Annotated in this window: 57 protein-coding genes and 1 riboswitch (1 of these 58 running past the window's edge); of the genes, 9 read left to right on the top strand and 48 right to left on the bottom strand. The window is 42.8% G+C overall.

The window, feature by feature from the left end:
- Positions 1-675, bottom strand: partial view of a transporter substrate-binding domain-containing protein gene (locus ACTJKA_RS00285; protein WP_045033805.1) — the 5' portion only. The gene continues 90 nt to the left of window position 1, outside the view; 675 of the gene's 765 nt are visible here — the first part of the coding sequence; it begins with the start codon at positions 673-675; the stop codon falls past the left edge of the window.
- A gap of 529 nt (positions 676-1,204) precedes the next feature.
- Between ACTJKA_RS00285 and ACTJKA_RS00280 the strand changes: the two genes are divergently transcribed.
- Positions 1,205-2,290 carry a Rap family tetratricopeptide repeat protein gene (locus ACTJKA_RS00280; protein ID WP_008345544.1) on the top strand — a complete coding sequence of 362 codons (1,086 nt, stop codon included), beginning with the start codon at positions 1,205-1,207 and terminating at the stop codon, positions 2,288-2,290.
- A gap of 19 nt (positions 2,291-2,309) precedes the next feature.
- Positions 2,310-2,459, top strand: coding sequence for a hypothetical protein (locus ACTJKA_RS00275; RefSeq protein ID WP_017358698.1), 150 nt, complete (start codon positions 2,310-2,312; stop codon positions 2,457-2,459).
- A 51-nt stretch (positions 2,460-2,510) separates the two neighbouring features.
- On the opposite strand, the gene ACTJKA_RS00270 is transcribed toward ACTJKA_RS00275, so the two are convergent.
- From ACTJKA_RS00270 to ACTJKA_RS00250, 5 genes are all read right to left on the bottom strand, one after another.
- On the bottom strand, positions 2,511-3,143 hold the full coding sequence (locus ACTJKA_RS00270; protein WP_007497867.1) for a GTP pyrophosphokinase: 633 nt from the start codon (positions 3,141-3,143) through the stop codon (positions 2,511-2,513).
- Positions 3,144-3,237: 94 nt separating this feature from the next.
- Positions 3,238-4,251: an ABC transporter permease gene (locus ACTJKA_RS00265; protein WP_017358697.1), complete on the bottom strand. Its 1,014-nt coding sequence runs from the start codon at positions 4,249-4,251 to the stop codon at positions 3,238-3,240.
- Positions 4,248-5,744 carry a sugar ABC transporter ATP-binding protein gene (locus ACTJKA_RS00260; protein ID WP_440607581.1) on the bottom strand — a complete coding sequence of 499 codons (1,497 nt, stop codon included), beginning with the start codon at positions 5,742-5,744 and terminating at the stop codon, positions 4,248-4,250. The genes ACTJKA_RS00265 and ACTJKA_RS00260 overlap by 4 nt, the downstream gene beginning before the upstream one ends.
- Before the next feature lie 72 nt (positions 5,745-5,816).
- On the bottom strand, positions 5,817-6,935 hold the full coding sequence (locus ACTJKA_RS00255; RefSeq protein ID WP_007497873.1) for a sugar ABC transporter substrate-binding protein: 1,119 nt from the start codon (positions 6,933-6,935) through the stop codon (positions 5,817-5,819).
- A gap of 172 nt (positions 6,936-7,107) precedes the next feature.
- Positions 7,108-7,217, bottom strand: a riboswitch (SAM riboswitch).
- A gap of 117 nt (positions 7,218-7,334) precedes the next feature.
- Positions 7,335-8,762 carry a right-handed parallel beta-helix repeat-containing protein gene (locus ACTJKA_RS00250; protein WP_322536091.1) on the bottom strand — a complete coding sequence of 476 codons (1,428 nt, stop codon included), beginning with the start codon at positions 8,760-8,762 and terminating at the stop codon, positions 7,335-7,337.
- Between the two features lie 359 nt (positions 8,763-9,121).
- Between ACTJKA_RS00250 and ACTJKA_RS00245 the strand changes: the two genes are divergently transcribed.
- Positions 9,122-10,213 (top strand): branched-chain amino acid aminotransferase, encoded by a 1,092-nt coding sequence (locus ACTJKA_RS00245; protein ID WP_008345553.1) that lies wholly within the window; start codon positions 9,122-9,124, stop codon positions 10,211-10,213.
- 324 nt (positions 10,214-10,537) lie between these two features.
- Here ACTJKA_RS00245 and ACTJKA_RS00240 read toward each other — a convergent pair whose 3' ends face one another.
- The 13 genes from ACTJKA_RS00240 to sigY all read right to left on the bottom strand — a co-directional run bounded on the left by ACTJKA_RS00240 (position 10,538) and on the right by sigY (position 21,812).
- Positions 10,538-10,936 (bottom strand): hypothetical protein, encoded by a 399-nt coding sequence (locus tag ACTJKA_RS00240; RefSeq protein ID WP_025208200.1) that lies wholly within the window; start codon positions 10,934-10,936, stop codon positions 10,538-10,540.
- 117 nt (positions 10,937-11,053) lie between these two features.
- On the bottom strand, positions 11,054-12,382 hold the full coding sequence (locus ACTJKA_RS00235) for a 6-phospho-beta-glucosidase (RefSeq protein WP_345911379.1): 1,329 nt from the start codon (positions 12,380-12,382) through the stop codon (positions 11,054-11,056).
- On the bottom strand, positions 12,379-12,705 hold the full coding sequence (locus tag ACTJKA_RS00230) for a PTS lactose/cellobiose transporter subunit IIA (protein WP_008345561.1): 327 nt from the start codon (positions 12,703-12,705) through the stop codon (positions 12,379-12,381). The genes ACTJKA_RS00235 and ACTJKA_RS00230 overlap by 4 nt, the downstream gene beginning before the upstream one ends.
- Before the next feature lie 26 nt (positions 12,706-12,731).
- Entirely contained in the window at positions 12,732-14,081 is a 1,350-nt protein-coding gene (gene celB, locus ACTJKA_RS00225) for a PTS cellobiose transporter subunit IIC (protein WP_336750508.1), read from the bottom strand.
- 14 nt (positions 14,082-14,095) lie between these two features.
- On the bottom strand, positions 14,096-14,401 hold the full coding sequence (locus ACTJKA_RS00220) for a PTS sugar transporter subunit IIB (RefSeq protein WP_007497889.1): 306 nt from the start codon (positions 14,399-14,401) through the stop codon (positions 14,096-14,098).
- 121 nt (positions 14,402-14,522) lie between these two features.
- The gene (locus tag ACTJKA_RS00215; protein ID WP_171465904.1) at positions 14,523-16,466 is read right to left on the bottom strand and encodes a BglG family transcription antiterminator; all 1,944 of its coding nucleotides are present in this window, start codon (positions 16,464-16,466) and stop codon (positions 14,523-14,525) included.
- A 242-nt stretch (positions 16,467-16,708) separates the two neighbouring features.
- Positions 16,709-17,323 (bottom strand): class F sortase, encoded by a 615-nt coding sequence (locus ACTJKA_RS00210; protein WP_017368312.1) that lies wholly within the window; start codon positions 17,321-17,323, stop codon positions 16,709-16,711.
- A 68-nt stretch (positions 17,324-17,391) separates the two neighbouring features.
- Positions 17,392-18,774, bottom strand: a complete 1,383-nt coding sequence (locus tag ACTJKA_RS00205) for a hypothetical protein (protein ID WP_035702513.1) — start codon at positions 18,772-18,774, stop codon at positions 17,392-17,394.
- A 111-nt stretch (positions 18,775-18,885) separates the two neighbouring features.
- A complete protein-coding gene (locus tag ACTJKA_RS00200; protein ID WP_008345567.1) occupies positions 18,886-18,999 on the bottom strand; it encodes a hypothetical protein in 114 nt (37 codons plus the stop codon).
- A gap of 83 nt (positions 19,000-19,082) precedes the next feature.
- The gene (gene gdhA, locus ACTJKA_RS00195) at positions 19,083-20,453 is read right to left on the bottom strand and encodes an NADP-specific glutamate dehydrogenase (RefSeq protein ID WP_057078881.1); all 1,371 of its coding nucleotides are present in this window, start codon (positions 20,451-20,453) and stop codon (positions 19,083-19,085) included.
- A gap of 308 nt (positions 20,454-20,761) precedes the next feature.
- A complete protein-coding gene (locus tag ACTJKA_RS00190; RefSeq protein ID WP_017368315.1) occupies positions 20,762-20,974 on the bottom strand; it encodes a hypothetical protein in 213 nt (70 codons plus the stop codon).
- Positions 20,971-21,282 (bottom strand): YxlC family protein, encoded by a 312-nt coding sequence (locus ACTJKA_RS00185; RefSeq protein WP_008345570.1) that lies wholly within the window; start codon positions 21,280-21,282, stop codon positions 20,971-20,973. Before ACTJKA_RS00185 ends, ACTJKA_RS00190 begins: the two co-directional genes overlap by 4 nt.
- Positions 21,282-21,812 carry an RNA polymerase sigma factor SigY gene (gene sigY / locus ACTJKA_RS00180; RefSeq protein WP_007497895.1) on the bottom strand — a complete coding sequence of 177 codons (531 nt, stop codon included), beginning with the start codon at positions 21,810-21,812 and terminating at the stop codon, positions 21,282-21,284. Before sigY ends, ACTJKA_RS00185 begins: the two co-directional genes overlap by 1 nt.
- Before the next feature lie 489 nt (positions 21,813-22,301).
- On the opposite strand from sigY, the gene ACTJKA_RS00175 reads away from it, so the two are divergent.
- A complete protein-coding gene (locus tag ACTJKA_RS00175; RefSeq protein WP_017358687.1) occupies positions 22,302-23,333 on the top strand; it encodes a pectate lyase family protein in 1,032 nt (343 codons plus the stop codon).
- A gap of 57 nt (positions 23,334-23,390) precedes the next feature.
- Here ACTJKA_RS00175 and cydC read toward each other — a convergent pair whose 3' ends face one another.
- The 15 genes from cydC to ACTJKA_RS00100 form a co-directional block, all read right to left on the bottom strand.
- Positions 23,391-25,127, bottom strand: a complete 1,737-nt coding sequence (cydC, locus tag ACTJKA_RS00170) for a thiol reductant ABC exporter subunit CydC (RefSeq protein WP_035702518.1) — start codon at positions 25,125-25,127, stop codon at positions 23,391-23,393.
- Complete coding sequence (gene cydD, locus ACTJKA_RS00165) at positions 25,117-26,853, bottom strand: thiol reductant ABC exporter subunit CydD (protein WP_268357467.1); 1,737 nt, start codon at positions 26,851-26,853, stop codon at positions 25,117-25,119. Before cydD ends, cydC begins: the two co-directional genes overlap by 11 nt.
- On the bottom strand, positions 26,853-27,869 hold the full coding sequence (gene cydB, locus ACTJKA_RS00160) for a cytochrome d ubiquinol oxidase subunit II (protein ID WP_039963052.1): 1,017 nt from the start codon (positions 27,867-27,869) through the stop codon (positions 26,853-26,855). Before cydB ends, cydD begins: the two co-directional genes overlap by 1 nt.
- Complete coding sequence (locus ACTJKA_RS00155) at positions 27,856-29,271, bottom strand: cytochrome ubiquinol oxidase subunit I (protein WP_008345582.1); 1,416 nt, start codon at positions 29,269-29,271, stop codon at positions 27,856-27,858. Before ACTJKA_RS00155 ends, cydB begins: the two co-directional genes overlap by 14 nt.
- Before the next feature lie 329 nt (positions 29,272-29,600).
- Positions 29,601-30,722, bottom strand: a complete 1,122-nt coding sequence (gene isdG, locus ACTJKA_RS00150; protein WP_322536093.1) for a heme oxygenase — start codon at positions 30,720-30,722, stop codon at positions 29,601-29,603.
- Position 30,723: 1 nt separating this feature from the next.
- Positions 30,724-31,737, bottom strand: coding sequence for a FecCD family ABC transporter permease (locus tag ACTJKA_RS00145; RefSeq protein ID WP_345911393.1), 1,014 nt, complete (start codon positions 31,735-31,737; stop codon positions 30,724-30,726).
- Positions 31,734-32,672, bottom strand: a complete 939-nt coding sequence (locus ACTJKA_RS00140; RefSeq protein ID WP_008345587.1) for an ABC transporter substrate-binding protein — start codon at positions 32,670-32,672, stop codon at positions 31,734-31,736. The genes ACTJKA_RS00145 and ACTJKA_RS00140 overlap by 4 nt, the downstream gene beginning before the upstream one ends.
- 18 nt (positions 32,673-32,690) lie before the next feature.
- Entirely contained in the window at positions 32,691-33,440 is a 750-nt protein-coding gene (gene srtB / locus ACTJKA_RS00135; protein WP_017358682.1) for a class B sortase, read from the bottom strand.
- 26 nt (positions 33,441-33,466) lie between these two features.
- Positions 33,467-34,237, bottom strand: coding sequence for an ABC transporter ATP-binding protein (locus tag ACTJKA_RS00130; RefSeq protein ID WP_035702529.1), 771 nt, complete (start codon positions 34,235-34,237; stop codon positions 33,467-33,469).
- Positions 34,224-35,210, bottom strand: coding sequence for a FecCD family ABC transporter permease (locus ACTJKA_RS00125; RefSeq protein WP_007497915.1), 987 nt, complete (start codon positions 35,208-35,210; stop codon positions 34,224-34,226). Before ACTJKA_RS00125 ends, ACTJKA_RS00130 begins: the two co-directional genes overlap by 14 nt.
- Before the next feature lie 33 nt (positions 35,211-35,243).
- Positions 35,244-36,131, bottom strand: a complete 888-nt coding sequence (gene isdE, locus ACTJKA_RS00120; RefSeq protein ID WP_008345594.1) for a heme ABC transporter substrate-binding protein IsdE — start codon at positions 36,129-36,131, stop codon at positions 35,244-35,246.
- 77 nt (positions 36,132-36,208) lie between these two features.
- Positions 36,209-38,017, bottom strand: a complete 1,809-nt coding sequence (locus tag ACTJKA_RS00115; RefSeq protein ID WP_440607580.1) for an NEAT domain-containing protein — start codon at positions 38,015-38,017, stop codon at positions 36,209-36,211.
- 19 nt (positions 38,018-38,036) lie between these two features.
- On the bottom strand, positions 38,037-38,693 hold the full coding sequence (gene isdC, locus ACTJKA_RS00110) for a heme uptake protein IsdC (protein WP_057078871.1): 657 nt from the start codon (positions 38,691-38,693) through the stop codon (positions 38,037-38,039).
- A 20-nt stretch (positions 38,694-38,713) separates the two neighbouring features.
- A complete protein-coding gene (locus tag ACTJKA_RS00105; protein WP_058337097.1) occupies positions 38,714-39,172 on the bottom strand; it encodes an NEAT domain-containing protein in 459 nt (152 codons plus the stop codon).
- Between the two features lie 369 nt (positions 39,173-39,541).
- A complete protein-coding gene (locus tag ACTJKA_RS00100) occupies positions 39,542-39,874 on the bottom strand; it encodes a winged helix-turn-helix transcriptional regulator (RefSeq protein WP_125589315.1) in 333 nt (110 codons plus the stop codon).
- Positions 39,875-40,053: 179 nt separating this feature from the next.
- Between ACTJKA_RS00100 and ACTJKA_RS00095 the strand changes: the two genes are divergently transcribed.
- Genes ACTJKA_RS00095 through ribD form a run of 3 tightly spaced genes read left to right on the top strand, consistent with a single transcriptional unit; the run spans position 40,054 to position 42,764 of the window.
- Positions 40,054-40,947, top strand: a complete 894-nt coding sequence (locus ACTJKA_RS00095; protein ID WP_322536098.1) for a VOC family protein — start codon at positions 40,054-40,056, stop codon at positions 40,945-40,947.
- Entirely contained in the window at positions 40,925-41,686 is a 762-nt protein-coding gene (locus ACTJKA_RS00090; RefSeq protein ID WP_008345606.1) for a GTP cyclohydrolase II, read from the top strand. The genes ACTJKA_RS00095 and ACTJKA_RS00090 overlap by 23 nt, the downstream gene beginning before the upstream one ends.
- Positions 41,673-42,764: a bifunctional diaminohydroxyphosphoribosylaminopyrimidine deaminase/5-amino-6-(5-phosphoribosylamino)uracil reductase RibD gene (gene ribD / locus ACTJKA_RS00085; RefSeq protein WP_440607579.1), complete on the top strand. Its 1,092-nt coding sequence runs from the start codon at positions 41,673-41,675 to the stop codon at positions 42,762-42,764. The genes ACTJKA_RS00090 and ribD overlap by 14 nt, the downstream gene beginning before the upstream one ends.
- A gap of 69 nt (positions 42,765-42,833) precedes the next feature.
- On the opposite strand, the gene ACTJKA_RS00080 is transcribed toward ribD, so the two are convergent.
- The 8 genes from ACTJKA_RS00080 to ACTJKA_RS00045 form a co-directional block, all read right to left on the bottom strand.
- Positions 42,834-43,199, bottom strand: a complete 366-nt coding sequence (locus ACTJKA_RS00080) for a VOC family protein (RefSeq protein ID WP_076821371.1) — start codon at positions 43,197-43,199, stop codon at positions 42,834-42,836.
- 169 nt (positions 43,200-43,368) lie between these two features.
- Positions 43,369-44,223, bottom strand: a complete 855-nt coding sequence (locus tag ACTJKA_RS00075) for a polysaccharide deacetylase family protein (RefSeq protein ID WP_035389944.1) — start codon at positions 44,221-44,223, stop codon at positions 43,369-43,371.
- Between the two features lie 65 nt (positions 44,224-44,288).
- Positions 44,289-44,618 carry a PTS lactose/cellobiose transporter subunit IIA gene (locus ACTJKA_RS00070; RefSeq protein ID WP_008345614.1) on the bottom strand — a complete coding sequence of 110 codons (330 nt, stop codon included), beginning with the start codon at positions 44,616-44,618 and terminating at the stop codon, positions 44,289-44,291.
- A gap of 19 nt (positions 44,619-44,637) precedes the next feature.
- Positions 44,638-44,961, bottom strand: a complete 324-nt coding sequence (locus ACTJKA_RS00065) for a PTS sugar transporter subunit IIB (protein WP_008345616.1) — start codon at positions 44,959-44,961, stop codon at positions 44,638-44,640.
- Positions 44,962-44,973: 12 nt separating this feature from the next.
- Positions 44,974-46,407: a glycoside hydrolase family 1 protein gene (locus ACTJKA_RS00060; RefSeq protein ID WP_046526790.1), complete on the bottom strand. Its 1,434-nt coding sequence runs from the start codon at positions 46,405-46,407 to the stop codon at positions 44,974-44,976.
- Complete coding sequence (locus tag ACTJKA_RS00055) at positions 46,404-47,468, bottom strand: mannonate dehydratase (protein WP_171465915.1); 1,065 nt, start codon at positions 47,466-47,468, stop codon at positions 46,404-46,406. The genes ACTJKA_RS00060 and ACTJKA_RS00055 overlap by 4 nt, the downstream gene beginning before the upstream one ends.
- Positions 47,469-47,483: 15 nt before the next feature.
- Positions 47,484-48,794 carry a PTS sugar transporter subunit IIC gene (locus tag ACTJKA_RS00050; RefSeq protein WP_007497945.1) on the bottom strand — a complete coding sequence of 437 codons (1,311 nt, stop codon included), beginning with the start codon at positions 48,792-48,794 and terminating at the stop codon, positions 47,484-47,486.
- Positions 48,795-48,883: 89 nt separating this feature from the next.
- Positions 48,884-50,842, bottom strand: coding sequence for a BglG family transcription antiterminator (locus tag ACTJKA_RS00045; RefSeq protein WP_108611103.1), 1,959 nt, complete (start codon positions 50,840-50,842; stop codon positions 48,884-48,886).
- Between the two features lie 137 nt (positions 50,843-50,979).
- Between ACTJKA_RS00045 and ACTJKA_RS00040 the strand changes: the two genes are divergently transcribed.
- Entirely contained in the window at positions 50,980-51,177 is a 198-nt protein-coding gene (locus ACTJKA_RS00040; RefSeq protein WP_017358669.1) for a hypothetical protein, read from the top strand.
- 47 nt (positions 51,178-51,224) lie between these two features.
- Here the strand turns inward: ACTJKA_RS00040 and ACTJKA_RS00035 are convergent, their stop codons facing one another.
- The 6 genes from ACTJKA_RS00035 to ACTJKA_RS00010 all read right to left on the bottom strand — a co-directional run bounded on the left by ACTJKA_RS00035 (position 51,225) and on the right by ACTJKA_RS00010 (position 56,949).
- Complete coding sequence (locus ACTJKA_RS00035; RefSeq protein ID WP_007497950.1) at positions 51,225-51,650, bottom strand: YwqH-like family protein; 426 nt, start codon at positions 51,648-51,650, stop codon at positions 51,225-51,227.
- Positions 51,651-51,934: 284 nt separating this feature from the next.
- Entirely contained in the window at positions 51,935-52,201 is a 267-nt protein-coding gene (locus tag ACTJKA_RS00030; protein WP_008345634.1) for a YwqI/YxiC family protein, read from the bottom strand.
- A gap of 37 nt (positions 52,202-52,238) precedes the next feature.
- Positions 52,239-52,664: a YwqH-like family protein gene (locus ACTJKA_RS00025; RefSeq protein ID WP_017358667.1), complete on the bottom strand. Its 426-nt coding sequence runs from the start codon at positions 52,662-52,664 to the stop codon at positions 52,239-52,241.
- A 295-nt stretch (positions 52,665-52,959) separates the two neighbouring features.
- Positions 52,960-54,366 (bottom strand): Na+/H+ antiporter NhaC, encoded by a 1,407-nt coding sequence (gene nhaC, locus ACTJKA_RS00020; protein WP_017358666.1) that lies wholly within the window; start codon positions 54,364-54,366, stop codon positions 52,960-52,962.
- Positions 54,367-54,509: 143 nt separating this feature from the next.
- A complete protein-coding gene (aspA, locus tag ACTJKA_RS00015; RefSeq protein WP_045033751.1) occupies positions 54,510-55,931 on the bottom strand; it encodes an aspartate ammonia-lyase in 1,422 nt (473 codons plus the stop codon).
- Positions 55,932-55,959: 28 nt separating this feature from the next.
- Positions 55,960-56,949 (bottom strand): asparaginase, encoded by a 990-nt coding sequence (locus ACTJKA_RS00010; RefSeq protein ID WP_017358664.1) that lies wholly within the window; start codon positions 56,947-56,949, stop codon positions 55,960-55,962.
- 206 nt (positions 56,950-57,155) lie between these two features.
- Between ACTJKA_RS00010 and ACTJKA_RS00005 the strand changes: the two genes are divergently transcribed.
- Positions 57,156-57,503: a helix-turn-helix domain-containing protein gene (locus ACTJKA_RS00005; protein ID WP_017368336.1), complete on the top strand. Its 348-nt coding sequence runs from the start codon at positions 57,156-57,158 to the stop codon at positions 57,501-57,503.
- Positions 57,504-57,671 lie beyond the last annotated feature (168 nt).

Genomic DNA, 57,671 nt, shown 5'->3' with positions numbered 1-57,671 from the left:
CTGATTTTTCCCCTTCATGACTGAGATCCCGTATTGGTCGCCATTCAAGCGGTCTCCAACTGTTTTCAATTTCAAGTCTTGCTGTGCGATCGCATACGTAATGACAGGATAATCCTCAATTAAAGCATCTGCATTTCCATTAGATACTTCTTGGAACATAGATGGACTGTCATTGAATTGAACTACTTCATACCCATATTTGTCTGCGTTATCTGATGCAAATTTTGCACCTGTTGTCCCATTTTTAACAGCTAGCTTTTTCCCCTTTAAATCATCAATCGATTTGATGCTGCTGTCCTTTTTCACAACAACTGTCAGACCAGCATCGAAGTATGGATCTGAAAAATCCACTTTCTTTTTACGCTCATCTGTAATACTCATACCACCCATTCCAACATCAAGCTGACCTGCTTGCATCGCTGGAATGATCCCTGAGAAATCCATTGCTTCAAGCTTCACTTTGAAGTCTTGGTCTTTCGCAATGGCGTTAATTAAATCAACGTCTATTCCCTCATATTTACCGCCCTTTTCAAATTCAAATGGCGGATATGTTGTATCTATCCCGATTTTATATGTGCCTTTGCCTTCTCCCGAACCGCTGTCCGATTTTGAACCACAGGCTGCCATGACGAGCACAACAATTAGTCCCATGATCAGTAACATCGATTTCTTCATAAAACACGACCCCCAATTGTCAGTTTTGTCTAAATATTCGCAACAACAATCTTACTATACCACGCTAAAGCTATACTGTGTGATATTTTTTATCAATACCAAAGATCCATACAATTCTAGATCGATAGTCTCTTTAAATTTTACTTTTTTGCGAATAACTCATTTTATTCTGAAAGAAGCATGTTTCACAATATTCATGTGATATAATCTCACAAAAAACCGCGAACACTCCTTTATCAATACCACTTCTTTCTCACCTATGAAAAAACCCTCTTTCACTGTCTCTCTTCCTCTATTGATATCCTGATATATTTTTTTCAACATCCTCTTTTTACCTAAAAAAATGTAAGCGTATACAATTCGATCCCTACTCCCTAATTTTTTCACTACTGGTTGAATTTACATCAAAAAACATGTTTTACAAATTGAGATAGACCGCTTAAAATATAAGAAGATACTTAATATGGAAAGATGATTCAGACAAATAAGAATCAGCAGAAATGAATAGGTGAAGAAAGGAGGATACCAATTGGCAGAAACAGGTGTTTTGTCATCCGTTGATGTAGCAAATATGCTAAATGACTGGTATGTCTTGATGAAAAAAAGAGACATACAAGAAGCAATACAGCTAAAAGAAGAGATTCTTCAAGCATTTGATCGAATGGAAGAGAATCAAGATGTCTTACTCTACTATCAACTTTTAGAATACCGTTTCAAAGATTTAGTCGAAGATACAGCTTCGTTAGATCACAGTCTTTTTGTGGATGAAAATGCGATTCGTACAGATGATATGCTCAGCTACTATTTCTATTTCTTTAAAGGCATGTATGAAATGCGCAGAGGGAATCAAGATACAGCATTTCACCATTTGAAATTGGCCGAGGATAAATTAGATCTCGTACATGATGACATTGAAAAGGCAGAATTCCATTATAAAACAGGATGTCTATACTATAATATAAGATCCACACTTCTCTCCATCCACCACTTAAAAAAGGCTTCGTCTATTTACGACGCAGATCCATGTTATGTGAAAAAATCAATCAGCTGTCAAATGATGCTTGCTCTGAATTATGCGGATCAATCTAAATATGATGAGGCAGAAACTTTGTTTCAACAGGTGATTTACTCACTAGAACAGATGGAGGATCCGGATTTACTTGGCCACGCATATTGCAATGCAGCTTTTATTAAAAGTCTAAGAAATGAATACAGTGAAGCTGTGCCGCTCCTAGAAAAAGCTTTATTGATTGAGTCATTCGAAACTTCTTCCCCAGGCGGCTATTTACTGGCCTTGTATGCCTACACAAAAGCGCTGTTTAAGCTGAAAAAGCCTGGTTTGTTCCACTATTATGTACAGCTTTCACTTCAAAAAGCAGAAAATTTAAAACAACGAAACATTTCACTTAAATTATCCATTTTAGAAACATTGATGCTCCAGCCCAACAACATGATTGAGCAGATCATTTCTTATTGTGATCAATTGGAATCTATGAATTTCCTTGTTGATCTTGAGGCTATCTGTCAGGATGTAGCCGCCTACTTAACTGAAAATGGTCTTCCGAAAGAAGCAATTTATTTTCAGAACAAGGCATTGTCATTCAAAACTTGTTAAGAAGATGGAGTGATGTATGATGAAAAAATGGCTGATCTCAAGTGCGATTTTTACGTTCTTGATTACAGGTGTTTTGATTGGCACTTCTACTCAAAAAGAGAGCCAGTCTGCACAATCGCAAGATGACGGTACTATCATTCAAAAGAGAGATCGAGGCACCAACCCTTAATAAGACTAAAAAGAGTAGCTGTCATTCAAAACAGCTACTCTTTTTTATTGGTTAATCAATTTCTCGTTTGATATTTTGCATTTTTTCATCTAAGTAGTGAGCGATATCTGCCGCTTCCTTTAGTTCATCGGTGAGCTGATGAGGAACATCGTTTTGCAGTTTATAATAGATTTTATGTTCGAGACTCGCCCAGAAATCCATCGCAATGGTCCGCACCTGAATTTCAACCTTCACATGCTCCACACGATTCGTTAAGTAAACAGGAATTTCAACAATTAAATGAAGACTTCGATAGCCATTTGGTTTCGGATGCTGAATGTAATCTTTCACTTCAAGGATCTTTAAATCCTCTCTTTGCCTCAGAACATCAATAATGTTATAGATATCTTGAATAAACGAGCAGATGATGCGGACACCAGCGATATCATGTATGTACTCCTTGGCACATTGTGTGGTGATGTCACATCCTTTTCTCGCTAGTTTATTCACGATGCTTTCAAAGGATTTGATCCGTGATTTTGTATGCTCTATTGGGTTGTGTCCATGGATTAAATTATATTCCTGACTAATAATCGAAAACTTTGTATCCATTTCATCTAATGCAAATTTATATACTAATAATTCATTTTTCCAGTCTTCCATGACACTTTTCAAATCTTCTACATGAGTTGCTGACATATTCATTTCTTTTTGTCATCTCCTTTTGGCAAACAGCTGTTACACTGCTTTCCGTTTACTAGACGGAGAGAGAACGCAAATGGTTTTAAAAAAGTACATCTTACCCCCGTTGTTTGTAATAAGTCAGCGCGAGTGCCAGTGCAAGCACAGATCCTTTCACGATATCCATTGCATAATACGGGACAGACATCATCACAAGTCCATTTTGCAAAATACCGATGAGCACCGCACCAATAAACGTACCGAATGCGTTTGGTTTACCTGCTCCCATGACTGAAAACCCAATAAAAGCAGCAGCTACCCCATCCATTAAATATGGCGTTCCTGCGTTAATTTCTGCTGTCATCACCCTTGATGCCAGCACGATACCACCGATCGCCGCAAATAAGGCAGACAACAGATATGCTGCGATTTTGTATTTGTTCACATGAATACCAGATAATCGAGCGGCTTCTTTATTTCCACCAATGATATACATCAATCGCCCATGCTTTGTGTAAGTCATAAAAACATGTGCAAAAAGCACAATGGCCGCCATAATCAAAATGATATAGGGTACCTGCCCAATCTTGCTGAAAAAGGCAGGGATGGTGCCAGTTGAAAAAGTGCCATCAGGCAGCACCATATTTTCAGAAATGGTCGCACCTTTCGTATAGGTTTGTGCCAGCCCTTGAATGATAAACATCATGGCTAGTGTCATGAGCATATCTGGAATCTTCATTTTGACAATCATCCAAGCATTCAGCAAACCGACAATAAGAGAAGCCGCCAGCGCAGAAAGGATCGCAATGAGTGGGTTTTGCGAGAACCATACAAACATGGAGATCACAATTGCATTTGATAACGTAGCAACTGAGCCTACAGATAAATCAAAGCCGTTCACTGCTAGGGAGATCGTCAGCCCTACCGCAATGATGGTTACAATCGAGATCGATCGTAAAATATTGATGATATTTCCTGACTGTAAAAATGCCGGATTGGCTGCCGCAAAGACAACAATCAATACGACAATCGTTAAGATGGTGCCATATTGATAAAAGAAATCAAACAGATGAAAGGATGGCCGCTGTTTCTTGATTTGTTGAATTGGGGCTGAAACTTGTCGTTCACTCATGATTGTCCTCCTGTTGAATGATATAAAAGCTCTTCTTCAGTCATTGGTGCCGTCATTTCCCGGGCAATGCTGCCATCATATAAGACGTATACTCGGTCGGCAATTCCTGCAATTTCTGAAAGCTCACTTGAAGCATAAATAACCGCTTTTCCTCTTGCAGCTAGTTCTGCAATGAGGGAGAAAATGTCCTTTTTGGCTCCAACGTCTACACCTTTGGTTGGTTCATCAAAGAGATAGACATCTGCCTCAGCCAACAGCCATTTTCCAATCGCAATCTTTTGCTGATTTCCACCAGAGAGATGCTTCACCTTCGCTTCAAGAGAAGGTGTCTTGACGCCAAGCCGCTTGACGATTCCATCTGCTGCCTTCCGTTCCTTAGAACGATGTAAGAAGCTGAACGGCCGTGTAAACGAACGTAGACTTGCAGCTGTTACGTTCCATCCAACAGTTTCTTCTGTTAAAATTCCTTCTTTTCTCCGTTCCTCAGGCACAAGGGCAATACCCGCTCTCACAGCGTGATGAGGCGACTTGATATGAATGGTTTGACCATGCAACTGCACAGTGCCTGACTTTTTTTCTGAGGCGCCGAATAGGGCTTTGCACAATTCTGTTTTACCAGCACCGACTAGTCCTGCAATCCCGAGAATTTCTCCTTTTTTCACATGAAGATGAATGTTGTTTAATTTATGCTGGTCATGCAACTCTTTCACGTCAAGCACAATCGGTGCATCCTCAAGCGGTGTAAGAGATGGGAATTGATCCTCTAATGGTGCGCCAAGCATTTCTTCAATGACCTGCTTTGGATCGGTTTCTTTAATGAGGTGCGCCGCCACATCGGTTCCATTCTTCATCACAGTCAGTTCATCACAGATGTTGAAAATTTCTGGCATGCGATGCGAGATAAAAATGATGCCTGTGCCGTTCTTTTTCAATTGATGAATCATTGAGAATAGCTTGCTTGTTTCTGCATGACTAAGTGGAGCGGTTGGTTCATCTAAAATTAAAATGCTGCATTTGATCGACACAGCCTTGGCAATGAGCACCATTTGTTTTTCTGCCAGTGTCAAATCACTCACAAGACGCTTCGTCGAGATGTCAATGTCCATCTCTTTTAACAGCTGTGCTGCCTTGCGGTGAATCTCTTTCCAACGGACGAAGGTTTTTTTCTCCATTTCATGAATCATCATATTTTCGCCAACACTTAAATAAGGCACTAGAGCTGTATCCACTTCTTGATGGACGGTCTGCACACCGTATGAGGCCGCATCCTTCGGTGTATGAATGGTCGCCGCCTCGCCATTGATGTGGATGGTTCCTTCAAAATGTGAATGAGCACCAGAGAGAACTTTCATTAACGTTGACTTCCCAGCACCGTTCGCCCCAATCAGGGCATGGACTGTGCCTTTTTTTAATGTGAAATTTGCTTGATCTAACGCTTTGACTCCTGGGAATTCAATCGAGATGTTTTTCATATGAACAAGCGGCGTTGTCATAGGTGTCCTCCTTCTCTCCTGATCGTCAATTGAAAAACGAAACACCCTCTATGAAAAGAGAGTGCACGTGGTTTATTTTGCATAATGCTTCTTCAAGGTCTTCATCCAGTCTTCTTCAAAAGCAGTCGAAGAACCGAATCCTTTTACTTCATCTGCAAGATTGACCATATTGATGGCCTTTCCTGCATCCTGAAGCTGCTTTTGTGAAATGAGAGAGGCCTCAAGGTCATAGGAAGATGGCGTTTTCTCGCCAGCTAGTTTCTTCGCAAGAATCCTTACGTCAATTGCGCCAATGAGCTTCGGATCGACAGCGGCAGTGTACTTCCAAGGACTGTCTTTCGCAGTCATTTCTTGCAGATCGGCATTAGACACATCAATACCGTATATTTTCACTTCGGTTCTTCCTGCTTCTTTCAAAGCTCTTGCGGCACCAATCGCAAATGCATCCCACGTGGCAAAGATCGCATCCAGTTTACCCTTTGGATATTTATTTAGCATAGCCGCAACCGCATTTTGTGTTTGAACTGATGTATCAGAGGCCGCAACGCCAAATCGATCAAGTTCCTTGATTCCTGTATGCTGTTTGAGCGTTTCTTGGTACACCTTGTTTCGTCTCACCATTGGAGGGAATCCGTCTACCCAAAGATACGCAATATTTGCTTTCCCTTTAAAATCAGCCACGAGTGCATCTAATGATTTTTTCGCTAATTGCTCGTCATCTTGAGACGTCACTGTGACTCCTTTGATATCCTTCAGCTTCGGATTTGAATCAAACGCCACAACTGGAATGCCTTTCGCTGTGATCTTTTTCACATCAGCGACTGTCGCCTCATCATCCCCATGAGAGATGATAAAGCCATCATAGTTTTCTTCTAGTGCTTGAGAAATGGCATCATGAAACTTCGCCGTATCACCATTTGCCGTGTAGACATCTACTGTAAAGCCTAGCGCTTCCCCTTCTGCCTTCGTTCCTGCTAAAAACTGAGCAGTATGATCGTCCCCGCCAATTTTACGGATGACTTTAATTTTTGCTCCCTGTCCTTTTGCAAATCGCTTCGGGACATTGTCAAAGGAGACCTTTTCGTTTGCATTGGCTTTTGAGCCTGCGCTTGATCCCGTACCGCAACCAGATAATAGCACGGTCAGGACCGTCAATAATACAAGAGATGATGTCCAATATTTACGTTTCATTGCTGTTCCTCCTCAAGTTGTTTTATTTTTCACATCGGAAAACTAGGTAAAAAAGTGGAAATATGCCTGTGAACCCAGTCTTTTGATTCTAAAAAAAGAGATCAAAAAAGCCTCTCTTGATAAAGAGAGGCTTGATCACCGTTGCATGAAACATGTATCGGGAAGTCTTCCTCTCTTATCTGTCAAAGCTGTAACAGCTTTGCAGGAATTAGCACCAATTTCTTAAATAGAAACGGTTGCTGGGCGTCATAGGGCCAGTCCCTCTGCCTCTCTTGATAAGAGATCCGTTATGAAATTTGTTTTAGTTGAAATGTCTTCTTTACTTTAATGTGATGTCTCATCAATGTCAATGACTTTTTTGAAAATTTCTAAAATGATCATTTGCACCGAATGCCTTGTTTAACTGCCGATGATTTTCTTAGCAGGTGATGATGCCTTAAGACGGAAATCATATTTTTTCTCATTCACAAATTGGGGATTGAGGTGTGCTGAACCTTTATCTTGACCGCTTTTCGAGCGATACGTTTTGTAGCCTTCCAGCCATTTCCCGCGCCATACCCACTGTGAGGCTTTTGCACCTTTGCGGTCATCGTAGACATTCTTTTGGAATGTATTCTTCTTGTTCACTTCGTAGAGATTCACGACTAAGTAATGCGAAGCACTGGCTGTCATGATATTATTCGTGATTCGATTGTTCACCGATTGATATTGCATGAGCAATTGACCGCCTTCTAAGCCGGCTGTGTCATTTTTGTACAAAATATTATGGGAGATGGTCGTGTTTGTGGTTCCGCCCCGCTTCTTGTCATAGCCGCCAATGGAGATGCCTGTATAACGATTTAAATATACTTGATTGTGCTCAATGCGAATGCGTTCGGCCATCTTCCCTTTATGTTCACTTGTGACCTCAATCCCAAGGTCATTATGATGGCTGATGTTATGATCGATCACGATGTCTTTCCCGCCATCCACATAGATTCCTCCTGCGGAGATGTCCTTGCCGTACGCTGGATTCCCAACACTCGTAATCTCATAAACTTTGTTTCTAGATACGACACCATTTCGCACTTGATCATACTTTTTAGAAGGTGCGACATTCTCAAAACCAATTAAATCAATCCCGATATTGTCCGTATGCCGGACTGTATTATGTGTCACGCGGAATTTTTTAACGTTTCCGTTTAGCACAAGGGCTTCACTAAAACCTAGCTTTAACTTTTCCACAGTGTTTCCTTTGATTTCAATGTCTTCAATGGCTGCAGGTGCTTTCGTTCCATAGACCGCAATGCCATGAGCATTCCCATTTTGATGTGTCGTCTGAATGTCGTACACACGGTTGTTAAGCAGTTTAACGCCTTTGCCGCTTCCTGTGATGAATATACCGATGGGTGTCACATCTTCTTGATTCGTTTTAATATGACCGACTGTCAGCCCTTTCAGGGTGATATAGCTTTTTTGATCAATCTTCACAAGACCACCGTCTGCTTGATTTCCTTTAAGAGATGCTCCGCTAATGACAGGCTTCTCTTTTCCATACGCTTGAAATACAACTGGTGCTTTCTTTGTTCCAGAATGGCGGACAATCAATTTCTCTTTGTATGTACCGCCTCTCATATAAACTGTTGTCCCAGCTTTCGCGATACTTGTCGCTTTTTTCAGCGTACGGAAAGGCTTTTGCTTTGTCCCTGGATGTTTGTCGTTCCCATTTGCTGCGACGTAATAGGCAGTACCTTGCTTCGCACCAGCCTCCTCCGTCATCGCTTGACAGCCAAAACTAATGGCGGTCATCAATAAAATCAATAAGGTGCCTGATATCATTCGTTTCATCTCGTTGTTTGCTCCCTTCCACTCTCTTCTACCTTTATCGGTTAAAAAAAAGAGGATTAAAATATGGCAATGCCCCTTGCAATGTACTAGTCAAAAGGTGTATGGTTGAAAGAATATCTTACAGGAAAACAAATCGCTTTTAAATTGTCAGATTAATCAGTTAATAATGAAATTGGATTTTATTTCTAAGGGGAAACTTCAGTAAAACCACGACAGAGAGGATGAAAGCGCTTTAACAGATTTTTCTTGTCTGAATTCCAGAAAACCTATTGCTAATATTTTGTGAAGGTATAGAATAGAATCATATTTATTTCATATTATTAGAATTTTCAAATAATCAAACAGCAAGGAGATTTACGATGCCAAAACAACCCATCCGCGTTGAACTTAGTTCAACAAAAAAACCAAAACCTCAATCTGATCAACTTGAATTCGGAAAAATCTTCACAGACCACATGTTTGTGATGGATTATTCAATTGATAAAGGCTGGTATGATCCGAGAATTATTCCTTATCAGGCGATTCCAATGGACCCAGCTTCTATGGTTTATCATTATGGCCAATCTGTTTTTGAAGGCTTGAAGGCGTATGTGTCTGAGGATCAAAAGATTCTTTTATTCCGTCCCGAAAAAAATATGGAACGCTTAAACAGATCAAATGACCGCCTATGTATCCCACAAATTGATACAGAAACGGTTTTAGAAGGCTTAAATGAACTCATTCGCATTGACAAGGATTGGGTACCTGATGCAGAGGGCACTTCTTTGTATATTCGACCATTCATTATTTCTACTGAGCCCTATTTAGGTGTTGCACCGTCAAGCACCTACAAGCTGATCATCATTTTATCTCCAGTAGGTTCTTATTATAAAGAAGGCATCCATCCGGTCAAAATTGCGGTGGAAAACGAATTTGTCCGCGCTGTTAAAGGCGGAACAGGAAATGCCAAAACAGCTGGAAACTATGCATCGAGCTTGAAAGCACAGCAAGTTGCTGAAACAAAAGGATTTTCACAAGTCCTGTGGCTTGATGGCATCGAGAAAAAGTACATTGAAGAAGTCGGCAGTATGAATATCTTCTTTAAAATCAACGGAGAAATCGTGACGCCTGAACTGAACGGCAGCATTTTAGAAGGGATCACACGGAATTCTGTGCTTGAGCTGTTAAAGCATTGGGAAATCCCTGTGACAGAACGTAAAATTTCAATTGATGAGTTAATTGAAGCACATCAGTCAGGTGAACTTGAAGAAATCTTCGGAACAGGAACGGCAGCCGTCATTTCTCCTGTCGGTGAATTAATTTATCACGATCAGCCATACGTCATTCAAAATGGTCAAACAGGCGAAGTATCGAAGAAATTGTACGAAGCGATTACCGGAATCCAAAAAGGAACTCAGCCAGACATCTTCGGCTGGACAGTAGAAGTCGATTCGGTCGTCAAGCAGGCATAAGCAAGCGAAAGAACCTTTCATTTGATGAAGGGTTCTTTTTTTGTTTCTTTATCTCCTTCACTACCTCATAATGGAAAATATGGATCTATTCCACGCTTAAGGAGTGATGGTATGTTTTTTACTTATTTACTTGCGTTCTTTGGGATTTGCATCGGATCGATCATCATCGCTACAGGTTTCGACGATTCACCGTTCTTGACCCGTTTTCTATTTAAGTTTCTCGGGATTTCTATCCTCGTTCTTTCCATTACTTTTGTAAAAGTGAGGCGAAAGAGGTTACGCAACAAAAAGGCGAAAAAGACTTAGATGTCAGTCAGCCTCCCATCAAATCGTGCACCAAAACAAGACCGATATCCCCACAATGGCCCCTGCATATATCCACTGTTTCCCTTTGATACTCCGCTTTCTCTCGATCAGTAAAAAGATCTCTGGTAAAAAGACGATGATGATTTCTAGGATAAAAACAAGATGATAAACTGGCGGCATCGGCTGGAAATCAAAGTCTCTTTCATCTCCACCGATGGTTGCGAAATACATTAACAGATTGGTTACTGGAATGGTAAAACAAACGAGCAAGCGGAGAACATACATCCACACATCCTGTCTATGCCGAATCAGACCAATAAACGAAGCGATGATTCCATACAAAAACAAAACCACTGTGCCGTAACTAAGTAGAGGTTGAACGATAAAGCCGTAAAGCATTAACCCAATTGCCACCATATTCTAACCGTCCTTTCTGTGAAGCAGTACATGTTGTTTTTTCTATCATACACTGCTTTCTCCGGTTTCCATATGAAAAAATCATAAAAAACGGCCCCATTAAGGGGCCATTTTATTTTAAGCATTCACTGATTTGAAGAACTGCGGTAAATATTCACGGTGCGCTTCAAGCATTTCATCTAAGATTTGCTTTGCAATTTCATCAGATGGAACGAGTGGATTGATGGTCATGGCGACAAGAGCCGTCTCGTAATCTCCAGTCACAGCTGCTTCAGCTGCCACACGCTCGAAAGACTTGATTTGTTGAACGAGTCCTCTCACAGCCACAGGCAGATCACCTGTCGCGATTGGTTTTGGTCCGTCCTTTGTAATGATACAGTTCACTTCAACCGCTGATTCGACCGGAATGCTGGCAATCGCTCCTCTGTTCACTGTGTTTACCGGTTGAATGTCATGTTTATCATTGTAGATGGAACTGATCAAATTACATGCTGCATCGCTGTAATAAGCCCCGCCTCTTTTTTCGAGTTGCGGCGGTTTAATCGATAAATCTGGGTCTTTATATAACTCAAACAATTCATGCTCGACTTGCTGCACAACCTCTGCTCTTGTTCCTTTTTCTTGAGCCGCTTTTTGTTCTTCCTCCAGCATATCTTTCGTTTTATAGTAATAACGATGATACGGACATGGAATAACCCCTAAGCCTTTGACGAAAGAAGGCTCCCAGTTTTTCGCTTCAATATTCCTCATGGACCACTGGCTATTTGGATTTCCTAATTCATCGAGCACTTGATCCATAATGCTGACCCCGTCTAAATACACATCTAAGCCATAGACCATGTGATTGAGGCCTGCAAATTGTACTTCAATGCGTTCGACATCGACATCCAGCGCTTTTGCAATGCCCATTTTGATTCCAATCGGCACATTGCATAGACCGACCACTTTTTTCAGATTCGTGTAGCGTAACACCGCCTCTGTGACCATGCCTGCTGGATTTGTAAAGTTCACCAGCCAGGCATCTGGGCAAAGCTCTTCCATATCCTTCACGATGTCTAGAATGACTGGAATAGTGCGTAGACCTTTAAATAACCCGCCTGGACCATTCGTTTCCTGTCCAATGACGCCATATTTAAGCGGGATTCTCTCATCCTTGGCTCTGGCTTCGAGCAGTCCTACACGGAATTGTGTCGTGACAAAGTCCGCATCTTTCAGAGCTGCCCGGCGGTCAAGAGTGAGGTGCACTTCAATCGGCAAACCCGCTTTTTCGACCATACGTTTTGCAAGGGCACCCACGATGTTCAACTTTTCCTGACCTGCTTCAATATCCACAAGCCATAATTCCTTTACAGGCAATTCTTGATATCGTTTAATAAACCCTTCGACGAGCTCAGGCGTATAGCTTGATCCTCCGCCTATTGTGACAATTTTGATTCCGTCTTTCATGAATTGACACCTCCGAATTGCTTCATTTTTTCATGGAGCTCAATGATTTCAGCTGCAAGCTCCTTGACGGTCATAGCGTTCATCAGATGATCCTGTGCATGAATCATCAAGAGACTGACGTCGGTTTTCTCTCCTCTGATTTCTCCCTGGATCAGCTCTGTCTGTGCGTGATGCGCCTCATTTAACGCGTCTTGTGCTTCCTGCAATTTTTGCTTCGCCTCATCAAAATTGCCTTGCTTTGCACATGTAATGGCCTCCATGGCCGAGCTTCTGCCATTACCACCGTGCAGGATGAGTTGAAACACAATTTGTTCCATTTCCATCGGCCGCATCCCCCTTGTTCCCTCTATTACATGCTGACGACATTTTCATCTGTTGATGCTTTTGCTTCAAGCTCATTTTCTTCTTTCAATTTCTGCTTATCCCACATTCTAAAGAATGGATAGTATAGCGCAAATGACAAGGCAAGGTTAATCAGCTGCATGACCGCGCCAGAGATTTTCCCGCCTGTTGCGAGATAGCCTGAAATGATTGGCGGCATTGTCCACGGGACAGCGATCCCTGCCGGTTTTGCTACAAGTCCTGTGCTCATTCCGATATATGTGGTGATGATCATCATAATTGGCGTAAGGATAAACGGAATGAGAAGCATTGGGTTCATCACAATCGGCATTCCAAAAATGATCGGTTCGTTGATGTTAAAGATGGCTGGCCCAATCGCAAGACGGCCAAGCTGTTTCATTTGTTTACTTCTCGCACGCAAGATCATGGTCAGTACCAAAGCAAGCGTAGCGCCGCTTCCGCCGACATTGATAAAGATTTCAAAGAACTGCGCTGTGAAAATATTCGGCAGCACTTCTCCTGCTTGGAAGGCAAGACGGTTTTCATCCATCGCACCGAGCCAAATCGGACCCATGACTCCGCCGACAATGGTGGCTCCGTGAATACCACATGCCCAGAGGAGCATTTGCACACCGATGGCAACGATACTTCCGCCTAAGCTTCCACCAAGAATGGATAGTGGTGTGCCGATTAAGACCGTGATGATATTATGAATACTCTCAAAAGGTGTCATCTCAATCAGAAGCCTAGCGACCCAGATCAGCGTGATGACCACAAAACCTGGAATAAGTGCGATAAACGATTTACTAACTGCTGGCGGTACACCATCAGGCATTTTGATGACGATATTCCGCTGTACAATAAAGCGGTAAATTTCGGTGGAAAGCATGGCAATAATCATGGCAACGAATAGCCCTTTACTGCCCATCAGTGTGACGGGAATACCGCCATTCACGAGGATAGCTTCTGTTGATCCTTCAGGTGTGAACGGGACTTGATAAGGTGTGGCTAGAAGGAAAGCTGCGACAGCAATTGCACCAGATGACAGTGCATCGACTGCATACTTTTCAGCTAACCTGTACGCGATCCCAAAGGTCGCAACAAGTGCCATAATGTCAAAGGTGGAATTCACAGGATAGGATAGTTTCGTGGCCCATTCGGCTCCGAAGACACTTGCCATAAAATCGCTGTATCCTGGAATCGGAAGGTTGGCTAAAATAAGAAACAGTGAACCGACGATAATGAGAGGCATGGTTAAAACAATTCCGTCACGCAATGCTTGTAAATGTCTTTGAGCGGCAATCTTCCCTGCAAACGGCATAACCTTCTCTTCTAGAAATCGGTTGAATCCATTCATCCCTTCCGCCCCCTTTATCCGTTCACTAACTGTTCAGCAGATTTTAAAACCTCAGCGCCATTACATACGCCATAATGCACGGTATTAATCACATCTACTGGAATTCCTTTGTCTTCTCCGAGTTTTTTCATTTGCGGTAATAAATAACGAACTTGAGGTCCTAATAAAAGCACATCGGCTTGATCAATATGATTTTTAGCAGCATCTCCAGATACTGCCCAAATACGATAGTCTTTTCCTTGTTCTTGTGCACTCTTCTCCATTTTTGTGACAAGTAAGCTTGTTGACATACCTGCTGCACAAACTAATAAAATGTTCATTGTAAACGCCCCCTTTTTGAAGTATGAAGCTTTTCTTTACACATTCATCATATTATGAAACCGCTTTCATAAACACCCATACTTTTTCCTTTAGGAAGCGGAAAAAGTTAATATCACACCATTAGTTCTTGTACGAAGGCGCTTTTTTATCCATGACATCCAGCATGTCTTCAAAGGTGTCACAGGTGATGAGGTGCTGAATAAATTTCACATGATGGACAAGCTCTCCAAGCAGACGGTACATGCCTTTTAAATCTTTGGCATTCTCTTTTTCGACACAAAGCAAGCACACAAATTGAACTTTTTTCTCTCCCCAAATAATCGGTTTTTCTAATGTACAGATCGCCCAAAACGTCTCTTCTGTCAGCGGGGTCATCGGATGCGGAATCGCTGTATAATGCCCAAATGAAGTCGGTGCAGACTCTTCTCTTTCCATCACAGATTGTGTAAGTTCTACTGGCGCTAAGCCCATGTCAATGACCTTTTGCGTGAGAAAGTGTATGACCTCTTCCTTTGTTTGAAAGGCGCATTTTGTAAAGACCAATTCCTTTTTCATATATTGCGTGGCTAATGTCACTCTTGTTTCACTTGTCAAAGCTTCTTCTATTTTTAAAAAATCACTGCCTCCTAAAATCGTGTTCACTTGAATGACCGGAATCGGTAAATCCATATGAATGGGAATGGTCGTAATAATTAAATCCAATGCATGTAAAGAGACATGCGGAAGGGAATAAAGCTCTGCTGTGCCTAAAATGGTCAGCTTCGACCCAAATTGTGACCGCAAACGATCTTGAAGTAGCCTTGCACTCCCTGCACCAGACGCACAGACAATCAGGCATCGCTTCGGTGGTATCTCCATTTTCCTGCGCTCTAAGGCCGCACCAAAATGAAGTGCCATATAGCCGATCTCATTTTCATGAATGGACAAACCTGTCTCTTCTTCAATGATTCTGCTCGCCACAATCCCTGCTTCAAAGGCAATTGGATAGCCCGCTTTGATCTCATCAAGCATTGGATTTCTTAAATTCATTCCATACTTACACCGATTGATCGCCGGCTTTAAGTGCAAACTGAGGCCAATCAGCAATTCCGCATCTCCCGCTAAATCCAGCTGCAATTTTTGATCAATGGCTTTCAGCATCAGCTGAACAAGACGGCTCGTGTCATCATCCACAATTTGTTTTTGACCGCCCGTTGAAAAAGACTGTACCATTTTGGCTGTTCCTAGCAAATGGATGGCGATATAAACGATTTCCTCTTGTGGGAATGAGACATCCAGCAACCCTTCAAGACGCTCAACCATTTTTTTGGCTACCTTGTATTCTTTTGCCCTTGGGATTTCGTTGATTTCTTCAGGCAGCACAGATACATAGTTTCCGTGTCTAATCCGTTTACAGGCAATAGCAATATGAACAATTAAATTATTCATGCAAATGTCTGATAGATTCATTTTTTCCTCGTTGATATAATCAATCATGGTTCTCTGAATCAATTCCAGCTCATGTTTCGGCAAAATCGTAACCGCCGTGTTCAGCATGGTTTGATAGGAACGCCGTTCATTGAATAAATATTCTGACATGCAATAACGGATTTTCATCTCAGATCCTTTGATCCGGCAGCCTTTATTCGGCTTTGCTTCCAGCTTCAGATCAAAGGGTTCGAGCTTACGTTTGACCCATTTCATGTCATTACTCATCGTCGATTTACTAATAAACAGCTGCTCCTGTAAGTCTTCCAGCTTCACATATGATTCCGCTAGAAGCAGCTTTTTCAAAATAAATCGAACTCGTTCTTCTGGAAGAACAGCAAGCGGTTCTTCCTGTTCGACTTCTTCCTTCATAAAACGGCGAAAGGCAATCTCATCGTTGATCAACAGCTCATAGCCAGCGCCCCTAACAGCTGATACAGCTGCTTGATAAGGGGCTAGACGCTCATTCAGTTCCTTGATGTCTGTTCGGATGGTGCGGCTTGTCACTTGTAAACTGACAGAAAGCGCAGCGCTCGTGAGAGGAGTCTCAGCTGCCATCAGCTGACTTAAAATGTGCGCCAGTCTTTTACTCAGCATTAGGTCGGCCTCCTTCATTTAGGGTGGAGAATCTGCCTTGTTTGGACAGGTTGTATACGCTTACAGTTCTCTTCATTACTCATATTCTACTGAAAAGAAATAAAAATTGCCAACTCATTTATATGACAAACGCCCCTATTTATACATCCAACCATATCTAATGACCTATGAATCTTCTTCTAAGATGCTGTTGTGGAAATCATGAAAAAAAGGCGTTACACCTCCGTGTATCCGCCTTTTTCTTATGAGGAAATCAGTTGTGTAAAGACAACCAATCTTTTTTCATGTGTACCGGCTGCATGATCAAAAGTTCCCGTACATGTGATGAAATTGAGATTCCGTGTAAAGGCGTACCCGAAAAAAGCATTTGGTTTCTCTTCGCGCGGATAGCTTTTCACCTTGAGAACCTCAAAGGTTCGCTTTTCCCCTGACGAGGATGTCACAATGACTTTGTCTCCCTTTTTTAGCTCCTTTAATCGATAAAAAACAGCTGGACCCCATTTATTATCAACATGACCATTTATGACAGCATTCCCTTTATCACCAGGCTTCGGACCATCTTCAAACCAAGCCGTGTGATCTGTATTTTGCGGAACACCCATACTGCCATCCTTTGATAAAGTCGTTTTCTCCACTTTTGCTTGGACATCAATCGCTGGAATGGAGATGTCAGCGGGGACAATACCCGATGGCTCATCTTTTAACGTGTCGTGTGAATGAGATGGATTCTTGGCTTGTTTTGCTGTCATTGGCTCAGGAGATGATGCAGTTTCAGAGGATGACTTTTCATCTATTGATTGGGATGCGCAGCCCGTGATGATGAGAAGCGTAAGAATACTAAACAGCCATCTTTTCACGCAAGTCGACCTCCTTTTGAAGAAAGGAACGGCACGATTGTGCACGTTCCCTCTTGTCTTGATATTGTTTAATTTGATGGTTTACGGCGAATGAGGAAGAACGCCCCCACTGCACCTCCGGCTAAGATGAGACTTGCCATCATCCCAGCAAATGCTTCATATGACATACCTAATGGACCGGCTGTGCCTCCCATACCTGTTTTCGGCATCTCATTTGGCATGTTGGATTTGAATAATTCAGGATGCTGATCGACAATAGCTGATGCGACATCTTGACCAACCATGAACATATGGCCGTATGCTTCTCTGACAGTCGGGTACAGCTGATCATATTCGCCATTGTGATAAGACGTGTACGTTTTGATGAGCTCATCAATATGGGTTTTCAACCCGGCTTCTAAGTCAGCCGCCTTCAAGCGGCCATCTGTCGCTTGATCTAAAAATTTTGCTTGTTTCATACGGTAAGCATCTAAATCTTTAACAGCCTTCTCTTTTGCTTGCTCGTCTCCTGATGCATCCGCTTTAACATAATCAACTAAATATCCGATATGACTTGACCAGATCGTTTTAAATTGTTTTCCTGCATCTTTTCCATAAACAGAAGCGATCGCATCTGATAGATCATTCGTGTTTTCATTTAACGCTGCTGCCGCTTGGTCAAAGTCCTTGCTGCCATCATTCCCTTTTTGCATAGCCACTACCGCGAGTGCCAAATGCTCTGAGAACAAGTAGTTTAAATCCTCACGAAGATCTGCGGCTGGAGTATCGACTGATTTTTGATCAAATTTCCCAGGAAATTGATCTGTAATCGCCCATGATACACCTTTACCTACTTCAAACATATGATGAATGGATTTTCTGACCGTTTCATAGGTTGTATCAAAATCCTTTTCTGTGTAACTATCAAAAGCTTTTAGCAGTTCATTGACGTGCATTTTTAAACCTTCTTCAAGTTCACTTGCTTTCAATCTTCCACCTGTTGCTTTATCAAGCATATCAGCTTGTTTCATGCGGTATTGATCAAGCTCTTTGACCGCTTTCTTTTTACCTGCTTCATCTTTTTTCGCTGTTGCTTGTACATAATCAACGAAGTAGCCGATATGGCTTGACCAAATCTCTTTAAATTGTTTCCCTGCTTTTTTTCCATACACAGAGGCGATCGCATCTGATAGATCATTCGTGTTTTCATTTAACGCTGCGGCTGCTTGATCAAAATCTTTACTGCCGTCAATTCCCTTTTGCATCGTGATCACTGCTAAATAAGCATGTTCTGAGAAGAGCTGATCAAGCGCTGCGCGAAGATCCGTTGCTTTATTTGACACCTCTTGTGATGATGACGACTTTTTTGCATCCCCATGCATATGTCCTTCGTGTGCACTTGCCATTTGAGCAGTTGGTAATAATAATGCTGCACTAAGCGGGATCGTTAAAAATGCTTTTTTCATTTTCATCTGTTTTGCCTCCTCTTTCCGTTTGTTATGTACTTAACGGAGAGAGAAGTGAAATGGATCATTCCCACAGCATATTTTTTTGTTTCATTCATTTCATAAAAAAAAGCCGGATTACCCGGCTGATACGTTACGACTTTTGGATGCTTTTCGTTCTTTGTATATTTTCCTCACCACTGGATAAATCACTGGTGCCCATTTGACAATTTGTTTCAGCCACTTTTTCATTTTCTCCCGCGCCTCCTTATTGTCATTCTTACAAGACGATTCCCGATCTTGTGATGAAATAAACAGGTGCGGGAGAGCAGGAGTTAAATGACGCCTTGTGCGATCATGGCATCTGCCACTTTGCGAAATCCTGCAATATTTGCGCCTACCATTAAGTTTCCAGCGTATCCGTATTCTTCAGCTGTCTCAGTACACTGACGATAAATCGACTGCATCATTTGTTTCAACTGACCATCTACTTCTTCAAAAGTCCAAGACATTCTCGCACTGTTTTGCGCCATTTCTAACGCCGAAACACCCACTCCGCCAGCATTTGCCGCTTTTGCTGGTGCAAACAAAATATCATGTTGTTCAAATACTTTGACGGCCCCAAGTGTGGACGGCATATTGGCCCCTTCTCCTACAGCGATGACACCGTTTGCCACTAGCTGCTGTGCTTGCGACTCTGAAATTTCATTTTGGGTCGCACATGGCAGCGCAATGTCACAAGGAAGAGACCAAATTTGTTCGCAATCTTCAATCAATTCAGCATGCGGGTGAATGTCTATGTAGGCAGCAATTCGCTGGTTGTCGACTTCCTTCAGCTGCTTCACTGTCTCAAGTGAAATGCCTTGAGGGTCGTAAATGGCTCCGCTTGAATCACTACAAGCCACAACCTTTCCGCCTAATTCCAATACTTTTTCCATCGCATAAATCGATACATTCCCTGAGCCAGACACAACAACAGATCGCCCTTCAAATTGCATTCCGTGGGCTTTTAACATTTCTTCCATAAAGTACACCAGTCCATAGCCGGTCGCTTCTTTTCTTGCTAAGCTGCCTCCAAAACCAGGACTCTTTCCTGTCAGGACACCCGCTTCATACGCACCACGCATTTTTTTGTACTGTCCGAACATATAGCCAATTTCGCGTGCGCCTACCCCAATATCTCCTGCCGGTACATCTTGATCAGGTCCAATATAACGACTGAGTTCACTCATAAAGCTTTGAACAAAACGCATGATTTCTCCATCAGATTTCCCTTTAGGGTCAAAATCTGATCCACCTTTTCCTCCGCCGATCGGCAAACCTGTCAGTGCGTTTTTAAAGATTTGTTCAAATCCTAAAAACTTGATGATGCTTGCATTGACCGATGGGTGGAAACGAATGCCCCCCTTATAAGGACCGATGGCACTATTAAATTGAACCCTGAATCCTCTGTTCACCTGTACTTTGCCTTCATCGTCTACCCACGGTACACGAAACATCACAAGCCGCTCAGGCTCAATTAAGCGTTCTAAGATCCCCTGTTCTTCATACTCTGGGTGTTTTGCAAAAACCGGGACGAGGGATTCCAGAATTTCTTTCACGGCTTGCTGGAATTCCGCCTCGCCTGGATTTCGTTTTTCTACATCCTCTAGCACACGGTGGATGTAGCTTTGTGCTGTTTGTGCTGCTCGATCTAAGGTCAACATGTCTCATCTGCCTCCTTGTCAATATCTCACTCTTTGGTTGTTAGATTTTCTCACGCATATTGAGATTAATTTAACACCATTTGTAAAAACTGATCAATATTGATAACAGATGAAAACGATGCCGAAATGAGATAGATCAAGCAGGATCACCTTTCATCATGAAGATGACCCGCTCAAAGAATGACTATCGTGCTAGAAATGACGAACTGGACGTTCAACATCCCGCTTTCTTTGACACATTCATGAAACTTTCACTTTTTCTAGATGATGATCATTCAAAAAAAAGGTCAAAAGTTTTACAATGTCTTTCAATCTTTTCTGAGCTTTTCTCCTCTTTTCCGATCAGGTAAGACAACACACAGCCAATATAAAATAGAAGAAGATGGGAAGTTGATTAACCCAATGATGCCCCAGAACCATTTATAACGCCCTCTTTTCTTAGCATCCATAAATAAGAGAAATCCTTGTGCAAACAGTAACGGCAATACGCACAATAAGATGATCATATCTGTCTGACTCATAAGGAGGACCCTCCTTTAATCTGTTGATATTCCTTGATGCCGACAACCACACAGAGCGGCACGCTCACCACTTGGAGAAGAATGAAGATGATGGGCAAATGAGTAATGGCAGCTGCAAAAAGTGTCATGATGGTCAGACTGACGATGATGTACGCCAGCACTTCTTGTTTAAAACGTTTTTTCTCTTTTTCCTTTGCCTGCTTTAGCATCAACATCAAAGCTTGTTCACTCGGCTTTTCTACTTCGATTTGTTCATCGAGCTCCTGCAGCTCCTCTTTTAAACGATCGGCGAAACGGTCTTCTTTCATCAGTCCCACTCCTTTCGAATTTTCTTGATCCCATGATGAACCCTCGATTTCACCGTACCTTCTCTCACCCCAAGCATCGAAGCGATTTCAGGGTAAGTAAAGCCATAATAATAATGGAGAAGGATCGGTGCTCTCTCCTGAGCCTTTAACTCATTTAAAGCATCCCACATGTCATGCCAAGTATGGCCTTTTTGCTGAACATCCCATTTGAACCGGCGGATGGCTTCTTGATTCGCCTTCCCTTCTCTCGTCTGTTCACGTTTTCTTTTCTTTTGATGATCTAAAAATTGTCTAGATGCAATGGACATGAGCCATGTTGAAAATAATGAATCTCCTCTAAAAGAAGAAAGTTTCATGTACGCTTTGAGCATCGTTTCTTGCATGATCTCCTCTGTCAGCTCTTGTTGAAGGGTCAATTTCATCAAATAACGGTAAAGAAACGAATAATGATGCCGATAAAGGGCGGTAAATGCGGCATCATCCCCCTGTTTTGCTCGCTTGATCCATAAAGTCTCCTCGGTCTGCTCCAAACACGTCCCTCCTTCCTTTCTATCTCTTATTGATTAGACGACACCGGTGATCGCATCGTTTAAAATAGACCTTCTTTTTTTAAATTGGAGCCTTTTCTACCTGCTGTTCAGCGCATGGATCTATTTGATATCCATTTTTTTCTTATGTAATGATTATGACATTTCTTTGTCTCTAACAAAATGACGCTTTTGTAATCATCTTGATTTTCCTTCAAATGGGGAACGTCCTTTTCATAATCACTAGGTTACCCCAATACCTATCGTCAATGATCCTTGTCTCATGTAGATAAATTGAAATAATCATTGCCTTAGTTTCCTTGAAAATCGTGGAATACTTCGTTTCAATTCTTAGCCGATGATACCTTTTTGCGTGCTATGCTCTTCCTACATTCCGAAAGAGGCGATGCTGGCGAAGGAAGGAGGAGCGGTTGAATCGCAGCTTATTTTGGAAACGTTTTCATTAAAACAAAATAGAGAATGGAGATGTTCATGTTGAAGAAAAAAGTTCCAATGTTAGCTGGTGTGTTAGCGGTTGGTCTCGTGACTTCATTATTTGCGCCAAATGGGGAGGCAAAAGCAGCAACGAAATATCCAGAAAGCCCTTCGATTATGGCCAATTTTAATCAGCAAGGATTCTCCACATTAAATGGCGGTACAACAGGCGGTGAAGGCGGTAAAACAGTGACGGTGAAAACCGGAAATGAACTATTAGCTGCCCTCAAAAGCAAAGGAACAAATGAAAAATTGAAAATCGTGGTAGACGGAACCATTACTCCTTCTAATACTTCAGCCAATAAAATTGATGTGAAAGATACAAACAATGTCTCCATCGTCGGTAAAGGGACAAACGGCGAATTTAACGGGATTGGTATTAAAGTATGGCGCGCCAATAACGTCATCATCCGCAACCTCAAAATCCATCACAGCAAAATCGGTGATAAAGATGCCATCGGAATCGAAGGTGCCTCTAAAAACGTATGGGTCGACCATAATGAACTCTACAACACTTTAAACTCTGATAAAGATGACTATGATGGGTTATTCGATGTGAAAAATGACTCTGATTACATTACGTTCTCATGGAACTATGTCCATGACAGCTGGAAAACGATGCTGATGGGCAGCTCCGATAACGATAACTACAACAGAAAAATCACGTTCCACAACAACCGTTTTGAAAACTTGAACTCTCGTGTACCGTCTATGCGCTTCGGGGAAGGCCATGTGTATAACAACTATTACAAAAACATCCTAACAACAGCGATTAATTCACGTATGGGCGCGAAAATGAGAATTGAACACAACGTATTTGAAAACACGAAAAATGCCATCGGCAGCTGGGACAGCCGTCAAGTCGGTACTTGGCATGTCATCAACAACTCTTATATTAACAGCACAGGTAGCCTGCCAACGTCTTCAACAGGTACGTACAACCCTCCTTATAACTACTCTTTGCTTAACGTGAACAATGTGAAATCAGAAGTTGTATCAAATGCGGGTGTAGGAAAAGTAAATCCTTAATCTCAAAAAAACGTTCGGGCAGAAATCTTCTGTCCGAACGTTCTTGTCATCCATTTTTTACACGACCGAAAATGGACGGTCCATTTCATACAGCTTTTGATAACGCAGGTTTTCTTTCAGCAAATCATGATGCTGCCCCTGCATCTCAATGCGTCCACCTTCAATAAACATCATACGATCGCATGCCTCACAGCCAGTGAGATGATGGGTGATCCAAATGACTGTTTTTCCTTTTAACACACGGAAGATTGTTTCAAGCAATTCACGCTCTGTGCGTGGATCAAGCCCAACGGTTGGTTCATCTAATACAACAATCGGTGTGTTTTGCAGCAAAATCCGAGCTAGAGCCATACGCTGCCTTTCTCCACCAGAGAAACGAACCCCTGTCTCTTGTACACCTGTGTGATAACCTTCTGGCAAAGACTCAATGTAATCGTGCAGCTGCACTTGCCGCGCGGCTTCTTTTACTTGCTCTTCTGTCGCTTCTGGAGAGCCTAAGCGAATGTTGTTTAAAACAGATGTATCGAATAAATAGGGCTGTTGATTGAGCACAGACACATAAGAGGATACCTCCTCTTGAATGCTTTGTACCGGTTTCCCCTGAATACTGACAACCCCTTGATTTGGCACGACTGCCCCTTCTAACAATTTTAAAATGGTCGATTTGCCTGCACCGCTTTTTCCTAAAAGAGCGAGCGATTCACCTTGCTTCAGTGAAAACGAAAAATGCTTTAGTACATGTTTATTGACTTCATATCCGAAGGTGACTTGATCAAAACAGACCGCTTCAACGCCATCAGAGACGGGTGTCTCGTCTGCTGCCTCCCTCTCCACTAATCCTTCATACGACTGCTCTTCATAATGATTTAATCTGCTGACGGCATGCTGATAAACAGGAATATCACCTGCTGCATCTGACAGCGGAAGAAAAGCTTCTGTTAATGGAAACAGCACAAGCACAAAGGCTGCGATGAGCGTGTGCGGCATAGAACCAGCCTGAACGACTGAGCCGCTCCAATACACGACAAAGACGACTGCTCCTCCAATGACTAGCTGTGCTAAAAATTGGCGCAGACGGATAAACCGATGCTTTGCCGCTTCGAGTGCTAATAGCTTTGCTTCTTTTCGTTCATAGCCTTCAACAAAATCGTTCTGTCTGCCGCTAAACAACCAGTCACTCACGCCCATGACGGCATCTGTTAAATGGCTGTACAGTTCATTTCTGCCTTTCTTCATTTGAATTTGTCGTGCCCGGTTCACAAGTACTGTGATGTATGGGAATACAAATACGAGCAGCGCCATATAAAGCAGCATCAATCCGGCAAAAGGCCATGAAAAAAGCCCAAGTGCTCCAATCGAAGCGGCATATAAAAGCAGCGCACCGATGGATGGAAAAATTGTTTTTAAATACGCATCCTGTAATCTCTCCACATCTTCTGATAACAGCCCAAGCATTTCACCTGTTCCAAGCTTCGTCTGTTTGGCACTTCGTTCAGCCATATCATAAAGACGTACCCGCATTTTTTCAATCATCGTCAAAATGAGTTGATGACTCGCCAGTCTCTCTGCATAACGAGCCGCTGAGCGTGAAATACCAAAGGTACGTACTGCCACGATTGGGACATAGACCATCAAGATATTCTCAGGTCTTGTGGCAGCTTTTGAAATGAGGAACCCTGACGTATACATGAGCATAGAAGCAGAAAACACCGCAATCGCCCCTAAAAAAAGCACCAAGGCAAACAGCTTTTGATTCTCCTTGATATAAGGTATAAACCAGCCTTTACTGACCATGTGTGACCGCCCCCATTTGTTCCTGTACCAATTGATAGTACACACCTTTTCTTTCCATTAATGATTCATGAGTCCCCATCTCTGCAATCGTCCCATGATCCATCACAATGATTTCATCCATATCCGTCATCCAATGAAGTCTGTGTGTGGCTAAAAACACAAGTTTATTTTCAAACAATGGAAGCATTGTTTTCTTTAATTCATACTCTGTCTCAATATCCAGATGAGCCGTTGGTTCATCTAACAGCATAATGGATCGCTGGCCGAGCACTGTGCGAGCGAGGGCAATCCGCTGCGCTTGTCCACCGCTCAGTCCTCTGCCCTGTTCGCCAATGACTTCATCCAGTCCATTGGGGAGTTCAGCTACGAGCTGAGACAAACCTGCCTCTTGCACCGCTCTTTCAACGTCTTCATCTGTTGCATTCGGTTCATAAAAACGAATGTTTTCTCTCAGTGTCATGTGAAATAAATAAGGATGCTGCGGCATATAAACGACTTCTTTTTGCCATGCCGCCAGCTGTAAATGAGCAAGCGGCTTTCCGTTTAGGATGATTTCACCTGCAGACGGTTCAACAAAACCGCCGAGAACATCCGTTAACGTCGATTTCCCCGAACCACTGGCACCGATGATCCCAATTTTTTTCTTTCCTTTCACAGTGAGGTCCACATCCTGAATCGAATATGGTGCATGCTCATCATGCAAGACACTGACATCTTGCAGTGTGAGCTCAGATTGCTCATTCCACTCGTTCAGCTGCACGGATTGTGTCTCCTGCTCTCGGAAGCCCTTTTCCTCTAAAATCACTTGAATCGCCTCATTCGCTTCTTTACCGTTTAACGTCGCATGATAATCATTTCCCACTTCACGGACTGGCAAGAAATATTCTGGCGCGAGCATCAGTGCGGTCAAAGCCGGCAATAACAAAAGATCTCCTTCAATTAAGCGCAAGCCGAGAAATACAGCGACAGTCGCAATGGACAGCATAGAAAAGAAATCGAGAGCAAAAGATGAAAGAAAGGCGACTTTCAGTGTGCTCATCGTCGCCTTTCGATAACGCTTTGAGACCTCTCCAATATTGCGAGAATGCTTTTTGCTAATCCCTAAGTAGCGAAGCGTTTCAAGGCCACGGAGAGAATCAGTAAAATGATTGGATAATTTCTCATACGATCTCCATTGTTTGGCCGCTTTACGCTGAGCGACAAGTCCTAGCAAAATCATAAAAACAATTAAAATTGGCAGCGTGACAATGAGAATGACAGCAGATGTTTCATCTAATGTCCAAACATAGACAAGCACCATCACCGGAATAACTGCCATGTTCACCATTTTCGGCAAAAACAGCTGTAAATACTGACGATATTGGGCAATGCCCTCCATCGCCAATGTCACAAGCTTTCCTGTTCCTTTTTTCTTCGTGAAAGCTGGCCCTAAACGGAACAGCTGGTCCAACAGCTGCTTTCTGACGTCTGCTCCAATTCGGGAAGAATAGGTGAACATGACCTTCTCCCGCATCAAGGTGAGACCGTGCCGCACCAGAAAGGCAGCAAGAAACAGCAAGACATAAGGTGTTGCCTGCATGAGGCTCTTCCCGTCAAACAGCGTTGTTATGGCATGTGCCAGCCACTGTGCTTGAAAAATAATACTTGCTCCTTGGATGATTGACACAATACCTAAGAGGGCAAGAAGCCCCCTCATTCCTTTTAGTTGAAGCAAACGTTTATCCATTAGTAGGTCATTGGCTCCTTACCGCTTACACGTTTACGGAAGACATAGTAGCTCCAGATTTGATACCCAAGCACAAAAGGCAGCAAAGAAATGGCAACAATCGTCATGACCGTCAGTGAATAAGATCCTGATGCAGCGTTTTGAATGGTGAGGTCGAATGCATGGTTGATCGAACTAATCATGACACGCGGGAATAATGCTGTGAAAAGCATGGTCACTGTCACCATAATACCTGCACCTGTGAATAAAAATGTCCATCCATCACGCTCTTTTCTCATAAAGAATAGAGCCGCTACATAACAAACCACAATGAGTACAGTTAAAGGGATTGTGATGATCGGACGTACGGTATAAATGTCTGTTTCAAGAATAGACACACCAACAAATAGAACAAGAACTGGTAGTGCAATCAATAAAACACGCTGACCGAGCTTTCTTGCACGATTTCTTAAATCACCCTCAGTGCGGAGTGTGACGAAAATCAATCCATGCAGAAGGCAAAGAACCGTCACGGCTACCCCGCCGATCACTGAATAAAGATTCACAAAGTCTGTAAATCCAGCGTACATATTCATGCTTTGATCAATGGGCATTCCTCGTAAAATACTTGTGAATAGCACGCCGAGTAAAAATGGCGGAAGCAGGCTGCCAAAGAAGATCACCCAGTCCCACGTTTTGATCCATGAAGCCTTCTCGACCTTCCCTCTAAATTCAAAGGCGACCCCCCGCCCAATGAGCGCTAGCAGGAGAACCGTAAACGGAATATAGTATCCGCTGAACATCGTAGCGTACCAGTGAGGAAAAGCGGCGAAAATAGCTCCGCCTGCTGTAATCAACCAGACCTCATTCGCATCCCAGAAAGGGCCAATCGTATTGATTAAAATGCGGCGCTCATGTGCATCTTTTCCAAGCAGCTGCATGGACATCCCGACACCAAAATCAAATCCTTCTAAGAAGAAAAATCCAACAAACAGTACTGCGACAAGAATAAACCAAATCTCGTTAAGATATGCCATGATATGCGCCTCCATCAAATGGATCTGTAGACAGGTCCGTTTCATCCTTTTGATCTGTATTCTCTTCAGAATGTGCACCTTTTTTAATTTCTCGAATGAATAAGTAGGCAAGCACGATGGCAAGAATCAGATAAATGGTCGTAAAGCTAATGACTGAGAATAGCAACATGCCGTACGATACGTTTGGTGAAATGGATTGTGCGGTTGTCATCATACCAAAGACTGTCCACGGCTGACGCCCAATTTCCGTCATGATCCAACCAGCTGAGTTTGCAATAAACGGGAACGCAATCATCCATACCATGAAGCGTAAATACCATTTGTTTGATTCTAGTTTTTTTCTAAAGCTCAAATACAAACCAATCATACTAGCAAAAATCATCAACATGCCGGCACCCACCATGATTCTAAAGCTCCAGAAGGTTGTTTTGACTGGAGGAATGTAATCTCCAGGACCAAACTTTGCTTCATATTCTTTTTGAAGGGTCAGCATGCCTGGCACATCTCCACTAAACTTCGAATAAGCCAAGTAACTTAAAGCAAACGGAATATTGATCTCCGCAGAGTTTTCTTTTTTATCTGTGTCAATGTTGGCAAATAGTGTCCAAGCCGCTGGATCTCCACTATCCTTCCAAAGTGCTTCACTTGCTGCCATCTTCATCGGCTGTGATTCCATTAAGTGCTTTGCTTGATCATGTCCAGAGAACGCCACACCTAAGCCAGAAATGAAAGCAAGCACCATGGCAATCTGGAAAGATTTTTTGAAAAAGGTCACTTCTTGTTTTTTGATCATTTTATAGGCACTGACACCCGCGATAAAGAAAGCACCGGTTGCCAATGCACCAAACAGAACGTGCGGGAACTCCACCCAAAGTTGCGGATTTGTCACGAGCGCCCCAAAGTCATTCATTTCTGCACGGCCATTTTTAATCACAAATCCAACTGGCTCCTGCATAAATGAGTTGGCGAGTAAAATCCAAAACGCCGAAAAGATCGTACCAAGAGAAACGAGCCAAATACATAACAAATGAATTTTTTTCGGTAGACGGTCCCAGCCGAATATCCAAAGACCAATAAAGGTCGATTCAAGGAAAAAGGCCAATAGCGCTTCAATGGCAAGCGGTGCACCAAAGACATCACCGACAAACCTTGAATAATCAGACCAGTTCATCCCAAACTGGAATTCTTGCAGAATCCCTGTCACCACACCTACTGCAAAGTTAATTAAGAAAAGGTGACCCCAAAATTTCGCCATCTTTTTATAAATCTCTTTTTTCTTGACGACATAAAGGGTTTGCATCAATGCAACGATAAATACCAAACCTATAGACATAGGAACAAAAATAAAATGAAATAATGTCGTTGAGGCAAATTGAAATCTTGCTAAAAACAGCTCACTCACAGCCTTACATCCTCCCTTACTTTCGCATGCCGAATGATTCGAGATATTTATGCTCACCATTTCACAAAAAGTTCACTATTTGTTCAACGATTCACAAATGAAAGTCCATTTGATATAGTTCACTCGGTGAAATTTTACTCTTGATTTTCATTCGGTTAGTTATTTATACCTGTACTTTACACCCATGCGCTTCAAAAATAAAGTAAATTTTACCTAAAATTTGGATGGGATTGTGTCAGTTGTTTGAATACTTTGTCAAAAATATGTGACGGAAAGAGACAATCACAAAAAAAATAGCGCTGCTTATTCGCTGCAGCGCTTTTGAATATTTAGGCTTTTTTCTGTAAAGCGGGTCTTGTCACTTGCACTTCATAGTACGTAATTTTGTTTTTTAACAGGCCTTCAGGTTTCGCCTTTCCATGAGCGTGCGCATCACCAAATGCCTGAGATTTTGTCCAATTCACAAAGTCTTCTTTTCGATTCCAGCGGGTGTGAATGGTCACTTCATCGTAATCAGTTGTCTGTTGAGTGACCCATACTTCCATACCTAAAAAGCCTTCCATAAATTCTACTTGTCCCTGCTTGTTAAACCGTTTAACAAGGTGGTCGGCACTGCCTTTTTCTACTCTTACTTGGTTGTTTACAATAATCATGTTTGGTTCATCTCCCTTTTGTTGTTGAATGGAGGCAATGGGGATAATGAGCGGATGCGGTCCGTCTAAGTGAACCTCCGCCTGAATCCCAAAAACCTCCTTGAAAAAGTCTTCTGTTAACACTTCATTTGGTGAGCCAATTTGATGCACTTGACCTCGCTTCATAGCAATGAGACGGTCACAATATTTTGCGGCCTGCTGCAAGTCATGGAGAACCATTAAAATGGTGATACCATGTGTTTGATTCAGCTGTTTGAGCAGCTCCAGTAATTCAAGCTGATGCGCAATGTCTAAATAAGTGGTTGGCTCATCGAGAATGATGGTTTCTGTCTTCTGAGCCAGTGCCATTGCAATATATGCCTTTTGTCTTTCTCCGCCTGACAATGTATGAAGCATTCTGTTTTCATTGGTGCGGCTATTCGTCACCTCAAGCGCCCACTCAATCGCTTCATGATCTGACGTACTGCTTTTTTTCCAGATGGAACGGTGCGGACTGCGTCCAAGTGCGACAAGCTCACGTACTGTCATCGATGGAATGGCGGTTCTTGTTTGCATGAGAACCGCCACCTCCTTGGCGATCTCCTGTGCCGTCATCTCTTTTTGCGGGATGTCGTGAATGTAAATCATGCCGCTTTCGATTGAGGTCAGTCGTGCAGCCGCTTTGATAAAAGTCGACTTACCTGACCCATTCGGGCCAATGATTCCGGTTACACTCCCTTTAGGAACAGCGGCTGAAATGGAAGACAGTCGAAAGCCGCCTTGACTGAGACTCACGTCATCCATTGCAATGACATCCATCTTAACCCCTCCCTTTCTTTTTTAATAAATAGAGGAAGAAAGGTGCACCGATGCAGGCAAGCAAAATCCCTACAGGCAATTCAACCGGTGTAAACCAGACCCGTGCTGCTGTATCGGCAAAGACCACAAGCACGCCCCCTCCAAGCATTGAAATCGGCAGCAAATACCGGTAATCATCTCCGATTAAAAGACGGATAAAATGAGGCACCACAAGTCCGACAAATCCAATTAAACCGCCGACACTCACAGCCGCTCCAGCTAAAAGAGCGGCCAGCGCAATGAGAAAAAATCGAGTCCGCTCTACTCGAAGGCCCAATAGCTGAGCCGATTCATCGCCAAGCAAAAGGAGATTGGACGGTTTAATGGCGAAAAAACAAAGACATAATCCAGCCAGCGCATATGGCGACACAAAGCTAAGATGATGCCAGCTCCGTCCGTTTAATCCCCCTGATAGAAAAGGCAAAACAGCCTGCACACGCTCACTATAAAGCACCATAAACCCATTCATTACCGCACCAAGGAGCGCATTGACGGCAACACCTGCCAAGATCAATTTAAGCGGTGAAACCCCTTGGTCAAATGACAGCATATACACGACAAGAGCTGCTAATAAGGCGCCCAGAAAAGCGGCTGCCGGAAGCAAATACGTGAATTGTGGAAGAACAATCATGCTGAGTACAGCAGCTAACCCGCCGCCCGCAGTCACACCAATGATCCCAGGGTCAGCCAGTGGATTTCGGACAACTCCTTGTAAAATCGCCCCTGATGCAGCGAGGCAGGCCCCAACGAGAAAACCAATGAGCACACGGGGCAGCCGTAAATCCATAACAATTTTTTCATGAACAGGCAGACCTGATCCCGTGAACACAGCCATTAAATCCGTCAGCGATAATTGGACAGAACCTACCGCAAGTCCTAGACAGACGCCCACACATAAAGTGAGAAACAATCCTGGTAACAGCCATTTTCGTCTTGACTGCCTTTTTTGAAAATCTAGTTCTGCATTCATCTTCATGATGACAATCGCTTCAATTTCTTCTCTAATTCATCGATCGCTCTGATGACTTCTGCGCCTGGATTTGTCCCAAATAGGTCACTTGGCAGAATCTCAACGTGTCCATTTTTGACAGCTGATACATCGTGCCACGCCGCATTTTGCTTCATTTCACTCATAAAGCCTGCTTTGACATCTTCAGGATTGCTGTGTGTCATCAGCAAAATGAGATCTGGATCGGCCTCGATTACCTTTTCTGCATTGATTTGTGCATATTGCGGAAACTTTTCGAGTGCTGGTTCATTTTCAGCAATATTCGCCCCACCAGCGATCCGCAGCAGATCACCGCTTAAAGATTGCGGAAGTGCCGCCATATATGTGCCGGGTGCACCATACACAACGAGCGTCTTTACTTTTTTCTCAGGCTGCTTCACTTGCTTGATCCGCTGATCGATTTGAGCATTGAGCGCTTTGGCCTTTTGCTGCTTTCCAAGTAAATCACCAAATAAAGTAACTTGACGCTGGATATCCTTCACTGAGTTGGCACTTGTCAAAAGAAGCTGTGAACCAATTCCTTCTATAGTAGAGATATCCTTGCTGTTTAATGATTCATTCCCAAGCACCACATCGGGCTTTAAACTCGTGATCAGCTCGACATCAAATTGATGGGTTGTGCCAATTGATTGTACGGACTTTGCCTTTTGTAGATTGTCTGGCAATTCGGCAGTTGGCCGGCCGACAACCTGGCCACCTAAGGCATAAATGATGCTCATGTCGCCAGTTGACAACGAGACGATCCGTTCAGGTGATTCATGAAACGATAATGTTCTTCCGGCAAAATCCTGAATGTTGAGCGCACCTTGCCCGCTCCCATTCTCGACAGGCGCCGCCTGGCTGCATCCGCCGAGGAGAAGCACGACGACGAGTCCTGCCCAAATCACATGTAAACATTTCAACCGTCTGTCTCTCCTTTTCTAGTAAACTTTCTTTAGCTTCGCCTGTACCACGAGACGCTTGTTTTTAGGTGCCAGCACGTGATCACAGGTCGATAATGTGAGAATCAAGTCATCTGTGGATACGTCTGTTTTCGTTTGATAGATGGACTTCTTGCGCACAGCTTGCAAGTAGTGCGCATATTCACCAAGATCCTGAAAATCAGTCTGAATATAATCGAAATCGACTGTCGTCTCATACACAGCAAAAATCTCTGCTTCATAGCTTTGATACAGCGTATCGTACTGAAATGTGCGATGATCTTGGAAGAAATCTTTTTTCAAATAGTTTGTGAGACCAGCAAACATAGACCCATCCCTCATCCGATGACCGTACACCACTGTATTGGGACTTTCATGCAAGACGTCATTACGATAATCCATAAAGATACTGCCTGCCCGTGTGTCATCCTTTACATAATTACGAGTTAAATAGAATGCATTATCGTTTGACTGAACAATTGGATACTGAATCATCGTGTCCTTCATATCAATCCAACCGACAATGTCTTCATTCACCTTTCGCAAATCATCAAATGACTGACGGATTTCTCCAGGTTTTCGCTGTTTCATTCCATCCTCGTGTGTGTAAAGTGTCTGAGCCTTTGCAAGCACCTGACGATTTTGATAATAGCCAAAGAGCTCCAAGCCAATAGCAGTACCGCTATATAGGAAAACACCTAAACAGACGATCGTCAGCATTCGCTGCCCGATCCTTTTCCCTCGTTTCACACTGTCTCACCTGCTTTTTGCACAACTTATATGCCTACAGGCACGATATACATCCCTGTTTCTGCATCCTGCTTAATTGTGACGGACACATGATAAATGTGCCGCACCATCTCTTCTGTTAACACATCATTGGGCCGTCCTTCGCGAATAATTTGTCCATCTTTCATGGCGATGATGACATCACTATAGCGAATCGCCTGATTCATATCGTGCAGGACCATCACGATGGTTAATCCATGCTCGACATTGAGCTCTCGAATGAGCTCAAGAATGTCAAATTGATAATACACATCCAAATAAGTCGTCGGTTCATCTAAGAAAAGCATCGGTGTTTTTTGCGCTAAAGCCATCGCAATCCATACACGCTGCCGTTCTCCGCCTGACAATGAGGCGAGTGGCACCTTTCGCTTATCCGTCAGCTTTGTACAGGACAGCGCCCACTCGATTGCTTTCTCATCCTCTTCCTTGTCACTGCCGCGCATCGTTTGGTACGGCGTTCTCCCAAATGCCACGACTCGTTCGATCGTCAAATCAAGCGGCGCTTCATTTTGCTGATGTACGACTGCCAGCTTTCTCGCGAGTTCCCTTGGCTTGAACGCATTCAGCTCTTGTCCATCTAAATGAATCTGTCCTTTATGTGGACAATGGTTATGTGCCATCAAAGAAAGCAGCGTGGATTTGCCCGAGCCATTTGGACCGATAATGGTCGTAATTTTTCCTTTTTCGATCTTCGTGGTGACCGATTGAACAATGTCCCTCTGTCGATCATAGGAAAACGACACCTCACGAATGTCCATGCAGACGATCCCCCCTTCTTAATAAAAAGATCAGAAACGGTCCGCCAATGACAGCCATGATTGTAGAAGCAGGGATTTCATTTGGTGCCACAAGCGTTCTGCCGAGCGTATCAGCCGTCAAAATGAGCAAGGCCCCGCTTAACGCAGAAAATGGAATCAGTACCCGATGGTCCGAACCGACAAGCCTTCTAGAGATATGGGGAATGAGCAAACCGACAAAGGCAATCACGCCCGCTACCGCAGCAGTCACCGCTGCTAATAACACCGCCGTGATTGAAATCAAAAGGCGCATTCTGGTCACACGCAATCCTAAGTTTTTCGCCGTCTTATCTTGAAGGGCAAGCAAGTTACACCATCTGCTAAAGAAAAGCGCAACCACAAGCCCAATGACGCCATAGACACCGATTAAACGGACATCTCCCCACGTTTTCATCGTCAGATTCGACTGCCCCGACTGATTAATGGTGATATTGAAATAGCTGCAAATGGTCACAAACGCTTCTGCCATCCCTGTAAACATGGCATTGATGGCGATCCCCACCAAAATCATTCGAATCGGGCTTAAGCCGCCTTTCCAAGACAACACGTATACGAGGAAGCAGGCAATTGCCCCGCCTAAAACTGAAAATAAAGGAGAGTAGAAATAAAATTGAGGAAGCGCTGTAATTGCCATTAAAGAAAAGAAGCTAGCTCCCGATGAAATACCAATAACACCGGCATCTGCTAATGGATTCCTCATCACAGACTGCAAGAGGACACCGGAGACAGATAAAGCCGCCCCTGTAAACATCGCAATGAGCATGCGGGGGATTCTTAAATCTTTAATGATTTCTACCTGTGCATGTTGACCGGTCATAAGCCCTTCCAATAATTCAATCGGTGTAACATGAATGCTCCCCGTAATGGCGGAATAAATAAATACGCCGGCTAGTAAGAGACTGACTATCAGAAATAAAATCCCTGTTTTTTTCATCTTGAACGTCCTTTTATCATTAAGATTCGCCGCTTATGACGGGTACAACATACGAGTCAATTCATCTAATGCCTCTGCTGCCTTTAAGTTGCCTGTTGTCCCGAATAAGCTTTCTTCGAGGTCGTACACCCGGTCTTGTTTGACCGCATTAAAATGTTTCCAAATATCATTTGTTTTAAATTCTTGATCAAACATTTTGACGACTTCATCCGGCATCCCATGTGCGGCTCGGAGAATGATATCTGGATTGGCTTTTTGTAAATACTCCGTATTGGATGCCAAATACTCCATTTTCTCACCTTTTACGATGTTCTTTCCTCCTGCAATACGCACAAGATCACCGATATACGAATTCTCTGTTGCCACTAAATAACTGCCTGGTACACCAAGCAAAATGAGAACGGATGGCTTCGTCTTTCCCTTCGTTCTCTCTTGTATGTCTTTCTTTTTTTGTTCAAAATCATCCACAATGCGTTTCGCTTGTGTCTTTCTATCATATTTTTCTCCAAGCTTTGTGATGGCGTTCTCCATCTTGTCCAGGCTCTCAAGGTTGAGGTATGTCGCAGGGACAGAAGCTTGTTGAAAAGGCGTTTCTAAATCATATTGAAGAGTCGTGACAGACAGGACATCTGTCGGTTGAAGTGATTGGATGATTTCCATGTCCGGGCTCATTGGGTTACCGACTGCTGGGAGTCCTTTGTATCGAGCCGGCAAGGATTTTTGACTTGTTGGCACCCCGACAAGATCCACCTCTAGCGCATCCATGATCTCAGCAGCAGCTACAGTCGTTGCCACAATGCGGGCACTTGATGCTGCATTTTTTTTGCCTTTCGCTGAGCTTTCAGCTGATTGTGAGCAGCCTGCTAAGAAGACGCACACACATAGAGCCGTGATCAGGGTACATAACATTCGATGCTTCAAAAAACAGAAGCCTCCTTTCGAAAAAAAGGAAGTGGATGCGCCGAGATGAATGGCGCACCTCACTTAAAATAGATTCTTTATCTTGTACGAGTTTGATACTTTCTGACGAGCACGAATAGTGATCCGCCGAATAAAAGAATGTACACCCAAAGAAGTGAAGTATCTCCTGTTTTTGGGTTCAACTGACCTGTCTCAGACTTGGTTTGGTCATCTGATGGCGTAAAGGTCATCTGCTCTGCGCCCGTTTCCTCTGGTGCGAGATTCGCAATCTGGTTTGGTTGAGAATCGTGATCATTCGGATTTTTCACAAAGCCGATGCTCTCATCGTCTCCGATCACCGTCGCAATTCCGCTTCCTTCACCACTTGCGATACCTTTCGTATCATAGACAAGTTTGACATCGTACTGCTCATGATAATTGGCAGCTGGAATGTCAATTTTCACGCGTGCTGCCTGATCACTACTCAAACTTTTTGCTTCATATTGAATCACTCGTGTATCTGCTTTTTGATCAGCCTTTGCAACTAGCGTCTCTTCAAATTTACCGCCGGTTCCTACTTGGAACGACGTGATGGCTGAGCTGTTCTTCACAGTGTATGAAACGAAATGGCGGCCATTTTTCACCACCAATGTCGCAGGGCTCACGACGTAATCGTTCATGCGAGAAAGCTCATCTTTGTCTGCTTTCTTCATTGAAAAAGGAAGCTTGTACACTCCGTCTTTTAGCTGAACTGTCTCTTGATTCGTTCCGCCGTTCGTTGTGTCTGGTGCTGGTTTATTTGGTTTTGGTGTTTCTGGTGTAGCCGGGGTTTCTTCCTCTATTTGACCGTCCTTCAGTGGAACGATACTTTTTGAATCAAATTGAAAACGAATATCGTACGTTTGATCATAGTGAGCGGCTGCTACTACAATGTGTACTTTTCCGTTAACTGCTTTTTTCAGATCAGACACTTCAAATGAAACCACTCTTGTGTTCTTTGCTTGATCTGTGCTCACGTTTTTCACTTCTTGATAAGAACCGTTTCTCTCTATTTTCAAAGAATCAACTGACGTATGATCCTTCACCGTAAAGGAAACGGTTTGCGTTCCATTTTTAACGGTTAACGATGCTGGATGTGAGAAGTATTGGCTCATCCGAGATGCCTCATCCTCATCGCCCTTCAGCACACTGTAGTTGATACGATACACACCATCTTTTAATTGGTTCTGCGTCGAATCAACTGGTGTTGTGCCGTTTTGATCATCTGGCTTTGTTTCGCTGTCGCCTGGCGTCGTGCCACTTTGATCATCCGGCTTTGTTTCGCTGTCGCCTGGCGTCGTACCATTTTGATCATCCGGCTTTGTTTCGCTGTCGCCTGGCGTCGTACCATTTTGATCATCTGGTGTTGTTTCGCTATCGTCTGGCTTCGCAGGCGGGACAAGTGTGAGACTGCTCTGATCGAAAGCGAGCTGTACGTCATACGCCTCATCATAAATAAAGCCGCCTAAGTCCCAGTAAATTTTGACCCAGCCATTTAATTTGGCTGATACATCGGCTACATCAAATTTGATTACACGCGTATTTGCTGTCTCATCTTCACTGACCGTTTCAGTGGTGACGAGAGAGCCATTTTGTTCGACCTTGAAATCTGTGATTTCTTTGCTTTGCTTCAGCGTAAGATAGGCAGTCGTCTTGCCATTTTCGATGATGAGCTTAGCTGGCTTTTCTGTATACGTATCCATCATGGATGCTTCAGTGCTGCCATTTTTTAAAATGGTGAATCCGGCCGTATATTCACCATCAACCAATGATGCCGCCTGAGCCGTTCCTTGAGGCAGCTGAAACGCAGTCAACAAACTGAATAAAACGAGCAGAATAGCTGTCTGTAGATGAAAAAGACGTTTCAAAAGATGACACTTCCTTCCGTTAATGCTTGATGATCCACTTTCTCGCTAAAAACCCGCCTGAACATAAGACAAGCACAAGGAGCCATCCCATCTGGCTTGTATCACCAGTTTGAGGATTTTCTTCTTGTTTTGTTTTGGTGGATGAATCAGTTGTTTTGGTTGTTTCTTTTGATGTTTCTTGATGTTTTGCTGCACCTGCTGTTTCTTTTGAACTGTCAGAAGAAAGTGACTTGATGCTGCTTTCGTCGAATTTCAGCTGGATGGTATAGTCGTGATCATAATCAGCCGATTTGACTGTGACATGGATTTTTGACTTGATTGGTTTAGACAAACTCTGTGCTTGGAATTGAACAAGCCTTGTATTGGCTTTCTTATTCGTTGATAGAACCGTCGTATCGACATAGCCGCCATTTCCCGGCACTTTAAATTCCGTTACCCAGCTGCTGTTTTTAATGGTCATTTGCACAGTCAGCTTGCCATTTTTCACGATCACTTTTGCCGGCTTCAGCCAGTAATCATTTGCCATCGAAACGGCAGTTCCTTCGGCCTTCATCACAGTGTAATTGACGGAGTATGTACCATCATTTAATGAAGCAGCCTGTGCATTTGAAAAAGGCAGTATAAGTGCCAGCAATAATGCAGCCACAAAGGCTGGCATCCTGATCCATTTTTTCATCAGATGAATTTCCTCCCTTTTTATTGAACAGTTGCTGCATCAAACTTGACGCGAATATCGTAATTGCCTGTATATCCAATGACCGGTACAGTCACACTCACTTTAGCTGGTACAACATCTGTCAGGCTGTTGACATTGAACTCTACCGTTCTCTTGTTGGCAGCTGCGTTTGTACTGATCACCTTCGCATCTTTGTAGACACCTTGATCCAATGTTTTAAAGCTTGTAATCCAAGAGCTGTTCGTTAACGTGACTTGCGCTTTGATTTTTCCGTCCTTCACAACAAGCTTAGCTGGTTTTTCAAAATACGTATTTGCTGTTGACGTTGAATCACTGTCTGCTTTCCATACCACATATTGTGCTGAATATTGACCATCTGCTAAGCCTGCTGCTGAGGCAGAGCTGACCGGGGCTAGAGCAAACAATAGAACAAAGCTAAAGAATAATAAGACGTGTGATGCTGAACGAAGTGATTTCATATATATCCTCCTAATTGATATTGATAATTATTCTCAATAGATAATAAAAAAATAACCTTTATCAGCGTATGAATCACACTCATAAATGATTATGATAATCATTATCAATTGAGTTTAAAAAATAAATCTTTGCTTTCGACAAGTCAAAGATGTCTGCTGCTACATGATGTAGTGATACACGGTTTAGGTAATCTGTCCCATTCATGATACCATGGCATAACCTCCCCATTCCATTACAGGGAAAAGAACCCTCTTCTCCTTGATATTATATGATGAATGAATTTATTGTCAACATCATTTTTCATACTATTGACTTAGATTTCTGGAAAATCACAAAAAAAATCGATCAGGGACACTGATCGAAATTGATTAAGAAGGGATATGTTCACCCTTTTCACTATTTTTACGCTCTAAAGACCAAGCATACATTTCCCGTATGACTGGTTCAATTTTCTTTCCTTGTTCTGTTAGTTCATATTCAATCCGCACGGGAATGTCGGGATATACTTTTTTCTCAACAAGGCCTTCAGCTTCTAAATCTTTCAGCCTTTCTGATAATAACCGTCCGCTGATGTTCATTTCATTTTCTAGCTGACAAAAACGTTTTGGCCCTGTCAAAAGCTGATTGATGATGAGAATCACCCACTTCTTCCCTAAAATCTCCATGGCATCTGTAATTGGGCAGCCATCTACTTGAGCCATACTTTACTCCCTCCTGCTTTTCTCTACTTTTTTTCATTATAACATAATTAATTACTTGAAATAAGTCACTAACTATTATATAGTTTAGTTACTAAAAGTAACAAGGTAATCATTTTTATCAATTTTCAATAAACCATTGAACATGCAGATGCATATAACATGAAGGAGATGACCGAGCTTTGAATACAATAGAGCAGGTAAGATTAGGTTTAACAGAATTACATGTGTCCAGCTTTGAGCGTTCTTTGCCTTTTTATACAGACATTTTAGGTTTTACTTTATTAGAACAGACGGATTCTACTGTCACGCTTGGCAGCAACGCAAAGGAACCAATCCTTGTGCTGAAAGAAGATGTGCAGCTGAAAGAGAAGCCGGATCATGAGCCAGGACTTTATCATTTTGCGGTTTTATTACCTACCAGAAAAAACCTGGGCACATGGCTGGCGCATGTGATCAAAAAAGGCTATCCTTTAATTGGAGCAAGCGATCACTTTTTCAGTGAAGCCATTTATTTAAGTGATCCAGATGGCATCGGCGTTGAGATTTATGCTGATCGTCCTCAGGACATATGGGTAGGTGAGCATGGAGAGCTGAAAGGTGGCGGAAATGCTCCGCTTGATGGAGATGGTCTCCTGCAAGAAGCCGCTGATTCCACCTGGGAAGGACTCCCGGCTGGTACAGTCATGGGACACTTGCATTTCCATCTCAACCCAGAAGAAGCCGATTCCTTTTATGTGAACACGCTCGGTTTTCATATCCGAATGGCTCCCCCAGCCAGCTTATTCGTTGCTGGTGGCGTCTATCATCACCACCTTGCCTTTAATGCATGGGGACGCGGGAGAAAAGGAGCCATTGATCCACGTTTTTCAGGAATTAGAAGCTATACACTGGTTTTCCCAAAAGAAGACGATAGAACATCCGTCGTCGAACGTCTGACAAAAGCAGGTGTTCACATGAACACGACAGGAAAAAGTAACGAATTTATTGATCCATTTGGCGTTCTCGTTCGTTTACAGATTGAAGAAACAGACAAAAAAGAAGGTGTAGAATATGGACAAACACACAGAGGTTAAAACAGCCATTTTAAAAGATAAAATCAAACGAGTACAGCAAGAAGACGGATTTATATATATCACTGGACCTATTAAACTGCCAGTGAATTTAGACGGTAGAACGGTCATGTTTAACTGGTATTCATGGTTAAAAGATGACGGGAAAGAACCATTATCAGATGAAGCTTTAATCGAAAGCCTTTCCTCCCGTGAGCTTGCAGATCACCAGCAATCAAGCGTCCTTGTTTACGGAGATTTCGAACATGCTGATGAAGCGTTGATCCGCATGCATTCCATCTGCCACACCGGCGATATTTTCGGAAGCAAACGCTGCGATTGCGGGTTCCAATTGAAACAGTCTATGCGGATGATTGAGGACAATGGAGCAGGCGCACTGTTTTATTTAGCCAACCATGAAGGACGCGGGATCGGTCTTTTCAGTAAAGCCATGGCCTACATCTTGCAAGAAAACGGCTACGATACAGTAGAAGCAAACGAAGCACTGGGCTTTGAAGATGATACACGTCAATATGAAGAAGCGATTGCTGTTCTTCAAACATTGCGTACAAAACCAGTCAGACTTATTACCAATAATCCGAAAAAGACGGATGCTATCAGTCATGCAGGCCTTTCTCTTTCTGGACGGATTCCACTTTGGGGTGATGTCTCTGAGTTCAATGAAAAATACTTGCAGACAAAAATTAACCGCTCAGGCCATATGAAAGCGGATCAAGAGGTGCGTACGATTGCCACATCATGAGCGATATATGAAACTAGCCCTTGAAAATGCTGAAGCAATGAAAGGTCAGACATCTCCCAATCCGCTCGTCGGGGCTGTGATTGTGCGAGAAAATGAAATTGTTGGGGTCGGGGCGCATATGAAGGCCGGCGAACCACATGCAGAAATTCATGCACTTAAAATGGCTGGAGACAAGGCAAAAGGTGCCACGATCTATGTAACACTAGAGCCTTGTTCCCACCATGGCCGCACAGGCCCATGCGCTGAAGCACTTGTGAAAGCTGGCGTAGAAAAAGTTGTCGTTGCTGCACTGGATCCGAACCCGCTTGTTGCCGGGCGCGGGATTGCCATTTTACAAGATGCAGGCATTCAAGTCATCACAGGCGTCATGGAGCAGGAATCCATTCTCATGAATGAAGTGTTCAACCACTTTATTACGAAAAAAACGCCTTTCGTGACACTCAAAGCAGGCATTACGATAGACGGAAAAATTGCATCTGCTACGTCTGACAGCAAGTGGATTACATCAGAAACGTCCCGTTATGATGCACATCACATTCGCAGTATCAACGATGCGATCTTGGTCGGTGCGCAAACCGTCATTCACGACGATCCTTCATTAACAGCACGCATTCCAAACGGTCATCATCCGATTCGAATTGTCTTAGACTCTAAACTGTCTATCCCGCTGACAGCAAAGGTGGTCACAGATCAGATGGCACCAACATGGATTTTCACAACAAAACAAGCCGATGAAGAAAAACGAGCCGCTTTAGAAGCAGCTGGCGTCAGTGTCATCATGACGGATAGCGATATCCGGGTGCCCTTACAAGAAGTACTTCAAGTGCTCGGAGAAAGAAATGTCTCCTCCCTGATGATTGAAGGCGGCGGACAAATCAATGCCTCATTTTTGGAGCAGCAGCTTGTCGATAAACTCGTCATCTACATGGCACCTAAGCTCATTGGCGGACGACTCTCTCCTTCTTTTTTCGGAGGCGAAGGCATACGCCTCATGAGTGATGCAATTGAACTGGATCAACTCTCTCTTGAACCGCTGGGAAAAGATATAAAGATAACGGGTTATCCGGTTTATCAATAACATACTTTCATAAAATAAGGATGTCGAGATTTTCTCGACATCCTTATTGTTTCTCACAAGATTTATTTTCTACAGTCTCTCTAAAAATTCAATTCGATTTCCAAATGGATCATCTACATAAAACCTGATGGCTCCATCTAACGGCTGATCTTCCTTTATAAGAATGTGATGTTTCATCAATGTCTCTTTTACATTTGATAATTTTTTTACTTGAAAAGCTGGATGAGCTTTTTTCGCTGCTTGAAATTGATCTTCAATGCCAATGTGAAGCTGTTGATTGCCACACTGAAACCAAACACCACCACGTTTTGCTAGGTGAACAGGCTTAGGTATTTCCTCCATTCCTAGAATCTCTCCAAAAAACAAACGTACTTTCTCTTCACTCCCCTTTGGGGCAGCTAACTGGACATGATCAATTCCAAGAAAATTTGACATCTTTGCTCTCTCCCTTTTCACATCATTTAAAAAACATTATGTGTGACGATCACGTCTGAAGAATATACCTAGATGTTACTCAAGCCCTATGATGTTGTCGATCCACAAATCATCTCCACGAAACGTGTCGTAAAATGTTTCATGTGAAACATCTGTGATCTAATATTGATCAATTTCCCTCTATCAGTCTGCCAAAGCTTTCGGGTGAAAGTCCCGGTGAAATGCGCAGGCGGTGTAAGGACATCATACCTTGTTCTTTCTTCGCATGTCCTGGTTCAGTGGTTACAGCCATTTCATATCCTGCTTCCTTCGCCAACTTCAGCGTGTCTTCGTTATAGCGACCGACCGGATAGCTGACCATGATCGTTTGTTGAGAAAACCGCTGGTCAAAGAATACCTTCGATCCTTTTAATTCTTCTTCCTGCTGCTTCTGTGTTAAACGATTGAGTTCTAAATGATGAATGGTGTGACTCTCTATTGAAATACCATGCGCCACCATATCATCCATTTGGGCATCGGTTAAATGATGCGGACGGCCGATGGACTGCTCGATCATAAAAATCGTGGCTTTCATTCCATATTCCTTTAAAATCGGAAATGCCTTTGTGTAGTTATCCGTGTATCCATCGTCAAATGTGATAAGAACATACTTTTCACTTGGTGTCGAATTGGTCGAGAGAACTTGATATGCCTCTTTCGGCGACAGCGTGACATAGCCGTTGTCTTTCAGCCATTTCATATGAGCTGCAAATTCGCTCTTTGGCACACGTAACGAATTACCGCTAGAGATACTGTGATACATCAAGATTGGAAGCGCAACGGGTTCCTTTTGCTGAATCCAGTTTTGTTTGTCTATCTCTGCCGCTTCAATTTGCTGCGTTTCTGTTGTTTCTTTCGTTTGTCCTTGACCCTTTACCTCTTTGATGGCTTGCTGGTTTCCTTCTGTTTGCTGTTTCGTACCCATACAGCCCGAAATGAGCAGCATGACTAAACCAACTGCAAGCCACATACATGTTTTTTTCATTCACCAATCCTGCTTTCTCTTTATCTACCGAATGATTATAACAGAAATTGGTTAATAACTGATATCTATTTTGACAGGGTATTCATTTTTTTACACATTTCGATCATTTCAATGGCAAGCAGATGGATGGTCTCTGTTGTGAGCATTTGGTCTTCTGCATGTATGAGCAGTAAAGAAAAGGGAAGCTGTTCCCCTGCCGCCTCTTTTTGTATCAGTGACAAGTGCAGGTCATGGATGCTTCGAAACGCTTCCTCCCCTTTTTCAATCAACTGCTGCGCTGCTTCAAAGTCATCCGCTCTTGCTAGACGAATGGCTTCTACATAATGGCTTCGTGCCTCACCTGCATGGGCAATGATTTGAAAGGCTGCTCCCTGCATTTCCTCTAATACCGTCATCTGCTTCTCCTCCGATTGCTCAAGATTCATTTGCTAGTTTCAGTGCATGTTCTAGAATTTTTTCTCCATTCGCTGTTCCATATAATCTTACATTTACCACATCGACAGGTATATGATAAGGTGCCGCTGTTTTTTCTGCTGCCTTTCTCATAAAGCTAACTTGCGGCCCTAGCAAAATGACCTTTACATCGTCCCCATGCTCTTCTAATTCGTCCGCAATGGCCCCTTCAGGTATCGCATAAATTTCATAATCCAGCCCTTTTCCTTCTGCGGCTGCCTTCATTTTAGATACCACAATCGACGTTGACATTCCTGCTGCACAAGCGAGAATGATTCGCTTCATATCCCATCACTCCTATTGATAAATAAAATCTGGTTCATCCCTTAATTTCCTCGTTTGGATTAATGTCTTGTACCAGTATCCTGACGCTTTCATCTGACGATTCCGTTCATTCTCCAGCTGGATCTCTACTAATCCGTAGCGATTCTTGAATGCATTCATCGGTGAGACATTATCCGTAAAAGCCCACAGCATATATCCCTTGCAGTTTGAACCTTCTTTTTTCGCTTGAAGGGCTTTTTTTAAATGCTGACTGATAAATGAAATTCGGTACTGATCATCAATGATGCCGTCTTCGTTTTTAAACCGTTCTTCCTGCTCGACCCCCATACCGTTTTCAGCCACAAACCACTCGATATTCCCGTATTCCTCTTTTATTCTCATACCCATATCATAGACAATATTCGGATAGATTTCCCAACCTCTGAATGGATTCATTTTTCTCCCTGGGAGCTCAAATAGATCGTAATAATAAGATGGATGAAACGGTGTATTTTCGTTCCAAGCCTTGCTAGGTGCCTTAACGCGATGCGGATAGTATAAATTAAGACCGACCACATCGACTGTATGATCTTTAATGGTCTGAAGCTCTTCTTCCGTTGCATCGAAAAGAATGTCATGCTTTTTCAATACATCAAGCAGTTCTTCTGGATACTCGCCTTTAATGGAGGGATCTAAGAACACTCGATTAAAAAACAAATCATACATGCGGGCAGCTTCTTGATCATGCGAGGCAGTCGATCTCGCATACGTCACTTCTGGATTGAGAATGACCCCGATTTTTGCACCGGCTGATTCCTTCAAGCCCATTTCCTGAAACAGCTTCACCACTTTTGCTGTCGCCAAGGCTTTATGATAGTTCCACTGCATCCACTTCTTCGTATTTTGCTCGAAAGGATAACGAATAGCATCTAGATACACACGAGTCTGAACAACAATTGGTTCATTAAAGGTAAACCAATGTTTGACCCGGTCTCCATAGCGCTCAAACACCTTTTCTGCATAGAGAACAAACAGATCGACAACATGTTTAGATGACCAGCCGCCGTACTTTTCAAGCAAAACGGCAGGAAGCTCATAATGCTCTAAGCAAAACATCGGCTCTACACCCGCTTCAAGTAATTCATTGATGAAATTATCAATATAACGAGCATAGGCCTCATCTACAATTCCATTCTCGTAATCTATGAGAAACCTCGACCAATTGATCGATGTCCGGTAATGAGATAACCCAATTTCCTTCATAAGGGCTACATCTTCGGGATAGCGCTCGTAAAAATTCGTTGCTCCCGCTGGTCCGTATCCTTCGTGCCATACGTGATACCCCTCCTTATACCAAAGGTCTATATACGAATCCTGATGCGGTTTCTTCCCTTTCCAACCCTCTGTCTGCCAAGCAGAAGCCGCAGCACCTAGAATAAAGTCATTGGGTATGTCGATTTTGTTCATGTTGCCACCTGACCTTTCTTCGTGTGAATTTGAAGTCCTTCCCACATCCCTTGTAAATACATAGCTCCAAGTGCCCGGTCGTATAATCCATAGCCAGATCTGCCCGTCTCACCAAAGATCATTCGTCCATGATCTGGCCGGACATAGCCAGCAAATCCTTCCTTAAACAATGCGTTCATAATCGCTCCCATATCGAGGCTGCCTGCTGACGACAGGTGTGCTGACTCTTCAAAATCACCGTTTTCATACAAATTGACATTGCGTAAATGAGCAAAGTGTATACGCCCTTTTTTGGCATACTTTCTCGCAAGTGCAGGAACATCATTTTTCGCATTACAGCCTAGGGAACCGGAACAAAAGGTCAGTCCGTGCTGTGAGCGTTCATCGAGCTGAAGGATACGATCTATTTGTTCTTCACAACTGACAATGCGGGGTAGACCAAATATGTTCCAAGGAGGGTCATCTGGATGCAGTGCCATATTCATGTTCTCTTCCGCTGCAACTGGAAGGATATTTCCCAAGAAATAGTCTAGGTTCTCAAACAACCCTTCCGCACCCAATGCCCTGTATGCAGCCATCAACTTTCTCATTTCTTCCTGCGTATAAGACGTATCCCACCCTGGTAAGGAAAGTTGATCTTTTTCTATATCCATCTGTTCAAGCTGATGCTGAAAATAAACAAGAGTCGTCGATTGATCAGCTAGTGGGAAATCGAGCTGTGTTCGTGTCCAATCAAGGACTGGCATGAAGTTATAACAAATGGCCTTCACACCATGCCTTGCTAATCGCCGGATATTTTCTTGATAATGCTCGATATAAACATCCCGGCTAGGCTTTCCCAGCTTAATATCTTCATGGACCGGGAGACTTTCTACGACTTCAAAAGCAAGATCGTGACGTTCGATTTCCGCTTTTAAATGAGCAATACTTTCCTCCGGCCACAGATCGCCAGCCGGCACATCATAGACGGCACTGACAATCCCTTTCAAGCCGGGAATTTGCCGAATATATGAAAGGGAGACAGGATCTTCTTTGCCATACCATCTAAATTGCATGTTCATTCATGAGCCCTCCTTCTATTCTGAATCAGGTGCTGCTTCTGGCTTCCGGTTGGATAAGAGGACAAAAGGTAAATAGATGAAAACAGCGACAACAATACAGATGAGCTGTGTGATGACAGCCCCCATACTGCCAGCGGTAGACAGCCAAGCATTCACAATCGGAGGTGTCGTCCACGGCACCATCACCACCGCTTTCCCCGCAAAACCTGTAGCGGTTGCGATATAACCAATCGTACCTGTCACGAGTGGTGTAACGATAAACGGAATTGCCATCACAGGGTTCAACATGACAGGTAATCCGAAAATAACTGGTTCATTGATGTTAAACAGTCCAGGTCCTGATGAAAGCTTGGCAATGCTCCGCATCTCTTCCCTTCTTCCTGCTATAAAAATGGCAATCAACAGACCAATCGTCACACCCGAACCACCAATGCTCATATACACATCCCAAAATGGCATCGTGATAATATTTGGAATCTCTTTGCCCTCTTGAAATGCTGTCATATTCACTGCAATTGATCCTAATAACAGTGGCTCGCGAATTGGTTTAATCATTTGGTTGCCATGAATACCGATCACCCAGAAAAATTGAGCCACAAACATTAACGTTAAAATACCAGGCAGTCCCTGCACAACACTTTCAAGCGGACGCTGCACGACGTTATACACCGCTTCATGCAAATAAATGCCTGTCAGACGGTGAAACGCAAATCCGAATGAACTAATGATTGTAATCGTAATAATTGATGGGAAAAGTGAAGAAAAAGATGTCGCCACATTTGATGGAACAGAATCTGGCATCTTAATTTGCAGCCACTTCACCTCGGTAAGCTTACAAAAGATCTCTACAGAGACGATGGCAATGATCATACCCAAAAATAAGCTTTTTGGATCGGAGAATTGCCTCGCCAACACATCGACAACCTCACGCATTGATCCATCGACTTCAAGAAGAAGTGTCGTCGGAATAACGGATATAAATGAAATCAATGCCATTAATCCTGGGAATAATGATTTATGTCCATTGATTTTCCCAAGCTCAATCCCGATGAGGAACACAGCCCCGATCGTTAAAAAGTTCAGCGTGGCATAATTGATTGCCTTCATAATTGGCTGAAGCTCTGCTAAAAACCTGAATATCTCAAAATGGGCAAGCCCCGTTTCAGGGCTCATGATCATATTTGCGACCAGTACAGCAAATGCCCCCGTAATGATGATTGGCATTAATGTGACAAATGCTTGCTTAATCGCCATAATATATTTCTGATTTGTAATACGATAAGCGACATGTCCCATGACGTCGGCCGCTCTCTCTTTAAAGCTCATGATCCGTCTCCCCCTTTACAAAAACTCGTGATCATCCTCCTTTTTGATGTTATTTTAAAAGCGCTTTCATTAACATCTAATCTTTTTCCTCACAGATGCGGAAATGGGTGTCCTTTTTTTTTATCTGGCTGTTCCAACACGTGCAGCGCCACCGTCAGTTCTTCAAATGAAGCAGCTTTGATGATTTGCTCCACCACTTCCTTCTGCTCTGTCAAACGCACAAGAAATTGATAAAGTGACTGCAATTCTTTCTGATACGTCTTCTGTATACTTAACAAACAGACGACCTGTACCCGATCGTCGCCCCACAACACTGGTTTTCTCAACGTACAGATCGCACAAAACGTATCATCTGTTGCCGGTTTGATTGGGTGAGGGATTGCGACCAAATGACCGAACGACGTAGGTGACACTTCCTCTCTTTCCAGTAATAGCTGTTCAAAATCATCCGGGATTCGGTTTTGTTCTTGCAATACATTCACGAAAAATTGAAGAACCTCTTCCCTTGTTTGTAGATCTTGCTGAAAAAAAGTCATCTTCGGACTGATATATCGCAAGACCCCCATTTCTTGTGACCCCTGTACAAATCGTTTCAGCCTCAACATATCGTCTTCACTGAGGATCGTATGTACATCAATCACTGGCACAGGTAGTGTGTTCTGAAGCGGGATGGTACTAATGATCAAATCGATACTTCTCAAGTCATACGACAAAAGGTCACTGACACTTGCAGTACCAGCAATCTCTAGCCTTTCGCTAAAGGCGGCCTTCAGCTTATGGAGAAGAAGCTGACTGCTCGCGACACCCGTTGCGCACACAATCAAGCATTTTTTTCTCACAGTCTGAGTTTTTGTCCGCTCTATGGCAGCACCAATATGCAGCGCCAAATATCCGATTTCATCTTCATGAATCTCTACATTCTCTTTTTCCTTCAGCCATCTTCCCATATAGACACCTGCTTCAAAAGCAATCGGATAATGCCTTTTTATGTCTGATAAATAGGGGTTACGGATGTTCATATCATATCGGAACCGATGAATCGCTGATCTCAGGTGAAGACTTAGTCCCACAATCAATTCCTTGTCTGTCTGAATATCAAGTGACATGTGCTCTTCGACATAACCAAGTAATTGATGAGTTAAACGGAAATGCTCTTCATCAAGCATGTGAAATAGCGTGTGTCCCGTTTCTCCATACGCCATCATTTTTGCCCCCATTAAATGAATCGCAATATAGGCCATTTCAGATAATGGAAAATCTATACCGAGTACGTGACGCATATCTTCTGCCATTTGCCTCGCCACTTGAAAAGCGGGCTGTGTTTGAATGTCTTTGAGTTCTCCTTCCGGCATCATCACCAATTTTTTCTCTTCAATTCGTTTGCACGCAATGGCGATATGTGTCACTAAGTTGCTTAAACCGATCTCTGAGACATGAAGGCCGCTTGCCTTTGTACGTGAACGCACCATATCTTGAATCAATTGATACGTTTCTTCAGGTAAAAGGGCAGGGTTCGGATGCTCTTGCTGAAACACATGCTCAGCTAGACAATACCTTAATTTCATTTCATCTCCACTCAGCCTCAGTCCATATTTAGGTCGGTGTGCAACAGAAAGTCCATGTAAAGAAAATAGATGCTTGACTGCTTTCAGGTCATTTTTCACAGTAGATTCACTCACAAATAATTCCTCGGCCAATTCATCTAATTTCATATAGTCTTCGGACAATAAAAGCCTTCTCAATAAATAAGAGATACGATCCTCCGGCTGATTTGGAATAACTTGATTCTTTTTTTCATTTCTTTCTCTCATTGAGTTTTTCAAAAAAGTACGAAATGCTCCATAATCTTCGACAGTCAATGTATACCCTGCTCCACGTTTCATATGAAGTGTTGCCCCATGTACTTCTAATATTGATTTAAGCGCTTTCATATCTGTTCGAACTGTTCGTGATGTGACGCCTATCAGGCGTGCAATTTCTTCACCTGTCAGCTCCTGCTCTGCCTGCATTAACCGCCTCAACAGCTCCTCCTGACGTAGAGATAACATAGACTCCCCTCCCTTGGTCAATTACTTTTGCCTATCATCATAAACGAAAATAGAACTCTTTGCCCAGTTTTTCTTTCCGACCGGGAACTTTGTTATGGCTCAAACGTATGAATATGAAACAAGAGGAGGGATACATCATGTTTGTTATCATCATCATACTAGCTTCTTTAGGCGCCATTACCGCCCACATGTTTACACCAAAAGATAAGCGTTCATCTTCTAAGCATTCTGCACATCACAGTTCAACAACCAGTAACTATACTGATTCGTATACACATCACGCTTCTGATGCCTCCTGCGGTGGTGATTCAGGTGGTAGCGGCGGATGTGACTAAACCAAAAAAAACAGCCGCTTGTTCAGCCGGCTGTTTCGTTTATTTTATTAAAGAGCTTTCCAGCCCCGTTCAATTAAATGTTTGACATCCTTTGCAAAATCCTCGCCTTTTTCCATCACATCTTGGGCTCTTCCTGCAAAATTACTAGCGACAGCGAGTTCCATTTTTTTTAACTCAAAGTGCATAATTTTTTGGTCTATCTCCGTAATATAGGTTTCATACTCATTGTTCACAATGTCGTGCAGCACGTGATAGGCTTCTTTCCGATGACGGTGAAAGTCCGTTCCTCTCTCACCTTTCCATGACGAATCTAGAGCAGGCTTCTTGATTTCCTTTATGTCAGACTGCGCAAGATCTTGTTCTGTTCGAATATTACTTTTGGCTGTCTTTAACCGAGAGATCATTTCGTCAAATTCTGCACGTTTGTTTTCAATCCCCATATGCAGATGGTGCAGCATCTCGGATAAACTCATGTCATCCACCTCTATTAGACCTCATAAGAAAGCACGGCGTCAGCGTTTTTGAAACCGGGCAGATCATCTGCTTTTTCCAGTCCTGACATTTCTATCGTTCGCTTTCATTAAGTATAGTATAAGGTGAAAAGCCTTAGGCTTAAATAGGGAAAAGGTGTCCTTTTAACATGGTGTTTGGAAGAAAAACGGAATAATCTAAGGTCATAAATCCCGAATTATATATGAGTCTTTACGACTATATTTTACATCGTACTCAGCTACGCTATCAATAAAACGATTGGGGCTTATGATTTTGCCGCAATCGCTTCATCCTGTTCTTTTAGCGTCTTCACATTTGAGCGTGTATCCTGAACGTTTTTGATTAAGGCTTCTTTAAAGCTTGAGACCATTTCGCCCACCTCTGCTTCACGTGCCGTCCATTTGGTTACAAATTCAAGGCTGTTTTCACCAGCTTTATCTGCTGCTTTTTTCATTGTTAAAGCTTCAACTGCTTGGGAGACTTCATCTAGTTTATCCATCACTGTTTGGTAGTTTAACTTAATTTGTCCCATTATGATATCCTCCAGATTGGTTCAGCATGAAGCTCGCTTACAAGCTGCTCCATGCTTTTGAGATCAAGCGTTTTGCGTCTTCTACTGCGTCTTCTCCTTTTTCAGCCAAACGTGCGGCATCTCCAGCTAAAGAGCTGGCAAAGGATAAGGCAGCCTGCTCTGCTTCTAGTGTACTGATTTTGAATTCGATTCGGCTCACGTAGCGTGGATATTTATCGCTTACGATCGTTTGCAACGCATCATGCGCTTCATTTCGTTCTGATTTGAAATCTTGGCTCCGCTCACCTTTCCAAGAGGCCCCAAGCTTTGGCTGCTTGATTTGTTTTAGGTCTGTTTCTGCGGCATCTTGTTCACGTTCAATCTTACTTTTTGCCTTTTTGAGTCGAGCAATTTTCTCTTCGATCTCTGCCTTTTTATTTGAAATGCCACCGTTAAGGGCAGACAGCATATCCGATAAGCTCATATGGGTTCCTCCTCCTGTCAAAAATAAAAACGCTGCTTAGAGTCCCTCTAAACGAGCGTAATGGTGAATCGCACTTTTTCCAATATTGTTATTATAAGGTTCAAAGACTCATGTTTGAATAGGGATTTGTGCCCTTTTTATGGTATAAATATGCTTTCAATCTGCTTCACACCACACCTTAAGCCCTCTTTTATAGGGGGTCAAAATACACAACCACCCTTCTGGAAACACACATAGTCTTACGGTCCTAGGACAAACAAAAGCCGCCCGGGGGAGGGGCGGCTTTTGCAGTGGCTTATGATGCCGATTCTTCTGAGTCTTGTTGATTTTTCACGTACCAAATGAATTTCCCTGTATATCCGTAGATGATGGCAAGACCAATGGCAACAAAGCTCAGCCACATAAATGGTAAATAAGAGAATGTCGAGACGCCTAGAATCCCTGCCATGTAAATTCCGTTATCTGACCATGGAACCATACCAGACGTAAGTGTTCCACCAACCTCAGAGTTTCTAGATAACACACGTCTGTCTAATTTTAATTTGTCATAGCTTTTTTCCATGATTTTTGGTGTAAGAATTAATGAGACATACATTGCACAACCAAAGATATTCGCAAAGAATGCTACTACAAGTGTAGACAGTGTCACATTTCCTGCATTGTGCAATTTTTTCTCGAATGTTGCGACGATCACTTTTAACACGCCTAAGTATTCAAGAACTCCACCAAAACCAAGTCCAAGAATAATGACCACTAGAGATCCTAACATATTGACAATACCGCCACGGTTCAACAGTGTATTTAAGAAATCTACATCTGAATTAATAGAGAAGCCGTTATAAGCTGTACCAAGCGCATCAGCTGGGTTCATTCCTTGGAATGCCATCGCCCAGACTGCCCCAAGCAGTGCACCAATTGCGATAACAGGCATTGACGGTTTTTTCAATACAAGTAATAGGACAACAATGACTGCCGGAATGATCATCCAAATATTAATCGTGAATGTATCCTGCAATGCTTGTTTCAAAAACTCTACTTTATCTTGATCAATATTTCTTCCACCATACATAAATCCAGTAATTGTAAACATAATAGCCGTAATAACAAAGGCCGGTATGGATAAAACCATCATGGCTCTTACATGCGCCAGCACGTCCACTTTTGAAAGAGAGGAAGCGAGCACAGTACTATCAGATAGAGGAGATAATTTATCACCAAAATAAGCGCCAGATAAAACAGCCCCAGCTACGATCGGTAATGGGATACCCAATCCTTCACCAATCGCAATCATCGCAATACCTGCCGTTCCAACTGTACCCCAAGACGTACCAGTAGCAACAGACATAATAGAACAGATAATCAGTGTAGCTAATAAGAAGATATTAGGATGAATAAATTCCAGTCCGTAATAAATTAACGTGGGTACAACACCGCCAGCAATCCATGTACCAACAAGTGCACCTACTGCAATTAAGATTAAAACAGCCTCTAATCCATTCGATATCCCTTTTGTGATCGCATTTTGAAGGTCTTTGTACGAATGCCCTAAACGAATTCCTAAAGCAATAACCATAAACCATGAGATGAACAATGCTAGCTGAATATCTAATTTGAAGTAAAGAGTGAATGATAAAACAATTGCTAAAAATAAGCCAAGTACAGACACGACTTCTAAAATAGACGGTAGACGTGGTGTTTTCATTTTGTTTCCTCCCTTTGTGCGTGCGTTAAGCGTTTTCAAAATATTGTGAAAAAAGTGTGTCAATTCTAAAGAAAGTGAATTGCCTGTTTTTCTCTCTTTCACAGGCAATTCCACATATTAATAAAATAAAATTTTTGATATTATTATCGCTCTAGGAGCTCTGCACCGGCAATACCAGGCTTTGTCATCTCGAATGGATTCAAGATAATATCAAGTTCTTCTTCTGTTAACACATCATTTTGCAGGCAAAGATCTCTGATCGATTGTCCTGTTAAAATGGCTTCCCTTGCGATTCTAGCCGCAGCTTCGTAGCCTAAGTGAGGGTTCACGGCAGTGATCACGCCTGCACTTTTTTCTACATATTCTTTCAAACGTTTTTCATTTGCTTCGATGTCCGCTAAGCAGTGATCTGTGAATGAGCGGAATCCGTTATTCATTATACTAATAGATTGAAGCAAGTTAAAGACCAAAACAGGCTCCATCACATTTAACTCAAGCTGACCTGCTTCAGAAGCAAGACAGATGGTGTGGTCGTTCCCAATGACCTGGAATGCGATTTGGTTAATGAGCTCTGCCATGACTGGATTGACTTTCCCAGGCATAATGGATGATCCCGGCTGACGAGCTGGCAATGCAATCTCAGCAAGACCTGCACGTGGGCCAGATGCCATTAAGCGAAGGTCATTCGCAATTTTAGACATGTTCATCATGCATACTTTTAAGGCAGCAGATACTTCTGTGTATGCATCTGTATTTTGCGTCGCATCTACGAGGTGCTCTGCGCCTACTAATGGCAGTCCAGAAATATCAGCAAGCTTCTTCACGACGATTTCGATGTAGCGAGGATCTGCATTGAGGCCTGTCCCAACAGCGGTCGCACCCATGTTTACTTCATATAAATGCTGTTTTGATTGGTTGATTCGTTTAATATCACGGCTGAGCACACGGCTGTATGCTTCAAACTCTTGTCCTAAACGGATCGGAACAGCGTCTTGTAAATGAGTACGCCCCATTTTGATGACATGATCGAATTCTTTTGCTTTCTTTTGAAATACGTCATGCATGGCCTGCATCGTCTCAAGTAAAATGTCTAACTGCTTGAGCACTGCAATATGGATCGCCGTTGGGAACGAATCATTTGTCGATTGTGACATGTTCACATGTGTGTTTGGACTTAAATGAATGTATTCGCCCTTTTGATGTCCCATGATCTCGAGGGCTCTGTTTCCAATGACCTCATTGGCATTCATATTCATAGACGTTCCTGCGCCGCCTTGAATCGGGTCTACGATGAAATATTCATGGAATTTGCCTTCAATCACTTCATCTGAAGCTTGAACGATCGCATTTCCAATTCCTTCATATAAACGTCCGACTTCCATATTGGCTTGAGCTGCTGCTTTTTTGACAATGGCAAATGCTCGAATGAGTTCTTCATGCATGCGATATCCTGTAATCGGGAAATTCTCTTTTGCACGAAGCGTTTGAACACCATAATACACGTCTGCGGGAATTTCTTTTTCACCTAGAAAATCCTTCTCGTAACGATAAGTTGCTTGAACCATCTCGTATGACCTGCTTTCTATAGAATAGTTAAATCACTAAATCTTCTGCGATTGGCGTTTCCATAATCTTTTTCACTTCTCGTGGATCTGTTGTTTTACCTAATGCCCACATGAGCTTTGGCACGATGGCTTCTGTGTTCATGTTTCTTGAACGAGCAACCAGTTCTTGATTGATTTTACGTCCTACTTCATACACACTCATGTCTTCTCCTTCTTCGAGACACTGAGTGGTGATCACAACAGAAATGCCTTCTTCCAGCAATTCGTTGATTTTTTCTAAAAGATTTCTTCCTTCGAAAGGAATTCCGCCGCTGCCGTAGCTTTCAATGACGACTCCTTTGTACAAACCTTTGATTGAATCTAAAAACTCAGGCTTCAGTCCTGGATGCAGTTTTAATAAACAAACGTCTGTGTTCAAGGATGCATCTAATTTAAGCGGTTTCATTGATGATCTTTTTACTTTGCTATTGTATTCAATTTGATGATTTTCAATCGATGCAATATATGGGTAGTTAATACTTTCAAATGCATCGTAGCTTTTCGTTCTTAGTTTGATTGCGCGAGTTCCTTGAATGACTCTGCCATCAAACACGACGTATACGCCGCCAACACCGTCACATGCAAAACGAATCGCATCTGTAATGTTTTTCTTCGCATCTGTTTTCTTAAACGTAATTGGAATTTGTGACCCTGTAATGACAATTGGCTTATCAGGATTTTGCAGCATATACGATAGTGCTGCTGATGTATAGGCCATTGTGTCCGTACCATGCGTGACGACAAATCCGTCATATTGATCATAATTTTCATAAATGGCTGTTGCGATATCAACCCAGTATTCAGGCTGCATATTGGTACTATCTATACTCATTAGGGACTTTGTGTCCATTGTGTAGTCTGCATTAATTTCGTTTAAATAGCTTAAAAGGTCCTCAGCTTTAACACCTGGAGCTAAACCATTTTCACTTTCTACAGATGCAATCGTCCCACCAGTGGTTAAAAGCAATAATTTCTTCAACAGGTCCACCTCTTTCAGTAAAATTACTTCGTTTGTCACACATATTATAAGCCAGCTTGTGCTATTCTATAATATACGCTTTACGCGTACCTTCATTGCCATTATAGTCACATAACGCGAATTAATCAAGAAATTATTACGCATAACGCGTACACTCTTTGTCAAAATATGATATACTGTTGTTGTATATAAAGGAGCGTTCATGTATGATACTCGATCGTTTAACCACCCTTAGAAAAAAGAAAAAATGGTCTCTCCAGCATACGGCAGATCGCCTAGGTATCGCCAAAAGCACCTATGCCGGTTACGAATCTGGGTACCGACGACCTTCGCTTGAAGCAGTGAAACTGCTGGCTGATTTGTATGATACGTCCATTGATTTTTTACTTGGTAGAACGGACGAGCCAGAGATACAACGCAAAATCTCTGATATCAAAATTGAGCTGACGGAAGCAAAAGAAGGAACCATCCATGTAGACGGCGTTCCACTAACAGATGAAGAAATCAAACAGCTTGTTGCCTTTATTCGGGCGAAAAACACTCTGAAAGTATAAACAACACAAAAAAGAGAGGTCCCTGTCATAGAGGGACCTCTCAGATTGTTGACAAAGGGCTAAAATGAACTTTATTTTAGCCCTTTGTCTTCTTTTCAGCGTGATAGAAAACCTTTGCAGTCTAGGAAGGACGAGCATCGGCGCGGAGCGAATTTGACATTCGTGAGC

The organism is Bacillus sp. 22190 (assembly GCF_052045575.1).
GTDB classification, from domain to species: domain Bacteria; phylum Bacillota; class Bacilli; order Bacillales; family Bacillaceae; genus Bacillus; species Bacillus altitudinis.
Note: the sequence above shows the minus strand (reverse complement) of the source record. Positions and strands in the feature narration are given on the sequence as shown.

Bases quoted from the DNA above. Each gene is read 5' to 3' on its own strand.
- ACTJKA_RS00275 (WP_017358698.1), top strand. From the start codon at position 2,310: ATGAAAAAATGGCTGATCTCAAGTGCGATTTTTACGTTCTTGATTACA.
- ACTJKA_RS00270 (WP_007497867.1), bottom strand. From the start codon at position 3,143: ATGAATATGTCAGCAACTCATGTAGAAGATTTGAAAAGTGTCATGGAA.
- ACTJKA_RS00265 (WP_017358697.1), bottom strand. From the start codon at position 4,251: ATGAGTGAACGACAAGTTTCAGCCCCAATTCAACAAATCAAGAAACAG.
- ACTJKA_RS00260 (WP_440607581.1), bottom strand. From the start codon at position 5,744: ATGACAACGCCGCTTGTTCATATGAAAAACATCTCGATTGAATTCCCA.
- ACTJKA_RS00255 (WP_007497873.1), bottom strand. From the start codon at position 6,935: ATGAAACGTAAATATTGGACATCATCTCTTGTATTATTGACGGTCCTG.
- ACTJKA_RS00250 (WP_322536091.1), bottom strand. From the start codon at position 8,762: ATGAAACGAATGATATCAGGCACCTTATTGATTTTATTGATGACCGCC.
- ACTJKA_RS00245 (WP_008345553.1), top strand. From the start codon at position 9,122: ATGCCAAAACAACCCATCCGCGTTGAACTTAGTTCAACAAAAAAACCA.
- ACTJKA_RS00240 (WP_025208200.1), bottom strand. From the start codon at position 10,936: ATGGTGGCAATTGGGTTAATGCTTTACGGCTTTATCGTTCAACCTCTA.
- ACTJKA_RS00235 (WP_345911379.1), bottom strand. From the start codon at position 12,382: ATGAAAGACGGAATCAAAATTGTCACAATAGGCGGAGGATCAAGCTAT.
- ACTJKA_RS00230 (WP_008345561.1), bottom strand. From the start codon at position 12,705: ATGGAAATGGAACAAATTGTGTTTCAACTCATCCTGCACGGTGGTAAT.
- celB (WP_336750508.1), bottom strand. From the start codon at position 14,081: ATGAATGGATTCAACCGATTTCTAGAAGAGAAGGTTATGCCGTTTGCA.
- ACTJKA_RS00220 (WP_007497889.1), bottom strand. From the start codon at position 14,401: ATGAACATTTTATTAGTTTGTGCAGCAGGTATGTCAACAAGCTTACTT.
- ACTJKA_RS00215 (WP_171465904.1), bottom strand. From the start codon at position 16,466: ATGCTGAGTAAAAGACTGGCGCACATTTTAAGTCAGCTGATGGCAGCT.
- ACTJKA_RS00205 (WP_035702513.1), bottom strand. From the start codon at position 18,774: ATGAAAATGAAAAAAGCATTTTTAACGATCCCGCTTAGTGCAGCATTA.
- ACTJKA_RS00200 (WP_008345567.1), bottom strand. From the start codon at position 18,999: ATGAAAAAGTGGCTGAAACAAATTGTCAAATGGGCACCAGTGATTTAT.
- gdhA (WP_057078881.1), bottom strand. From the start codon at position 20,453: ATGTTGACCTTAGATCGAGCAGCACAAACAGCACAAAGCTACATCCAC.
- ACTJKA_RS00190 (WP_017368315.1), bottom strand. From the start codon at position 20,974: ATGAGTCAGACAGATATGATCATCTTATTGTGCGTATTGCCGTTACTG.
- ACTJKA_RS00185 (WP_008345570.1), bottom strand. From the start codon at position 21,282: ATGAAAGAAGACCGTTTCGCCGATCGTTTAAAAGAGGAGCTGCAGGAG.
- ACTJKA_RS00175 (WP_017358687.1), top strand. From the start codon at position 22,302: ATGTTGAAGAAAAAAGTTCCAATGTTAGCTGGTGTGTTAGCGGTTGGT.
- cydC (WP_035702518.1), bottom strand. From the start codon at position 25,127: ATGGTCAGTAAAGGCTGGTTTATACCTTATATCAAGGAGAATCAAAAG.
- cydD (WP_268357467.1), bottom strand. From the start codon at position 26,853: ATGGATAAACGTTTGCTTCAACTAAAAGGAATGAGGGGGCTTCTTGCC.
- cydB (WP_039963052.1), bottom strand. From the start codon at position 27,869: ATGGCATATCTTAACGAGATTTGGTTTATTCTTGTCGCAGTACTGTTT.
- isdG (WP_322536093.1), bottom strand. From the start codon at position 30,722: ATGGATGTCATTGCAATGGATGACGTGAGTCTCAGTCAAGGCGGCTTT.
- ACTJKA_RS00145 (WP_345911393.1), bottom strand. From the start codon at position 31,737: ATGAAGATGAATGCAGAACTAGATTTTCAAAAAAGGCAGTCAAGACGA.
- ACTJKA_RS00130 (WP_035702529.1), bottom strand. From the start codon at position 34,237: ATGGACATTCGTGAGGTGTCGTTTTCCTATGATCGACAGAGGGACATT.
- ACTJKA_RS00125 (WP_007497915.1), bottom strand. From the start codon at position 35,210: ATGAAAAAAACAGGGATTTTATTTCTGATAGTCAGTCTCTTACTAGCC.
- isdC (WP_057078871.1), bottom strand. From the start codon at position 38,693: ATGAAAAAATGGATCAGGATGCCAGCCTTTGTGGCTGCATTATTGCTG.
- ACTJKA_RS00105 (WP_058337097.1), bottom strand. From the start codon at position 39,172: ATGAAATCACTTCGTTCAGCATCACACGTCTTATTATTCTTTAGCTTT.
- ACTJKA_RS00100 (WP_125589315.1), bottom strand. From the start codon at position 39,874: ATGGCTCAAGTAGATGGCTGCCCAATTACAGATGCCATGGAGATTTTA.
- ACTJKA_RS00090 (WP_008345606.1), top strand. From the start codon at position 40,925: ATGGACAAACACACAGAGGTTAAAACAGCCATTTTAAAAGATAAAATC.
- ACTJKA_RS00080 (WP_076821371.1), bottom strand. From the start codon at position 43,199: ATGTCAAATTTTCTTGGAATTGATCATGTCCAGTTAGCTGCCCCAAAG.
- ACTJKA_RS00075 (WP_035389944.1), bottom strand. From the start codon at position 44,223: ATGAAAAAAACATGTATGTGGCTTGCAGTTGGTTTAGTCATGCTGCTC.
- ACTJKA_RS00070 (WP_008345614.1), bottom strand. From the start codon at position 44,618: ATGACGGTATTAGAGGAAATGCAGGGAGCAGCCTTTCAAATCATTGCC.
- ACTJKA_RS00065 (WP_008345616.1), bottom strand. From the start codon at position 44,961: ATGAAGCGAATCATTCTCGCTTGTGCAGCAGGAATGTCAACGTCGATT.
- ACTJKA_RS00060 (WP_046526790.1), bottom strand. From the start codon at position 46,407: ATGAACAAAATCGACATACCCAATGACTTTATTCTAGGTGCTGCGGCT.
- ACTJKA_RS00055 (WP_171465915.1), bottom strand. From the start codon at position 47,468: ATGAACATGCAATTTAGATGGTATGGCAAAGAAGATCCTGTCTCCCTT.
- ACTJKA_RS00050 (WP_007497945.1), bottom strand. From the start codon at position 48,794: ATGAGCTTTAAAGAGAGAGCGGCCGACGTCATGGGACATGTCGCTTAT.
- ACTJKA_RS00045 (WP_108611103.1), bottom strand. From the start codon at position 50,842: ATGTTATCTCTACGTCAGGAGGAGCTGTTGAGGCGGTTAATGCAGGCA.
- ACTJKA_RS00040 (WP_017358669.1), top strand. From the start codon at position 50,980: ATGTTTGTTATCATCATCATACTAGCTTCTTTAGGCGCCATTACCGCC.
- ACTJKA_RS00035 (WP_007497950.1), bottom strand. From the start codon at position 51,650: ATGAGTTTATCCGAGATGCTGCACCATCTGCATATGGGGATTGAAAAC.
- ACTJKA_RS00030 (WP_008345634.1), bottom strand. From the start codon at position 52,201: ATGGGACAAATTAAGTTAAACTACCAAACAGTGATGGATAAACTAGAT.
- ACTJKA_RS00025 (WP_017358667.1), bottom strand. From the start codon at position 52,664: ATGAGCTTATCGGATATGCTGTCTGCCCTTAACGGTGGCATTTCAAAT.
- nhaC (WP_017358666.1), bottom strand. From the start codon at position 54,366: ATGAAAACACCACGTCTACCGTCTATTTTAGAAGTCGTGTCTGTACTT.
- aspA (WP_045033751.1), bottom strand. From the start codon at position 55,931: ATGGTTCAAGCAACTTATCGTTACGAGAAGGATTTTCTAGGTGAAAAA.
- ACTJKA_RS00005 (WP_017368336.1), top strand. From the start codon at position 57,156: ATGATACTCGATCGTTTAACCACCCTTAGAAAAAAGAAAAAATGGTCT.